The sequence below is a fragment of the Tenacibaculum sediminilitoris genome, from assembly GCF_964513795.1.
Classification (GTDB): Bacteria; Bacteroidota; Bacteroidia; order Flavobacteriales; family Flavobacteriaceae; genus Polaribacter; species Polaribacter sediminilitoris.
On sequence record NZ_CAZEQR010000004.1, the window covers coordinates 57,672 to 110,125 of the forward strand.

Consider the following 52,454-nt stretch of genomic DNA (forward strand, 5'->3'; position numbering starts at 1 on the left):
GTGACTTTAAAGAACTAAATATTATTTTAAAAGGAGATGTAGATGGTTCTGTAGAAGCATTAACAGATTCATTCCAAAAATTATCTACTGAAGAAATTCAGGTTAATATTTTACATAAAGGGGTTGGAGCAATTACAGAATCAGACGTTTTATTAGCAACTGCTTCAGATGCTATTATTGTAGGATTTAATGTGCGACCACAAGGAAATGCACGTGCCGTAGCTGATAGAGAAGAAGTAGATATCAGAACATACTCAATTATTTATGATGCTATCAACGACTTGAAAGATGCAATGGAAGGAATGCTATCTCCTGAAATGAAAGAAGAAGTTCTTGGTAATGTTGAAATAAGAGAAGTATATAAAATTTCTAAAATTGGAAACATTGCAGGATGTATGGTGATATCAGGTAAGATTACAAGAGACTCTAAAGTTCGTATTATTAGAGATGGAATTGTGGTTCATGATGGTGTGTTATCTTCATTAAAACGTTTTAAAGATGATGTTAAGGAAGTAACTAAAGGATACGATTGTGGTCTTCAAATCAAAGGATATAATGATATTAAAGAAGGTGATACTATAGAGGCTTATATTGAAGTTGCAGTTAAGAAAAAATTGAAATAAACGAGACTTAATAAAGAGTCGTCCTAAAATAGGTTGACAATTTTATAAACAAATATTTAAACCTTTGGAGCTAGCTTCAAAGGTTTTTTTGTTATGTACAAAATTAGGAGCTTTATAATTAAGACTCAAATGTGATCTTTTTTCATTATAGGTTTTAATTAATTCCTTTGCTAATCTATTTAAATAACTGAAGTTTTTGCATTTATAAAATACAAAATCTTGTTTTAAATTCCATTGATTCTTTTAGCTAAAGTGTTTTTTGATAACAATCATATTGTTTTCAGTAAACTTCTTTTGATATACTTCAGAACAATACTGTAATCCTCTATCTGAATGATGAACTGCTTTAGCTGTGGTTATCCTATTTTTATTACATTTTCAGCACTCATATTATTATTAAGATGATGTCCTAGTATTTTCTACTATAAGCATCGGTAAATAGTGATAGATAATGTGTCTTTTGATATGTTTTCACATAAGTAATATCACCTACGGAATATTGTTCAGACTTTGTTGGTTTCAACACTTTAATAAATGTAGGATGTTTCCTTAGCCAATGTTTATCTAGTAACCCCAAACAGTCGATAACAATAAGCTAGACTTACTACTACTTGTTTTTGTTGAACGCATCTAATGGTTTGGGAGAAAACTTTTTTCTACTCAAGAAACAATGGCTAATTTAAAGCCCAAATTGTAATCTCGTTGATTCCTTTTTTTTCTTTGATTTTCTGAATCATTCATAAATAAGTCTATTTTGTGTCAACTTATTTCAGGATGGAGATAATTTATTATATATGAAGTGCCTATTAGGTATTTTTTTTGCATCAACTAGTAAAAAATGACTTTTTTACAGTCTTCATTATTAGTTGTTTAAAATAAAGCACAATTCTTTATTGTAGCTCCCAAGTGATGTTTAAAGGGCTTAATGTGCTGTAAACCAGTGTATAATTTTTTTTTGGATTATATGTTTAAATCCATATATTGTGTATCGTTAAAAAATTATTCAGTTTACTGGTAAAATAGTAAAAAATTAACAATTTATTTTTTAAAAATAAGTTTATTTGTTTAGTCTTTTAACAAAAACCGATAACACTTTGATAAGTGTAATGAGTAATTAATTTTTTAAATTTTCACAACATGAAAAGAATTTTTCTTACAATGGCAATTGCCGCTGGAATTTTAGTAGGTTGTCAAACAAATGAACAAAATCCAAGTACAGAACCAGAAGTTAGCGCTTCAACTTTACAAAAAGCAGAAAAGCAATGTTTTGCTAATGATGTTTTAGAAGCAAATATGGCTAAAGATCCTAGCTTAAAGGGCAAGATGGAAAACATTGAAAATTTCACAGCCAACTATATTCAAAAAGTTAAAAATGGAGAAGTAGCTGCAAGGTTAGTAGATGGGAAAATTCAAATCCCAGTAGTTTATCACGTAATTTATCGTCAAGCAAGTGAAAACTTATCTTTATCAGTATTACAAGACCAAATAGATGCACTAAACGAAGATTTCAACTTACAAAACCCAAATAGAAGTGCTATGCCAGCAGAGTTTGCAGGAGTTGAGGCTAATGTAAATATTGACTTTGTTATTGAAGATGTAATTAGAGTAGAAAACAGTAAGAAAAGAAGCTGGAGACCAGATGATTCAATGAAACTTACTTCTTCAGGAGGTAGTGATGTTGTAAATCCACAAGAGTTTTTAAATATTTGGATTGTAAACGTTATGCCATATAGAGGAAGGCAAATTTTAGGATATGCACAATTCCCAGGAGGTAGCTGGTCTACTGATGGTGTTGTATTAGCTCATAAGTTTGTTGGTCGTAACCAAAGAACTGCAACACATGAAGTTGGTCACTGGTTAAATTTACGTCACATTTGGGGTGATGGTGGATGTGGTGCTAGCGACTATGTTGCTGATACTCCTGATGCTGATGGAAATAGTAGAGGATGTCCTACTTACCCAGTAATTGAGTGTGGAAGTGCTAACATGACTATGAACTTCATGGATTACTCTGACGATAGCTGTATATATATGTTTACAGAAGGTCAAAAAGCTAGAATGGATGCGGTATTTGCTCCAGGAGGATTTAGAGCTACTATGGCAGACTAATCTGTTTCTAATACGAAAATCATATATAAAGACGTTCTTTAATTAAAAGAGCGTCTTTTTATTATAAATGAAAAATAAAAAATTCATGAAATATCTAAAAATAATAGCCCCAGTAATATTTTTATTAATGATGAACTGTGCAGCGCAAAACACGCCAAAAGGATTTGATACAATCACTTATAAAGCTCAAACTAGAGGAAGTTTAATTCAGATAACAGTTGAAGGAAGTAAACTGTTATATAAATCAAATGAAGTTGAAGGAAAGAAAGAAGTTTCAAAAGAACAATTAGAGGAGTTGAAGAAAGTAGTTAGTGAGCTAAATTTAGAAGAAATAGCAAACTTAAAAGCACCAAGTGAAAAGAGAATAATAGATGGAGCTTTGCATGCAGAGTTCACTGTTAAAATAGCAGATAAGGAATACAGGTCAAGTACATTTGATGCTGGTAACCCACCAAAAGAATTAAAAAAGTTAGAAGAATTTTTATATAACCTTTCTGATTTAAATGAAGAATAAAAAAACCGAGCAATTTGCTCGGTTTTTCATAATTTATTATTTATATTATTATAATCCAGCTTCCCTCCAAGACCAAGTAGAGATATCAACTTTAGTACCTGTTTTATAATTAGCTGTAGTAGAAGCAGTTTCTCCATCGATTAAAACGTTTGCTAAAGGACCACCATCTTTCATATCGATGTTTTTATCATATCCTTCTAGCCAGATGTTAGTAATAGTAGCACCAGACGTCTTTTTAAATTGTAAAGCAGTACCACCAATAGTTGAAATAGCTGTTAAATTTTCAAACTGAGGATTGTTATTTACTTTATCTCCTTCGAAAGCAGTTGAGAAACCAGCAATAGTATGAGAAATGTATGTGTTTGTGATTTTTCCATTCCATCCTTCAGTCCAATCTACAGAATCATCTTCGTTATTTTCTAAGTATAAATTAGTAGCAGAAACGGTTCCACCAAAGAACTCTACTCCATCATCAGCACCGTTGATTACAGCGATATTTTCAACAACAGTACCAGAGCCTACTGAATAGAAAGAAATTCCGTTATACTGAGATTCTGTGTTAATTTGAGCTCCAGTCCCTTTAATTACTAAGTTTTTGATAACTCCAGAGTTGTCATCATCTTGAGTACCACCGTAGATGAATCCGCCAACTTCAGCAGTTACATCAGTACCAGCAGAAGTAGTTGCTTTACCACAAATAGTTAAACCTCCCCAATCTCCTGGTTTACCAGCAGCAGAAGTCATTACTACTGGAGCATCAGTAGTACCATTAACATTTATTTTGCCTCCTTGTAAAACTGCAATGTAAACATCAGTTCCTTTAGGATCAACAATAATTTTTGTCCCAGCTTCAATATTTAAAGTAGCTCCGTCTTTTACGATATATGATCCTGTTAAGTTATAAGTTTTGTTAGATGTTAATGTTACATTTCCAATAACCTCCCCAACTAAAGGAGTAATTTCAATAATTTCTCCATTGATAAAAGACCAGTTAGAAATATCAACTTTAGTACTTGTTTTATAATTAGCTGTAGTAGAAGCAACCTCTCCATCAATTATAACATTAGCTAAAGGACCACTATCTTTCATATCGATGTTCTTGTTGTAACCTTCTAAAAATAAGTTTGTAATAGTAGCACCAGACTGTTTTTTAAATTGCAAAGCAGTACCTCCAACAATAGATTTAGCTGTTAAATTAACTAACTTCGGATTTTTGTTATCTTTATCTGCCTCCACAACAGTAGAAAAACCTGCTTTAGTATTAATAATGTAAGAGTTTTCAACAGTACCATTCCATCCTTCAGTCCAGTCGATAGCGTCATCTTCTAAATTTTCTAGGTATAAGTTAGTAGCAGAAACAGTACCTCCAAAAAATTCAACTCCATCATCAGCTCCATCAAAAACAGCAATGTTTTCAATTGTAGTTCCAGAACCTACCGCATAAAAAGAAACTCCATTGTACTGAGATTCTGTGTTAATTTGAGCTCCAGTTCCTTTAATTACTAAGTTTTTAATAACTCCAGAGTTGTCATCATCTTGAGTACCACCATAGATAAACCCACCAACTTCAGCAGTAACATTAGTACCAGCAGTAGTAGTTGCTTTACCACAAATGGTTAAACCACCCCAGTCACCTGGTTGTCCTTCATTAGAACTCATTACTACTGGGTTAGAATTTGTTCCGTTAATGTTTATTTTACCACCTTGTAATACTGCTATATATACATCTGTTCCTTTAGCGTCGGCAACAATACTAGTTCCAGCAGGAATAGTTAAGGTAGCTCCATCTTTAATTATAAAAGAACTGGTTAACGAGTAAGAAGCTCCTGTTAAAGTGTAGTTTTCTGCTAATTCACCACTCATAATTCCGTTTTGTAATTTCTCTACAACGTCAGAAACATCTGGAGGTAAAATTGCTGGGTCATCACTACCACAACTTGTAAAAGTTAAAGCTGCAAGAGATAAAAATGCTATACTTAATAATTTAAATGATCTTTTCATTTTGAATTCTTTGGTTTAATTTTATTCTACAAATAAATAGCTTATGTTTTTTGTTACTTTTAACTGAATATTAATTGATTGTTATATAAAACAATTAATATTAATTTAAGGTTAAAGCCTTTTTAGAAAGTGTAGTTTAAGCTTAAAGAAATTTGTCTTCCTTTTTTATAAGAAAGTACAGTTTCATTAGTTTGTATTAATGTATTTAAGTCACGTACTAGCTGAGTTTGTTCAATTTTAGGATCTAATAAATTTTTACCAATTAGTTTTGCAGTAAACCCTTTAAATATTTGTCTACTTAATACAAGGTCAAGAGTTACAAACCCTTTTTCGATTATTTCATCGTTGTATAGGGTGGCGCTATTATCAAAGTCTTCAGGTGCTCCTAGCGCATAAATTTTGTCAGAAGCATAGTTACCAGTTAAGGTAGCAATAAACTCATTCTCTTTATTGTCAGAGTAGCTTAAAGAACCATTAACAATAAAATCTGAAGCCCCTTGTAATTCAGATTCAGATTTTCCTTTGAACTGGTATCTAGGAGAAAGGTCTTGATTAAACCACATCTTAGTTAAGTTGGCTGTAGCATTTAATACAGTTTCTTCATCTTTATTTTTTAAAATGTCTACTTTACCTTCAATTTCAAAACCTAAAATATCAGCTTGTTTACCTGTATTGAAAAATTTAAAGTAACCAGAAGAACCTTGATCTTGTGTTAAATTTATAGGGTTGTTAATTTGTTTATAAAAAGCTGTAGCAGAAATTAACTGACTTCTGTTTGGGAAAAACTCCCATTTTAAATCAATGTTGTAAATGTCAGATTTTTCTAACTCTTCATTACCTCCTATAACACGCCCTGTGGGAGAAACATATTCGAAAGGAGATAATTCTTTAAACTCAGGTAGAGTTTGTGTTACACTTGATGCAAAACGAATATAATTCCTGTCATTTAATTCATATTTTAAATTTACACTTGGATATAAGCTTTCATAAGATCTTTTTGTGGCCCCAAACCTACCTGGTCGATTTGCTACGTTCCACGCCATATCAATTTCATTTCTCTCAAAACGGAGTCCAATATTACCAGATATTTTATTATCAAATTTAAAGTCGAAGTTTGTGTATGCAGCTAAAATAAATAATTCACCTTGGTATAAATCTGGTTGTTGTTCTCTTAAGATTAAACCAGCATTCGTGCCTTGTTGTAAAGTTTCTGATATCTGATCAACAGAAGGAGCTGTAAAATCTTTTGCTCTAAACCCAATAAATAAAGAACTAAAAGATCTTTCTTTTTTACGAAAATTTAAACCGTAGTTTAACTTATATGGTTTTTCTTCATATTCATCAGCAACATACCCTAAAGACCATTGGTTTTCTATAAATGCATTATATTCTGTGTCTTCAATTTTTTGAGACGACTTTCTTTGTTGGTAATCTCCAACGTGTGCAAATTGGATTAAAGGACTAGAATCAATATTTAAAATATTTACTTCATTTCTAATACGGTTAGGCTCTTCTGCCAAAACAAAGTTATAACCAGCTGCCCAGTTTAATTCGTTGTTTTTATTCCATTTATGCTCACCCATTAACTGGTTTACAAACATGGTCGTTTGTTTAAAGTTTTGATCTCTTACAAATGCACCTGTTTCTTGTGGGTCTTGATCAAATACATACCCTTCACCATTTCTACCTTGTTCGTATAATCCATCTACTCCTTTATTAACAAACAATGTGTTGTATTTTAGTTTATTATTGTCATTTAATTTCAAATCAACTCTTATATAACCTGTCGAGTTTGTTTTAGCAATAAAGTTTTCAACATCTGTATAAGAGTTGTTTAATACATTAGATCTATAAGCTTTAAAAATACCATTTCTGTACTCTGAAGATTTTGAGTGAGAAGCAGAAGCTAAAACTTTCCATTCTTTATTGAATAGATTGAATCTTTTTGCTCCAGATAGAGAAACTCCATAATTAATAGGTTTTTCTCCTTCTTTAGTATCCCAACCTTGTAATGTCATTAAATTTTGAAGAGCAAACTTTTTTTGATGAAATCCAAAAGTTACATCATCACTAATAATAGTTCTTCTAAAATTATCTACTTCAATAGCATTTGTGTTAGCACCACCACTTACGCTCATAGAAAGCATATCTTTGGTGTATTCTTTAGAAGCAATATTAACATTCCCTGAAGCTTGATCAGCATAACCGGTAGTTGAGTATGTTTTGCTAATACCAACATTTTGAATAACGTTAGTATTGAATAGACCTAAATTAACATTTTTGTTACTTACATCGTCAGAAGGAATAGGTAATCCATTCATTGTTGTTGATAGGTACCTGTCTCCTAAACCACGAATATAAATATCTCCTGAGCCTTCACTTTTGTTAACACCAGAAATCTTTGTAGTTGCAGCTGCCGCATCACTAACTCCTTTTTTAGCTAATTCTTGTGCTCCGATACTTTCTTTAATTACAGTAGCTTTTCTTTGCTCTAATAATAAGGCAGTTTCTTTTTCTCTACTTACTGTTGCATTAATTTGAACTTCATCAAGAGCAACACCCTCGTTAGCTCCTAGCTCTTCATTAATAACAATAGTTTCATTAGCCTTTACTAGAATTGATTTCTCAATTGTTTGGTAACCAACAAAGCTAAAAACGACAGTTTGATTACCTTCTGGTACACTAAGGGTGTACTTACCATCCATATCAGTTGTGCCTCCAATAGAAGTTCCCTTAATGAAGACATTAGCAAAAGGTAACGCTTCTCCACTCATTTCTTTGTCAGTAATAGTACCATTAATAGTACCTTTGCTTTGAGAAAATGCTAAATTACATAAGCTTAAAAAAGCTATAAATAATATTTTTTTCATTCTAATCTTTGAATTCTGTTTATTTATCCCGCAAAATTCAAGTTAATTAGTAAAGCTAATGTTACGTAGGAATTACGTTTGTATTATTAGAATGTTTAGTTAATGTTAACTAGCTCCTGATATGTTATTAGAGTATTAATTGTTTGTAAATTTTAAGCCAAAAACAAAGGTTCTCGGTGTAGCTGGACCGTAAATAAAATTACTATCACGCTCTTTACCTATATCAAACTTTGATTGATATGTATCAAAAATATTTTTAACTCCAGCAGTAAGTTCTAGGTTAGTGTTTAGTTTTTCCATCTCAAAAGTATAACTGCTGTTAATGCCTAAGTTAAAAAAAGAAGGAGAGGTAAAGTACTCATCTGCTGTTAGGTTTTGGGGAGAAGCTAAATGTAGTACTTCCATACTTCCTGTATATACTAAATTTAAAGCTGTTTTAAATTTTTGGTTTGGAGTATAAGTTGCAGTAGCATATCCATAGGTGTTAGGTGTGCGTAAAAAATCTTTTTTTAAAGGCAGTTCATCTGAATTGTTAATAGCTGAATTATACTTACTAGACTGATAAGTGAAACCTGCATCTAATTGTAAAATGCCATCATAATTTAATCGTGTTTCTAAAGTAATACCTTGCACTATTGCGCCATCACCATTTCTTTTTTCAAAAACTTCACCAAAGGCATCTTCACCAATAGATTCTAAATAAAAAGCATCTCTTAAATTGGTGTAAAAACTCTCAAAAGTGAATCCATAAATATAATGCTCGTTAGGTTTATCATAATTTAAAGACAAAGTATAACTATTCGAGCGTTCTCTTTTTAAGTTGTCTGCTAACACCACTCTAGAAACCCCACCACCTGCAAAGGCAATGTGTAAATCGGTATCGAAAGCTTGAGGAGCTCTAAATCCAGTACCCCATGTTCCTCTAATTTGTGTGTTTTCAAAAGGTTTAAATAATAAAGATACTCTTGGGCTAGCTACATTGTTTATAATCATTTTTTGAGTGCGATCTTGTTTTAAAGTATTCAGTTTATGATTGTCATAACGAATACCAGTTAATAAATTTAACTGTTTGTTTATTTCCCAATCGCTTTGAAAAAAGAACCCAAAGTTTTGAGTTAATTGATCTACCTTATAATCATATGCCTCAATGACATCAAAGACGTCGTCTTGTACAAATTCACCTCCTAAAGTAAGTACGTTATTCCCTCCTAAAAACTTGTCTAATTGATGGTTGAATTGTACACCTCCTTGAAAAGTAGTTGTTGTTGAGTTTCCGTAAGGAGGTTTAGCCAAATGTTCTGTGTCTTCAGGGGTGTTTATATCAGGGCGAATTCCTGTATAATGTTCTCTATCGGTATATTGTGTGGCGAAATAAGAAATAATAGAGCTTTTGTCATTATTGAAATTGATTTGATAATCAACATTTCCTACATAAACATCATGCACACGTTCTTCTGATTGCATTGCAAAATGAGGAGCTTTATCAACCATTTCTCCACCATAGCGATATTCGTTCATTTTGCTAAAATTGACTTCTATTTTTTGATTGTCTGTCGGAAGGAAAAACATATTAGTTCCAAACGAATTATTTTTCAATTCAGGTAATTCAGAAAATCTATCGCCATTAGCATCATATAACTCTCTTTTTCTGTTATTAATAAAGAATGAAGCACCAGCATTTCTGTCATCATTTATTACGGTAGCATTTCCAGCAATAATATGGTCTGAAGCTCCTTTAATATTTTGATAAGTGTAGCCTATACTATAATTGTTTTTCTTTGGAATTTTAGTAATTACATTTACAGTACCACCAATAGCACTAGAACCATATAAGGCAGAGCCACCACCCCGAACTACCTCAATACGTTCAATCATGTTGGTTGGCACTTGCTCTAACCCATACAATCCAGTTAAAGGGCTAAAAATAGGACGACCATTAATTAAAATTTGAGAATACCCACCGGCCAAACCATTCATTCTAAGCTGTGTGTAGTTACAAGTTTGACAATCAGTTTCTACACGTAAGCCGGTTTGAAACTTTAATCCTTCCGATAAATTACATGCCTGTACATTTGCTAAGGTTTGACTATTAATAACATTTACAATAACAGGGCTATTGGTTCTGCGTTTATCAGTACGCGTGCCTGTAACAGTAACTTGATCTAAAATTTCTGCAGTTTCAGTTAATGTGAAGTTAACGATTTTTTCTTTTGAATTGTGTATGGTAACGGTTTTTCGTTCTGACAAAAAGCCAATAGTTGAAGCAACTAAAACGAATTTATTTTTTGTTGTTTTTAGCGAGTAATTACCTGATTCATCTGTTATAGTTCCATTTTCTGTTCCTTTTATAAATATGTTAGTAAAAGGTATGGTTTCACCTGATAAAGAAGTAACTCTTCCTTTAATTGTTTGTCCGTTTACAATATTTGATACTAATATGATTGCGAGAGCAATAAGGTTTTTCATGTTGAAAATAGTTTACTGAAGAACAGTTTTTAAAATTAAAAATTTACGCAAATATAAATTAATTTTTAGTCTAGACTAAAAATATGTTTAATTAAATCAAAAACTATATATTTGCATACCTGAAAAAAATCATGATGTTTAGTCAATCTGAAGAAAACTATATAAAAACAATGTATCATTTGGCTGATGATTACAAAAAAGGGATCAGTACAAATGCTATAGCAAAAAAGCTAGATACAAAAGCATCTTCAGTAACTGATATGATTAAAAAACTATCAGAAAAAAATGTGGTGAGCTATAAAAAGTACCAAGGTGTAACGTTAACTGATTTTGGAAAAAAAATAGCAGCGAATATTGTTCGTAAACATAGATTATGGGAAGTTTTCTTAGTTGATAAATTAAATTTTTCTTGGGATGAAGTGCATGAAGTAGCAGAGCAGCTAGAACATATTAAATCTCCAAAATTAATTAATGAACTAGACGCTTTTTTAGGTTATCCAAAAAGAGATCCACATGGAGACCCTATTCCAGATAAAGAAGGGAATTTACAAACAATAGAAAAAAGTTTGTTATCAACTTTAAAGAAGGATGAGTTAGGAGTTTGTGTAGGTGTTGATGATAGCTCTTCAGAGTTTTTACGTTTTTTAGATAAGCAAGAAATTGCATTAGGAAAACAAATAAAAGTGATAGAAAAAGAACCTTTCGATGGCTCTTTAGTTATAGAAATGGATGGTAAAACACTATCTGTGTCCAATAAAATAGCTAGTAATTTATTTATTCAAAAACCACGTTAAACAAATAACAATAAATAATATTTTTACAAATGGATTTATTTAATCAATTAGTGAATTTCGGTAAAGAACACCCAATTCAAGCGGCATTATATGCATCGCTTTTTACCTGGGGCTTAACAGCATTAGGAGCAAGTTTAGTGTTCTTTTTTAAAAAAATGAATCGAGCTATTTTAGATGGAATGCTTGGTTTTACAGGAGGAGTTATGGTTGCAGCAAGTTTTTGGAGCTTGTTAGCACCAGCAATTGATAACAGTCCAGGAGAAGGATTTGTAAAAGTACTTCCTTCAGCTGTAGGTTTTGCTTTAGGTGCCCTGGCACTTTTTGGGATGGATAAAATATTACCACACTTACATATTAACTTTAAAGAACATGAAGTTGAAGGTGTAAAAACAAGTTGGCATAAAACAACCTTGTTAGTTTTGGCAATTACTTTACATAATATTCCTGAAGGATTAGCGGTTGGGGTGCTATTCGGAGCAGCTTCTACTTTAGTAGGAGTAGAACAAACAGAAATGATAATTGCAGCTATTTCACTAGCTATTGGTATAGGAATTCAAAATTTTCCAGAGGGCTTTGCTGTTGCAATGCCTTTAAGAAGACAAGGAGTAAGTCGTTTTAAAAGTTTTTGGTACGGACAATTGTCAGCTATTGTTGAGCCTGTAGCAGCAGTTTTAGGTGCTGTAGCGGTGTCGTTTTTTACACCAATTTTACCATATGCATTAGCTTTTGCAGCAGGAGCAATGATTTTTGTAGTAGTTGAAGAAGTGATTCCTGAAACCCAGCGAGATAAGTATACAGATATCGCAACACTAGGGTTTATTGGAGGTTTCATCGTAATGATGTCGTTAGATGTTGGTTTAGGGTAGAATAAAAATCATTATCTAAAAATGTAAAAAATATCATTCCCGCGAAAGCGGGATTCTTTTTTTGGTTAAATTGCTTGCTAAATTATTTTTTCATTTTGTTACAAAATCCATCAACCTTTCAAGTATACAATGCTTCTGCTGGAAGTGGTAAAACATTTACTCTAGTAAAGGAGTACTTAAAAGTTTTACTGCAATCTGAAGATATTTTTCGCTTTCAAAAAATATTGGCAATTACATTTACTAATAAGGCGGCCGGAGAAATGAAAGAGCGTGTATTAGATAATTTACAAGCTTTTGCAGAAGGAGAAACAAATGACTTATTAGAGATTGTTTTAGAAGAAACATTGCTTGATAGAACTGTTGTAAAAGAACGAAGTAAAAAAATACTGGATGAAATTCTTCGAAATTACTCGGCATTTTCAATTACTACTATTGACAGTTTTACACATAAAATTATTAAAAGTTTTGCCTATGACTTGGGGTTACCACTTAATTTTGAAGTGGAAATGGATGCGGTTTCTTTGTTAAATGAGGCTGTAGATGTATTGATTTCTAAAATAGGAAGTGATGAAACACTAACTAAATTACTGATTGACTTTTCTTTAGATAAAACCGATGATGATAAGTCATGGGATATTTCTCGTGAACTTAATGAATTTGCTAAAATCTTATTAAACGAAGATGATACAAAACACTTTAAGAAATTAGCAGATAAGAAATTAAACGATTTCACGTCACTTAAAAATAAATTACAAAAACATCAAAAACAAATTGTTAATCGCTTTAAGGAAGTAGGAGAAGAAGGTCTACAGGCAATAGAAACAGTACAGTTAGATCATAAAGATTTTTACCGATCGATGTTACCAAATCATTTTGTAGCGCTGGCTCAAAACCCAGAAAAAGCAAAGTTTTTCGATCAAAGTAAGTTAAGAGATCGAATTGAAGAAAGTAATTTTTATTCTAAGTCAAAATCAGAAGATGTAAAAACAGCGATTGAAGGAATTTTACCTGAATTGTTGAAGTTGTATATGGAGTCGGAACAGTTATATCAACAATTTTCAATGAATAAACTAGCATTGAAAAGTATTATTCCGTTAGCAGTTTTAAACAATATTAATCAAGAATTATCACATTTAAAAGAAGAGAATAATTTACGATTAAATGTGGAGTTTAATCAGTTAATTTCTGAAAATATTAAAAACCAACCTGCACCATTTATTTATGAACGAATTGGGCAACGATTTATGCATTATTTTATTGATGAAATGCAAGATACTTCCACACTACAGTGGCAAAATCTAATTCCATTAATTGATAATGCATTAGCACAAGAAAACAGTAACTTATTACTGGTAGGTGATGGGAAACAAGCAATTTATCGTTGGCGCGGCGGTAAGTCAGAGCAATTTATAGGGTTAGGATCAGCAAAAGATAATCCGTTTCAAATTCCGAAGGAAACAAAAACCTTAGAAACCAATTTTAGAAGTTTTGATGAGGTAATCAATTTTAATAATCATTTTTTTCAACATACAGCAAATTTTTTACAAAATGAATCATATAAAAATTTGTTTATTGAAGGGAATAAACAATTAATAACAGCTAAAAAAGGAGGTTTTGTATCGCTCTCTTTTTTAGAAAAAGAAGATGATAAAGAGGAAGAAAAAATTAAATATCCGAAGAAAATTTTTGAACTTGTTAAAAATTTAGAAACTGATTTTTTTTTAGATGAGATTTGTATTTTAGTTCGTAAAAAGAAAGACGGAATTGCCGTTGCTAATTATTTATCAGAAAATGGAGTTGATATTATTTCTTCAGAGACATTATTGTTAGAAAACAGCTCAAAAGTCAATTTTATAACAAATATTTTACAGGTAATACAACATCCAAAAGATAAAGAAACTTGTTTAGAAGTACTTTATTTTTTACATGAGCATTTAAAAGTTCTAGGAGATAAACACTCGTTTATTGCTAAGTTGATTCATCAACCTAATGAAAAGCTTTTTCAGGAATTAAAACGTGATGGAACGTCTTTTGAATTACCAATGTTTCATCAATTACCTTTTTACGAAAAGATAGAAGAAATTATCCGAGGATTTCAATTAATAACCTCCTCAGATGCTTATGTGCAATTCTTTTTAGATGTGGTGTTAGAGCAGCAAAGAAAAGGAACAAGTATTCAAGAGTTTCTAGATTTTTGGTCAGAAAAAAAAAGCAAACTAAGTATTGTTGCTCCTGAAAGTGGGAATGCAGTTCAGGTAATGACAATTCACAAGTCAAAAGGGCTGGAGTTCCCTGTGGTTATTTTTCCGTACGATTTAGATGTGTATCGACAAGTAAATCCGAAGGTTTGGTTAAATAAATTGCCAGAAAACTATGAAGGATTCGAAGAATTACTGGTTCCATTCAACAAAGATTTGAATTATGTGAACGATCGAGGTTCTGAGATTTATAAGCAACAAAGAGAAGAGTTAGAGTTAGATAATTTCAATTTATTATATGTAGCACTTACCAGAGCTGTTGAGCAACTACATGTTGTCACCGAAAAGAAAATTTCAACTAAAGGAGAAGAGAATACTAATTTTTATTCAGGAGTATTTATAAATTATCTAAAAAAGCTAAATGAATGGAATGAAGAGGTTTTAGAATATTCATTTGGAAATAAAGAAAGAGTGAGTGCCCGAAAAGAGAAAATATCAGGAGTTAAAATACAAGAAGGTTTTATATCTACACCTTGGAAAGAACATAATATACATATGTTAGCAAGTGCTTCCAAACTTTGGGATACAGAGCAAGGAGAAGCTATTGAATTTGGTAACTTAATTCATGAAATGATGTCGGAAATTATTATCAATGATGATGTAAAAAAAGTAGTTTATCGTTATGAACAACAAGGAGTATTACCACAAAAAAAATCATCCGAAGTAATAAAAAACATACAACGAATTGTGAATCATCCAGAGCTAAAAGAATACTTCTCTGAAGAAGTAATAGTGTTTAACGAACGACAAATAGTAGATGTTGATAATCAAATTATAATTCCTGATAGGTTGATTTTTAATGCAGAGAATAAAGCAACAATAATAGATTATAAAACCGGGAAACCATCTAAAACATATCATCAACAGTTATTAAAGTATGAGCGAGTATTAAAATCAATGAACATTAAAGTATTAAAAAAAATACTGGTATATATTGATAAAGAAATTTTGGTTGAAGAAGTTTAACAACTAACTTTGGACTTTTATAGCAAACAACTTTCAAACATAAATTATGTACGGAAAAATCAAGGAACAATTACAACAAGAAATTCAGGATATTAAAGATGCTGGATTATATAAATCAGAACGTATTATAACTTCATCTCAAGATGCAGTTATTAAAATATCTACAGGAGAAGAGGTGATTAACTTTTGTGCGAACAATTACTTAGGATTGTCAAATCATCCAGATGTAATTCAAGCAGCAAAAGACACGATGGATACGTACGGGTTTGGAATGTCATCAGTACGTTTTATCTGTGGTACACAAGATATTCACAAACAATTAGAAAAAAAAATAGCAGAGTTTTATACTACTGAAGACACCATATTATATGCAGCAGCTTTTGATGCTAATGGCGGGGTTTTTGAACCACTACTTACCAAAGAAGATGCGATAATTTCTGATAGTTTAAATCATGCTTCTATTATTGATGGGGTTCGTTTATGTAAAGCAGCTCGTTATCGTTATAACAATAATGATATGGCATCTTTAGAGGAGCAATTAATTGAGGCAAATAAACAAGGTCATCGATTTAAAATTATCGTGACAGATGGAGTGTTTTCTATGGATGGAATCGTGGCAAAGTTAGATGAGATTTGTGACTTGGCTGATAAGTACGATGCTATGGTGATGGTTGATGAATGTCATGCAGCTGGATTTATTGGAAAAACAGGTAGAGGAACCGTAGAGTTGAAAAATGTAATGAATCGTGTTGATATTGTTACCGGAACTTTAGGTAAAGCTCTTGGAGGAGCAATGGGGGGATATACTACAGGAAAGAAGGAAATTGTAGAACTCTTACGCCAGCGCTCACGTCCCTATTTATTTTCAAACTCACTAGCACCTGCTATAGTTGGAGCTTCATTAAAAGTATTTGATTTATTATCAAATGATACTACACTACGTGATAAGTTAGAATGGAATACAAACTATTTTCGTACAGAAATGGAAAAAGCAGGTTTCGATTTAGTAGGAGCAGATGCAGCAATAGTACCTGTTATGTTGTACGATGCGAAGCTATCTCAAGTGATGGCCGATAAATTGCTTGAAGAAGGAATTTATGTGATTGGCTTTTTCTACCCAGTAGTGCCAAAAGAGCAAGCAAGAATTCGTGTACAATTATCAGCAGCTCATGAAAAAGAACATTTAGATAGAGCAATAAAGGCATTTATTAAGGTTGGGAAAGAGCTAAAAGTGATATAAATATCTTACTCAAAAACTTGCATTTATTATAAGTTTTTGTAGATTTGTTTTTGTAAATAAGTTTTAACAACTTACATTTGCGTAATATATAAACGAACTTTTAATTTAAATTTTTAATAATGAAACAATTAAAATTAGCTGTGATGGCTTTATTCGCGTTTGCCGCAGTAAACGTTAGCGCACAGGATTCAGACAACCCTTGGGCGGTTGGTTTCGGGGTTAACGTAGTAGACGTTAGGATCCCTACTAAATTTGGAGATTATGCTAAAGATTATATCGGTACTAGTGACTGGAATATCTTACCATCAATTTCAAGAATAACTGTTGACAGATACTTGAATGATGGGTTTACATTACAATTAGCAGGATCATTAAACAAGATTGAAACTTTCCGAAATGAAAATGATACGGATGAACTTTATTGGGCTATCGATGCTAACGTAAAGTACGACGTTAATAACATTATAGGTAACACTGGTTGGTGGGATCCTTACGTATTCGTTGGTGGAGGTTACACTTCTATGGGAGATGCACCTCAAGTTATAGGTAAAGAAGGTGGTGGAGAAGGAACTTTAAATGCTGGTGCTGGATTCAATATTTGGTTCAACGATAACTTAGGAATGAACTTCCAAACAACAGGAAAGAAAGAATTTGCTGATAAAATTCAAGATCACTTCCAACACTCTATTGGTTTAGTATTCAAATTCGGAGGAAAAGATACTGACGGAGACGGAATATATGATAAAGATGATGCTTGTCCAGAAGTTGCTGGTTTAAAAGAATTCAACGGATGTCCTGATACTGACGGAGATGGAATCAAAGATTCTGACGATGCTTGTCCAGAAGTTGCTGGTTTAGCTGCTTTAAATGGTTGTCCTGATGCTGATGGAGATGGTATCGCTGATAAAGATGATGCTTGTCCAACTGAAAAAGGAACTAAAGCTAACAACGGATGTCCTGATACTGACGGAGATGGTGTAGTAGATAGTAAAGATAAATGTCCTAATACAGCTGGTCCAGCTGCTAACAATGGATGTCCTTGGCCAGATACTGACGGTGATGGAGTATTAGACAAAGATGATAAATGTCCAAATAAAGCAGGTGTAGCATCTAACAACGGATGTCCTGAAGTAGTAATTAAAGAAGAGGCTGTTAAGCAATTGAACGAATTTGCAAGAGCTATCTACTTTAATTCAGGAAAATCTTCTTTTAGAGCTGGTACTGCTGGTAAATTAGATTTAATTGCTGGTATCATGAAAGAATATCCTAAAGCTAACTTTAGCATTCAAGGACATACTGATAGTGCAGGTTCTGATAAATTAAACTTAAGATTATCTGAAAAGAGAGCTGCTGCTGTAGTTACTTATTTAGTAAACCAAGCAGGAATCAACTCTTCAAGATTAACATCTAAAGGATTTGGTGAAGATTACCCAATCGCTGATAACAAAACAAGAGAAGGTAGAGCTCAAAACAGACGTGTTGAAGTTAAATTAGTAAAATAATTTAACCCTCACATCTTACTACAAAATAAGCTCCACGCAAGTGGGGCTTTTTTTTATTGTTTTTTACAGAAAAATACCCCGAAAGGTTTTTTAAATTCCACTAAAAAAATTACCTTTGCACCTTGAAAAAATGAGCTAAAACTCATATAGTAAATAAAATAACTTTAATTACATATAGTAATGTCTACAATAACAGGTAAAGTTTCTCAAATTATTGGTCCAGTAATCGATGTTGAGTTTAATACAGAAAATGCTGAATTACCAAAGATTTATGACTCTTTAGAAATTAAAAAAACTGATGGTTCGATTTTAGTTTTAGAAGTTCAACAACACATTGGTCAAGATACAGTTCGTACAATATCTATGGATGCAACTGATGGATTAAGTAGAGGTACAGAAGTAATCGCTACAGGAAATCCAATTCAAATGCCAATAGGGAACGATATTTATGGTCGTTTATTTAACGTAACAGGTGATGCGATTGATGGTTTAGGAAATTTACCAAAAGAAGGTGATGCAGGTTTATCAATTCACCGTCAAGCACCAAAGTTTGAAGAATTATCAACTTCAACTGAAGTATTATTTACAGGAATTAAAGTAATTGATTTAATTGAGCCTTATGCAAAAGGAGGTAAGATTGGATTGTTTGGTGGAGCAGGAGTAGGTAAAACTGTATTAATTCAGGAGTTAATCAACAACATTGCAAAAGGACACGGAGGTTTATCTGTATTTGCAGGAGTTGGAGAAAGAACTCGTGAAGGAAACGACTTATTACGTGAAATGTTAGAATCTGGAATTATCAAGTATGGTGATGATTTCATGCATTCTATGGAAGAAGGAGGATGGGATTTGTCAAAAGTAGATAAGCCTGGAATGAGAGATTCTAAAGCAACTTTCGTATTCGGTCAGATGAATGAGCCACCAGGAGCACGTGCTCGTGTAGCTTTATCTGGATTAACAATTGCTGAGTATTTCCGTGATGGAGCAGGTGAGGCTCAAGGAAAAGATGTATTATTCTTCGTTGATAATATCTTCCGTTTTACCCAAGCAGGTTCTGAGGTATCAGCCTTACTAGGTCGTATGCCATCAGCTGTAGGTTACCAACCAACATTAGCAACTGAAATGGGAGCAATGCAGGAGCGTATTACTTCTACTAAGAAAGGATCTATTACATCTGTACAAGCAGTTTATGTACCTGCAGATGATTTAACTGACCCTGCACCAGCAACAACGTTTGCTCACTTAGATGCAACTACGGTATTGTCTCGTAAAATTGCGGAATTAGGTATTTATCCAGCTGTAGATCCATTAGATTCTACATCAAGAATTTTAACTGCAGATATTTTAGGAGACGAGCACTATAATTGTGCACAAAGAGTAAAAGAAATTTTACAACGTTATAAAGAATTACAAGATATTATCGCTATTTTAGGTATGGAAGAATTATCTGAGGAAGATAAGTTAGTAGTTCATAGAGCAAGACGTGTACAACGTTTCTTATCTCAACCATTCCATGTTGCAGAACAGTTTACAGGAATACCTGGAGTATTAGTAGATATTAAAGATACTATTAAAGGATTCAACATGATTATGGATGGAGAATTAGATAAGTATCCTGAAGCAGCATTCAACTTAAAAGGATCAATCCAAGAAGCGGTTGATGCTGGAGAGAAAATGTTAGCAGAAGCGTAATTAATTGCCTTAAGCTTATAGCTTAAAGCCTAAAGCATTAAATTTATGTATTTAGAAATTGTAACACCAGAAGCTATCTTATTTTCATCAGAAGTTGATTCTGTTGTAGTACCAGGTGTAAATGGAGAATTCCAAATTTTAAATAATCACGCACCAGTAGTTTCTATTTTAAATGAAGGAAGAGTTAAAGTACACGTACACACTCAAGATTATTTAGTTTTTGACGATTTACATGGAAGCATTGAAAAATTACCAGAAGACGATAAAGTTTTAACTTTAAATATCAAATCTGGAACAGTAGAAATGAAAGATAATAAAGCGATTATTCTTGCAGATTAATACGTTTTAATTATAAAAATTAAAAGTCAAACAATATTGTTTGGCTTTTTTTTATTGAATAGAGAATACCAGATTGAATTTAATTATCTTTGTAGTAATGAATGGAATATTTTTATTTATCGGAGGACCAGAGATTTTTGTAATCTTATTAATCGTTGTTATGCTATTTGGAGCTGATAAAATTCCTGAAATAGCAAGAGGACTTGGAAAAGGTATACGTCAAATCAAAGATGCTACTAATGATATTAAAAAAGAAATCAATGATAGTGCTAAAAACCAAGGTATAGACACTGATTTTGTTAAAGATATAAATAGTGAAATTAATAATGTTAAAGATAACATAGATGATTTCACAGGTCCAATAAAAAGAAATAAGTAAAATTAAATTATTTCACCCTACTAATAGTTAACCCGTCTCGTATAGGTAGTAAAACAGTTTCTAAGCGACTATCTTCATTTAAAAGTCTATTATACTCTAAAAGAGTTTTAGTGTCAATATCTTTAGAATTTAATTCTTCTATAACCTTACCACTCCAAAGTACATTGTCTGATAAAATTACACCACCTTTATTCATTTTTTCAATGATTAAATGAAAGTAGTTCACATAATTAGATTTATCTGCATCTATAAAAACTAAATCAAATGTAGTGCCTATAGTAGGAATAATATCTAAAGCATCACCAGTGTATTGAATTATCTGATTCTTGTATTCAGATTTTTGAAAATACTTGCATTGAAGTTCTTCTAACTCTTCATTTTTATCAATAGTGTAAAGCCTTCCATTTTTGGTTAATCCTTCAGCTAAACACAAGGCAGAGTATCCTGTGTAGGTACCTATTTCTAAAATTGATTTAGGTTGGATTAATTTTGAAATTATAGATAAAACTCTTCCTTGAAAAGCACCGCTTAGCATCCTAGGGTTTAATACTTTTTGCCAAGTTTCTTTACTTAATTCTTGTAGTATTTTGGGTTCAGATTGAGAATGACTAACAACGTAATTATCTAATTTTTCGGGTAAAAAATGCATGTAATTCTTATTTAATTGGCTAAATTAAAAAAACGGAATTTATCACTATAATAAATTCCGTTTCAATCTAACAAAAAATCAAAAAATGGTTTCTTAAAAACCAAAATTATTTAATTAAATTTACTTAATTGTTCTTTTAAGTATTCTTTATCTTTACTTGACAAGCAAGCTTTACCTTTATTGCAATTATTAGCTTTTATATTTAAAAGTTTTGACATCTTTCTATTTTGCTTAGAATACAAACCACATACTTTACATATTAATAAATGCCAATTAAGTCGTAGTTTTTCATATACCGAAGCTTCACCATATTGGCTTTTGTCGCAAATAGTAGTAGCTTCATCACACGTAATTTTAAAAAATTTAAACATTGTTTTTTACTTATTAAACCAATTTTTTTCCATACAACTTCTCAATTGTGTTCTCGCCCTATGGATAATAACCCATAAATTTGACGGAGAAATATTTAGTTCCTTACAAATATCTTCAGTTTCAAACTGTTGTATAGTTTTCATCCTAAATACCATAGCATATTTTTCAGGAAGATTATCAATGCAGGCGTCTAATTGATTTTTCAATTCATCATTTTCAATATCTTTGTCAGTGTCATTATCCCAAGTTTGAGGCACACGCTCCTCTATCCAATCCCCTTCATTATCACCACTGTCATAAAAACTCATTCTAACTTCAGCCTGCCCTTTTATAGAGTTTATCTTTCTATAATAATCTATAATTTTTCGTTTTAAAATAGAAACTAACCATGTGCGTTCTGTAGACTTCCCTTCAAAATTCTTTGCTGATTTTAATCCTGCAAAAAAAGTTTCTTGTACCAAATCTTTAGCCACATTTGAGTTGTTTACACGCACGATAGCATAATTAAACAAGTAGTCAGCATAATTGTCTACCCATTTATTTGGTGATAAAATATTTGAAGGATTTGTTAGATTCATTAAGTCAAAGATAAGTTATTTTTTATTTACGACAGAATGTTGTTTAGTAGAGTTTTAAGCTTTAAAATTTTTTTATTGTAAAGCAATAATTCACCCTTTTTGGGTGAAACACTACTTTGTTTTAAAATCTAGTTTTGCGCATGTAAATTTAAATTAATAAGGAATAAAATAAAAAAGATGAGAGTAAGAAACTATTTAAAGCTATCTTCATTAGCATTATTAATTTTAACAGCGTGTGATAAAAAAGAAGAAGAGCTAAATACTGCACCAGTTATAGAAAACCAAGTTTTTGAAGTTTTAGAGAATATTACAAGCAATCAAAAGTTTGCTGATATTGTAGCTACTGATATTGATAAAGATGAATTATTATTTAGTATTGTAGAGAACGATGCAGGTTTATTTCAAATTTCAGGAAGTGGAGAGTTGAGTGTGTCAGCAGATAAAGGTTTAGATTATGAAACAAAAACAGAACACAAAATAACTGTGGAAGTTTCTGATGGAGATAAAAAATCATCAGCAGGAATCACTATTAAAGTTACTGATGTAGATGAAAACGAAGCACCAATTATAGAAAACCAAACATTTACGGTTGCAGAAGATATTTTAGATACTGATATTATTGGTACAGTATCAGCTACAGACCCTAACGGAGACGATTTAAGTTATACTGTTTCTGATGCTAATTTTGAAATTACAGGTTCTGGAGAATTAAGTTTAATTGAAGGAAAACAATTTGACTATGAAACAAAAACTGAACATAAATTAACAGTGGAAGTTTCAGATGGAGCTAAATCAGCTTCTGCAGAAATCACGATTAATATTACTGATGTAGATGAAAACGAGGCGCCAGTTATAGAAAATCAAACATTTACGGTTGCTGAAGATATTTTATCTGCTGACATTATAGGAAAAGTTGTAGCTACTGATGATATTACAGGAACTAGATTAAAATTTGTTATGAAAGCAGATGCCGATAACTTATTTAGAATCTTTGATAATGGTACCTTGTATTTAATTGATGGTAAGAAATTAGATTATGAAACGAAAACAAGTCATACAATAACCGTTGAAGTTTCTGATGGAGAAAAAACAGCAACTGCTGATATAACTATTAAAGTTACTGATGTTGTTGAAGGTGCAGTAGTTAATATACCAGATACAAATTTTAAAGAATTTTTAGTTGGAAACAATTCAATAAATACTAACAGAGATACAGAAATTCAAGTTAGTGAAGCGGAGTCATATACAGAAGTTTTGAATTTAGGGGGTAAAAATATTAGAGATCTTACAGGTATAGAGTACTTCACTAACATAACCCAATTATGGATTTTTGATAATAAGTTAACAACTATAGACTTATCAAAAAATGTAAAATTAAAAAAACTATATACATATAATAATACGCTAACAAGCTTAAATTTATCAAAAAATATTCTTTTAGAAGAACTTTATTGCCATCGTAGTGGCTTAGAAAATTTAAATATTACAACCAATACTAAGTTACGAAAACTAATATGTTATGGTAATTTTATTACAAATATTAACCTAGCTAATAATTTAGAATTAGAGTATATAGATTTGTCTGATAATAAGTTAACAAGTATAGATGTTGCTCAAAATATAAAGTTAAAAAGTTTAGTATCAAGAAAAAACAGCATTACTGAACTTGATATAACTAAAAATTCACTATTAGAGTTACTGTATATTAGATCTAACAATATAACATCATTAAACCTTAATAATAATGCAGAGTTAACTAGTTTAGAGCTTTTAGATAATAAACTAACATCATTAGATGTTTCAAAAAATTTAAAAATGAGTTACTTGTCTTGTGGTGGTAATTTTATAACAAACTTGGATCTTAGTAATAATAAACTATTAAAAAATTTACAAGCGGCTAATAATCAACTTACATCTATTACTTTACCAGAAAGTTCTAGTTTAGAAGATATCTATTTATCTCAAAATAAATTAACAACCATAGATGTTTCAAAGATTGATAAATTAAGAACATTTAAACTGGATGAAAATGAATTAACCTCTGTAAACTTATCTAATAATGCTTCATTATCTCATGTCATTCTTTACAATAACAAAAATTTAACAAAAATAAATGTTGCTAATGGAAATAATGCAGCTATAAATAGCTTTGTAGTAACTAATAACCCCAATTTAACTTGTATTCAAATAGATTCAGGTTTTACACCAGATACAACAAAATGGGCTATAGATAATGGAGTTGCTAAGTATAGTTATACGGCTTGTCCATAAAGTTTATTAATTTGCTATAACATAAAAAGAGAGGTGGTTTTATCACCTTTCTTTTTATTTTTAATCTATTTACGTAGAAAAGGTATTTTATAAATTCTACTCAATCCATTAGGGTTTGAATTCAAGTAATTGTTAAACTCTTTTAAGGTCATTTTTTTGGGAAGTACTTTAGCAACGGAAGAAGGGTTAGAGGTAAAATACAAAGTATTGGTTTGTAAATCAACAAACGGACAGTAGTCTAATTTATTAGAATTAGCAGATGACAAATGACTAGCAGGTAACCATTCGTTATTACCTCCTTTTTTACTTATGTATAAATCACCTCTTCCTAAATCATCTTTTCTACCGTAAGAAGTAAAAATGATAAAACTTTCATCAGGTGCAACGAAGGCATTAAACTCATATTTCTCAGAATTTACTCCAGAATCAAGAGGAATTGGTTTAGTATAAACACTATTGATAAGTCTACTCACATAAATGTCTTCTTTACCTTTAGAATTTTCGTATTCAGCAGTGAAAAACAAATCACCTTTTTCAGTTACTGAAGGATAAAATTCATTCGCAGAAGTATTAATTGTAGAACCTATATTTATAGGGTTAGACCAATTGTCAGACAGAGACTTTCGTGTTACATACCAAATATCCATGTCTTTCTTTACCTCCCCAGAGTCATTGTTTTTTCTATTAGAAGCAAAGAAAAGCTTCAATCCATCAGGAGATAAAAAAGGTTCTAAGTCTTTATATTGACCTGAAAAGCTAACAACTTCAGGTTTTTGCCATTTGTTGTTTACTTTTTTAGAGTAGGCAATAAAAGAGTACTCCTTTAAATAACTTTCAACAGTAAAATAAAACTCATTTTCATTTTTACTCATTGAAAAATCTCTAACATTAGGTAATCCATTAAACAATTCAGGTAGAAATAATTTAGGACTTTGTGAAAAACTAAAGCAAGAAATAAATAAAAACAGAAACCCAATTTTTTTCATAAGAACTATTGTTTAAGAGTTTCACAATTAGCTCTACGTCTCATGTCAACTAAGTAAATTATTTCCCATTTTCCATTATTATTAAAAAGTTGAAAAGAATTTGCTCCACAATGACTAAACTTTCCGTTTAAATAAAACTCATAAGGAATCCAAACAGAAGCTAGATTCCCATCAATTTTGACGTCCCAAGACAATAGTTTTTCTAAATAAGTATGTTCAGCTTTTTTATTAGCAATACTAGTTAGTAGTTTTGTTTTACTTTCTGTAACCAATATTTTTTTACCACCTTTATCAGTATGAGTAGTTTGAATATGTATTGCAGAATTAAGAGTAGAACTTACTAAAGTACTATCTCCTTTGTGAAGTCCTTCAAAAAAAATCTCAATAGTGTTTTCAATAGCTTTCTTTTCTGAATTTTCTTGTGCATTAACTATTGTTGAAAGAATAAAAACAATTAGTATGGTGATTATTTTTTGCATATTAGTTTGATTTTTGGTAGGTAAAACTATTAAAAAAATAAACAGATAAAACTTAATTAACAGAAGATTAACGAGGCTAAAAAAAGTAAAAAACGAAACGCTTATAGATCTATAATAAATAAAACCATTTAATAATTATGTATTTTTACAATCCATAAAACAAAAGAAATGTCAGTAGCAAAAAAACAATATAAAAGAATTACCACTAAATCTCTTGTTGAAATGAAAGCAAATAGAGAGAAAATCTCAATGCTTACAGCTTATGACTATACCATGGCAAAAATCGTTGATGGTGCAGGTATAGATGTGATTTTAGTAGGTGATTCAGCATCAAATGTAATGGCAGGTCATGAAACTACATTACCTATTACATTAGACCAAATGATTTATCATGCAAGTTCAGTGGTAAGAGGAATTGATCGTTGCCTAGTGGTTGTTGATTTACCTTTTGGTAGCTATCAATCAGACCCCAAAGAAGCATTACGCTCAGCTATTCGAATAATGAAAGAAAGCGGAGCACACTCAATAAAACTAGAAGGAGGAAAAGAAGTAAAAGACTCAATTAAAAGAATTTTAAATGCTGGAATACCTGTAATGGGACATTTAGGGTTAACACCACAGTCTATTTATAAATTTGGAACATACACGGTAAGAGCAAAAGAAGAAGAAGAGGCTGAAAAATTAATCCAAGATGCTTTAATGCTAGAAAGAATAGGTTGTTTTGCTATTGTTTTAGAAAAAGTGCCTGCTAAATTAGCTCAAAAAGTAGCAGAAGCATTAACAATTCCAGTTATTGGTATTGGCGCAGGAGCAGGAGTAGATGGACAAGTATTAGTAACTCACGATATGTTAGGGATGACACACGAATTTAACCCTCGTTTTTTACGTAGATATTTAGATTTATATACTGAAATGACCAAAGCGTTTGAACAGTATATTACTGATGTAAAAAAACAAGATTTTCCAAACGAAGACGAACAATATTAATAAAAAAGTCTTCCTTAGGAAGACTTTTTTGTTTTAGAATATATTTTAAAAATGAAAATACTTCATTTAGATACCAATCACCCTCTTTTAATAAATAAACTAAAGAATTTAGGTTTTGATAATTATGAGGATTATAGCTCTTCAAAATCAGAAATTGAAACAAAAATCCACCAATATGACGGAATTATTATCCGTAGTAGATTTACTATTGATAAACAACTTTTAGATAAAGCAGCAAATCTTAAATTTATAGGACGTGTTGGAGCTGGTTTAGAAAATATTGACTGTGATTATGCTGAACAGAAAGGAATATACTTAATTTCAGCACCAGAAGGGAATAGAAATGCTGTAGGAGAACATACGTTAGGAATGTTACTTTCTTTATTTAATAAGCTTAATAAGTCGGATAAAGAAGTTAGAAAAGGAAAATGGCTTCGTGAAGAAAATAGAGGGATAGAACTAGATGGAAAAACTGTTGGAATCATCGGTTACGGAAATATGGGAAAAGCCTTCGCTAAAAAACTCAGAGGTTTCGATGTAGAAGTAATTTGCTATGATATTAAACCAAATGTTGGTGATGAAAATTGTACGCAAGTTTCCTTAAAAGAGCTACAAGAAAAAGCTGATGTGTTGAGTTTGCATACCCCCCAAACAGAACTTACGTTGAATATGATAAATAGTAAGTTCATTAGTAATTTTTCTAAGTCTTTTTGGTTATTTAATACCGCTAGAGGAAAATCGGTAGTGACAAAAGATTTAGTAGTAGCTTTACAGTCAGGAAAAATTTTAGGAGCAGGATTAGATGTGTTAGAGTACGAAAAAAAATCCTTCGAAAATTTATTTACAGATAAAGAAATGCCAAAAGCATTTAAATACTTAATTCGTGCTGAAAACGTGTTACTTTCTCCTCATGTTGCAGGTTGGACTATAGAAAGTAAAGAAAAACTAGCACAGACTATTGTAGATAAAATCAAAATAAAATTTTGCTAACTTGTAGCTTCAAATTCATGAAATATCAAATACGAAGCATCTACAATAGAAGAATACATTAGTCAATTACCACATGAAAGGCAAGAAGTAGTAAAAAAACTACAAACAGTTATTCGTAAAAGCTTGCCTAAAGGATTTGAAGAAGGAATCAATTATAATATGATTGGTTATTATGTTCCGCACTCAAAATATCCTGATGGTTATCATTGCAATCCTAAATTACCACTTCCTTTTATGAATTTGGCTTCGCAAAAAAACTCAATCAATCTATATCATAGCGGCATTTATGCTAAAAAAGAATTATATGATTGGTTTGTAGCAGAATATCCTAAATATTCGAAAAGAAAACTAGATATGGGAAAAAGCTGTATTCGTTTTAAAAAGTTAGATGATATTCCATATGAATTAATTACTGAATTATGTGCAAAAATGACTGTGAATGAATGGGTTTCTATTTACGAATCAGTCGTAAAAAAGAAATAAAATGAAGAAAAAAGGTAAAGTAATAGGAATAGGAGGAGTTTTTTTTAAAACAGAAGACCCGAAAGCAACGAAAGATTGGTATAAAAATAACTTAGGTTTTAATACAGACGATTGGGGTTGTACTTTTTGGTGGAAAGATAATGAAGGTAAAAATGCTTCAACACAATGGAGTCCGTTTGCAAAAGATACAAACTATTTTGAGCCGTCTAAAAAAGACTTTATGTTTAACTATCGAGTAGAAAATTTGGAAGAGTTGTTGAAAGAGTTGAAAGAAAATGGCGTTACGGTCATGGATAAAGTAGAAGAGTACGATTATGGAAAGTTTGGATGGATTGTAGATTTAGACGGAAATAAAATTGAGTTATGGGAACCAAAAGACGAAGCTTTTTCATAAATTTAGCACGGTTAAAAATAAAAAAATAAAAAAATGAATGTAATTGATGAAAATGGGAATACGGTTCCTAATCAAGAAAGTAAACGTGTATTAGCGGGTGTTTTAGCTATTTTAATAGGTTCAATAGGAGTACATAAGTTTATCTTAGGATACACTAAAGAAGGTATTATACAAATAATTGTTTCAATTATAACTTGTGGATTTGCTGGAATTATTCCTTTTATTGAAGGAATTATCTATTTAACAAAATCTGATGAAGAATTTATCCAAACATACCAAGTAAACCAAAGAGGTTGGTTTTAAACCCCTTTTTATAATATTTTTATTATGTCAGAAGAAAAAAATAAAAAAGATAGCTTAAACGAAGGTATAGATAAAGCTAAAGAAGTTATGGACAACGTAACAGAAAAAGCTAGTGAGTTAGCTGGAGATGCAGGTGAACATTTTGTTGACATAGTAGAGGATGTAAAAGAAAAAGTTGAAGAAATTATTTCTGACGAAAATATTCAAAAAGCTAAAGTCAAAGCAAATGAAATAGCAGAGGAAGCTAAAGAAGTGTTAGAAGACCTAACAGAAAAAGCATCGGAAGTTGTAGGAGAAGTTAGTGAACATACAGTTGATTTTGTTGAGGAAGCTAAAGAAGAATTTAAAGAGCCTTTGAAAAAAGCTAAAAACTTTTTTCAAAGGCTCTTTGGAAAATAAAGATAAAAAAGCACCAACAGGTGCTTTTTTTATGAGGTAATATTATTTGCTTTATTTGTTCTAAGAATCGCTTGTTCGTTTTTCCAATCAATCCACTTTTGTCCTTTAATACGGCGCATAACATTATCTATTGTACGCATAATAAAAACATTATAAACAGCCTTTCCTAAATTTTTAGGATTACGGGCAATGGCTCGTAAACTCATAGAAAAACCAGGAGTCACATAACGCATATAGTGCCAATACCCTTCAGGTATATACAACACATTACCATGTTCAAGTTCAGTAACATAACCTTTAGCATTTTTAAGTGCAGGCCACTTCTCAAAATCAGGATTGTTAAAATCAATATCCTCTCGAGTAATTAATGAGTGAGGAATTTTATACAAGAACTTATTCTGCTTTTGATCAAACAAAATACATTTCTTTTTACCTTCAAAATGAAAGTGAAAAATGTTAGCCAAATCAATATCATAATGCATAAACGTATATGAATCACGTCCTCCAAAAAATAACATTGGTAACCCTTTCATTAAGCGTAAACCAAAATCAGGAAAAGTAAAATCTTTTTGTAGCTGTGGAACTTCCTTTAAAATATTCCATAAAAAAATTCTAAATTTAGTAGGCTTATGCTTCAGTAACTCCACATACTCACTCATTTTCATAGTTGCATGAGGTTCATTAAAACCATCTTTATAATCTACAGGCCTATCATCGTATAGAGGAACCATTTTATCTCCAGCAACCTTCTTCATATACTCTAAAGACCATTTGTTATAAGCTGGCCAATCTTCAATAAAACGTTTAACAACCACAGGTTTTTGTGGTTTAAAATAATTTTTGATAAAGTCTTTTTTGGTTATGGTTTCTACTCTATCTATTTCTTGTAACTGTAATCCCATACATCCAATTTTTCAAGAAGCAAAGTTAAGAAAATGTTAGGACGTTTTTATTCTTAAATTTGTGCTATAAATGTTAAAAAATGATAGAGCTATCAGAGACCTTTTGGAATAATAAATATTTAACAAATAAAACAGGTTGGGATTTAGGAAAAATTTCGAACCCTTTAAAAGAATATTTTGACCAATTAGAAAATAAAAATCTAAGAATTTTAATTCCAGGTGGAGGAAATTCATACGAAGCGGAATATTTATTTAATAAAGGATTCAAGAATGTTTTTGTAGTTGATATTGTTGAAAAACCTTTAAAAAGAATTTTAAATAGAGTTCCTAACTTCCCGAAGGAAAATTTAATTCATACGGATTTTTTTAAATTAGAAAATGTTTTTGATTTAATTATAGAACAAACTTTTTTCTGTGCTATTAATCCTGAATTGCGACTAGAGTATGCACAAAAAACACATGAATTACTTGCTGAAAAAGGGAAAATAGTTGGATTGTTATTTGATGCTAAATTAAATGATAATCATCCTCCTTTTGGAGGTAGTAAACAGGAATATGAGCATTACTTCATGCCCTATTTTATAGGAAGTATGCAGCCTTGTTATAACTCATCAGAAAGTAGAAAAGGCATGGAGTTATTTATTAAAATGATAAAAAAATAGCTGTCAATTTAATTGACAGCTATTTTTTTAGACTAAGCTCTTACTTCTTTAGCTTCTTGTTTTTTTTGTTCGTTACGTTCAATTTTATGATCGGGTCTTGTCCATTTTGGTTTTTCACCTAATGATTGATATTTAGAGTTTCCTGCTTCTACTGATTCTCTTTGTTCGTGTTTAAAGAAAGGTTTTTGTGTGTTTAACCCTAAGTCTTCAAACATTTTCATGTCTTCGTTAATATCAGGGTTTGGAGTAGTTAATAACTTATCTCCTGCAAAAATTGAATTAGCCCCTGCAAAGAAACACATCGCTTGCCCCTCTCTACTCATTTGCGTTCTACCTGCTGATAAACGTACTTGTGAGTCTGGTAATACAATACGAGCAGTAGCTACCATACGAACCATTTCAAAAATGTTTACTGGAGGTTGCTCTTCTAACGGAGTTCCTTCAACAGCTACTAAAGCATTAATAGGAACAGATTCAGGATGTGGAGAAAAACGTGTTAAGGTTTCTAACATTCCAGCTCTGTCTTCTAATGATTCTCCCATACCAATAATACCCCCAGAACAAACAGTTACATTTGTTTTACGTACATTTTCAATAGTATCTACTCTATCTTTAAAGGAACGAGTAGAAATTACATCATCGTAATAATCTTCTGAAGTATCAATATTATGGTTGTAAGCATATAAACCAGCTTCAGCTAAACGCTTTGCTTGGTTTTCGGTAACCATACCTAAGGTACAGCACACTTCCATATCTAGTTTATTAATGGTACGTACCATTTCTAATACTTGGTCAAACTCTGGTCCGTCTTTTACATTTCTCCAAGCTGCCCCCATACAAACTCTTGATGAGCCACCTTCTTTTGCTCGTAACGCTTGTGCTTTTACTTGGTTTACCGTCATCAAATCATTTCCTTCAACATTGGTGTGATAACGTGCTGCCTGCGGACAATATCCACAGTCTTCAGAACATCCACCAGTTTTTATAGAAATTAATGTACTTACTTGTACTGTGTTTGGGTCGTGATATTTTCTATGCATAGTTGAAGCTTCATATAAAAGCTCCATTAAAGGCTTATTATATACTTCTAGAATTTCCTCTTTCGTCCAATCGTGTCTAATTTCGTTCATAAATTCGAGTTGTTTGTTGGGGTAAAAATAAAAAATTCCGCTACGAAAGCGGAATTTTATCAGTTTTTATTTTCTTAGGAAGGAGAATCACCTTCGTCTATTACTTTGGAGTTATCGTTTGGAAGTTCTTTCCCTTTTAAATAGTCAGGTAATTGCATACCAGCCATGTTAAACATTTCTTGTAATGGAGGTACTGCATTGTACATTCCAGAAATAAAGTTTGAAGTAGATGTTTTTCCATCTTTACCTCCACCATTTTCCCAAACGGTAACTTTATCAATCTTAATATTTTTAATTGCTTCAGATTGTAATTTTACCAATTCAGGTAATTTATCAGCAATTAATAATAAAGCAGCGTTTTGAGAGTCATTACCAGCAGCCTGAACTATTTGATCTAAACCAGCTGCTTGTTTGGTTAATACTTCATATAACCCTTGAGCCTCAGCTTGTGCTTTAAATAAAATAGCATCTGCTTCTCCTTTTGCTTTTCTACGAATTCTTTCAGCTTCAGCTTCGGCATCAATTTCTACCTTTCGTTTATCAATTTCAGCAGGAACAATTATATCTGCCATTTGTGAAGAACGTTCTCTTTCTGCTCTGGCAATTTCTGCTTCTTTTTCGGCAGCATACGATTCTTCTAAAGCTTTTGCAGATTGTACTTTTTCAGAAGCAATAGCTACTCTTTCCGCCTCAGCCTCTCTTTGACGACGTAAAGAATCAGAGTTTGCAACAGCAATTTTTGCAGTGTTTTCTCCATCTACAGCTTGTGCATTAGCGGCAGCTACTTGAGTTCTTTCATCCTGTACAGCATTTGCTTCACCAATAGAACCATCTCTATTTTTTTCAGCAACAGATTTACGAGCGGCGTTGATTGCATGAGCAGCAGCTTCTTTACCTAATGCTTCGATATACCCTGATTCATCAACAATATCAGTAATGTTAACGTTAATTAATTTTAAACCAACCTTTTTTAATTCAGATTCTACGCTTTGTGATATGTTGGTTAAAAATTTGTCTCTGTCAGAATTAATTTCTTCAATATCCATAGAAGCAACCACTAAACGTAACTGACCAAAAATGATTTCTTTGGCTAATTCTTGAATATCGTTCATTGCTAAACCAAGTAAACGTTCAGCAGCGTTTTGCATTACTCCTGGCTCAGTAGAAACCCCAATGGTAAAACGAGAAGGAACATTTACACGAATATTTTGTTTAGAAAGTGCATTTACCAGGTTTACTTCAATAGAAATTGGTGTTAAGTCTAAAAATTCATAGTCCTGAATTACGGGAAAAATAAATGCAGCACCACCGTGAATACATTTAGCAGATTGTCCGCCACCAACTTTACCATACACAACTAAAATTCTATCGGAAGGACATCTTTTATAGCGCTTAACTAAGGTAATTAGTAAAATGAAAACAAATAGAATAGCAATAACGAGTCCGATAGGACCTGCAAAACCATCAATTTGTAATAATGTAAGTTTAAACATAGTCAATTTTTATTTTAGAGATTCAACAATTAATATTCCGTTTGGAGTTACTTCAGTAACTTTAATAACTATTCCTTGTGTTAAGTCGGTATCACTATCTGTCAAGGCGTCTAGTTCACGAAGTGAGTTTTGTACTTTAATATGTACTTTACCCATTTTAGAGCGATTAGCTCCTATGGTTAAATACACTTCACCAATTTGATTTAGTGCATTTTTCATCTTTAAGGTTCCACTATCTGTCAATTTACTAATGTAGTAGAATAGGGTAGCCATAATAGTCATCATTAACAACCCGCAGATAACAGAAATAAAAAGTGTGGTTATATTTGAATATCCAGCGTCCATACTAGCAATACCACTCCATCCAAAAATGGTAAAAAAAGCAACCATATTTTTAAAGGTGAAAAATTGAAATCCAGCACCAGTATCGGCATCTATTTCAGTATCAATATCACCAATATCATCAGTGTCGGCACCTATAAAACTTCCAATAAGCACAAACACGAAAATTAGTGTAAATATACCTGCTATTCCCCAGTAAACTTGTTGAAAAGAGGTTAATTCAGAAAACCATTCCATCATAAAGCAATTATTTAAGTGAGTGACTAAAAGTATATAAAAACCCTGAAATTGGCAATTTTTATTTTGTAATTAAAACAGAAACCGCATTTCCTCCAAAACCAACGGCATTTACTAATATTTTATTGAGTTTTTTAGGAGCTTGTTGAGGTTTAGCAAAAGGAACGTCAATGAATTGTTGGTGCTGTAACATTAGTACGGCTAACTCTAAACTTAACAAGCCAGAAGCACCAAACGTATGACCTAGTTTCCATTTATTGGTAGTTAAAAACGGAGTTTTGTTACAAAATATTTTTTGAATCGCATTAATTTCTGATTGATCTCCTTTAATTGTTCCAGGTGCATGCATTACAATCGCATCAACTTCATCAGGAGAAATTGTGGCTAAAGCCATTTTCATTGATTTTTGAAAACATTCAGCATCCGTAGTCACTGAGGTATTGTGTTTTAATACTTCCGTTGCATATCCAACCCCTTCAATAAAAGCTAAAGCATTTTTATTTTTCCCTCTTTCCAAACAAAATACTGAAGCTCCTTCTCCTAATACCATGGTGTTTTTGGTTTTGTTTAGGTCAAAAGCTTTACAAGGGTATTCATCATTTTCTCTAGCGTATACTTTTAACGCTTGCATTTGAGCAATAGTAAAATCAGTTAGAGAAGCTTCGCTAGCGCCAATCATAAATTTTTCTGACATTCCCGATTGTAACCAAGCCACTCCATTAAGTAATGAATGCAACCCTGTGGAACAAGTAATAGAATGTGAGATTTCTGGTCCGTTACTCTGTAAATCATGTGCAATCCATGAGGAAATATTCCCTAAAGTAGTGGTTGGAGAGCTTAGCGTAGATGATTTACCTGTTGACAAAAACTCCTTATGATATTTTTCAAATAAAGAAGTAGCACCCCGAGAAGAACCTATATTAATTCCGAAGTTATCAGAAGCTTTCCAATTGGTCTGCTCCATTGCTTTTCTAGCAACAAACAACGTGTATAAAACAGATGGATCTAAGTTTTTATATTTATTATCTGAGTTTTTAACATCTTCAACAGCGTGTTTGTCCTCAGCAGTTAATTGTGCTACCCAAGTTTTAAAGCCATCAAACTCTTTTAAGGTTAAAAAGTGATGGTTGTTTAGATAGTTCTCCCATATTTTTTCAGGAGTACTTCCCAAGGCTGAAACAGATGCAAATGATGTTATTGAGATAAGTTCTTTCAACACTATAAAATTTCAGCAAAAATAAAGGTAAAATCAAGTATTCTAAAGAAAATCAAAATATTTATCTTGGTGGAAAATTTAACTATGATTAAAAAAATCAAAATAAAACTAATATTACTAGAACTGATAGCTCTAGTTTTTGTTGTAAATGGTTTACAAAGGATATATATAGCGGCTCAAGGAGTAAAATATGATGCTTTAGCAGCTGGAAACTTGAAAAAACTAGAGTTATTAATACAACCAGAAAGCATAGGACAATTTATTGCGAATAGAGTATTTTGGACTTTTGGTATTATTTTATGTCTAATTTTTATAGTAGGATTAATAAATTGGAAAAACCAGATTGAAATAATGAATTCAATCATACTTTTAATACTAGTATTAGGAATTTCATGCACAGGTTTTTTCTTTGATGGATTCGTGAATCAATATTTAAATTACTTCTGTGGATTATTTAGTGAAAGTTATGAGGTTGCATTTGGAATAGGTGGAGTTATACTTTTCATTATAGGAGTTGGATTTTTCTTGAAAGCGATGAGTTTAAATAAAAATTTTTTAACAATAAAAAATGAAGTGTTATGAGCGAACAAGGACAAAAAAGTTGGTTTGGAAGAAACTGGTTATGGTTTATACCATTAACAGGATGTTTAGGGTTTATTTTATTGATTGTTTTAGGTGTGGGAGCAGTATTTTTTGGGGTGTCGAAAATAATGACAAGTTCTACTCCTGTTGAATATGCTATTGAACAGGCATCTAAAAATGAAATAGTAATTAAAAACTTAGGAGAGCCAATTGAAAAATACGGAATCCCATCAGGAAATATTTCTCTTAAAAATGATGATGGAAATGTAGATTTTTCTATCCCTATAAGAGGAAATAAAGGAAAAGAAACTCTTGTAGTTAGAGGAATTAAGGTAGATGGGGAATGGATTTATGAAGATTTATACGTTCATATTAAAGAAACTCAAGAAGAGATTAATTTATTAGAAAAGGAAAAAGTTCTAGAGATTATCTAGAACTTTTTCAATAGTTGTATATATTTTTTCAAGTTGCTCTTGCGTAATTACGTAAGGTGGTTGAATGTAAACAGTGTTACCCAGCGGACGCAAGAAGACTCCTTCATCCATAAAAGATTTTAAAAGTTGGTCACGAAGCGATCCATAACGACCAGAATTGGTGTTTAAATCAATAGCTAAAATGACGCCTTTACATCTTGTAGTGTCTACTTTTGGGTGATTTTCTATCTTTTCAGAAAAAGACGTATTAGAGGTTGCAATAAATTGGATATTGTCTTGAATCTCTTTGGTTTGTAATAACTCAATACTTGCCAATGCAGCACTACAAGCTATTGGATTTGCAGAATAGGTATGGCAATGAAAAAAACCTTTAGCAATATCGTTGTCTAAAAATGCAGTATAAATTTCTTCAGTACATGAAGTAATTGACATAGGAACCAATCCGGCTGTCAACGCTTTACTTAAGCATATAATGTCTGGTTTGGTAGCAATTTCATCAGAAGCAAAATGATTACCAGTTTTTCCGAAACCAGTCATCACTTCATCAGCAATAGTTAAAATGTTATTTTCTTTACAAATTGCTAAGATGCTATTCAAATCTTCAGCTTTGTGAATTTTCATTCCAGCAGCTCCTTGAACTAAAGGTTCGTAAATAAATCCGGCAACTTTATTCTCTGAAATTATTTGTTGTAATTGTTTCGAAATAATTTCGTTGTTTTCTCCATTCGGAACAGGAATACGTTGAATATTCATTAAAAAATCTTCAAATGGACCGTTATACACTGATAATCCAGAAACAGACATAGCTCCAAACGTATCACCATGAAATCCGTCTTCAAAAGCAATAAAGGTAGTACGCTTCTCACCTTTATTAAAATAGTACTGTAACGCCATTTTAATACCAGCTTCTACAGCAGTAGAACCATTATCGTTAAAGAAAATTCTATTTTGATTTTTAGGAAGAATTTTAATCAATTCTTCTGATAACTTCACCGCTGGTTCATGTGTAAAATCACTAAACATTATTTGATCTAAGGTTTGCATTTGATTGTAAACTCGACTCGTAATAAAATCGTTACAATGCCCAAACATGCAGGTATACCAAGACGAAATAGCATCGATATATTCGTTACCATTTTCGTCGGTTAGTAAGCAGCCTTTTGCCTTTACAATTCCTAAACTATTTGGGTGTGTTTGGTGTTGTTTTAGCGGATGCCATAGATGTTTTTTATCTCTTTCGGTTAAGGTCATAAATTTTCTCTGAATTTATCTGCGTATTCTTTAATTACATTTTTATCAAAATATGGTTCTTCTTCAATACGTCCAATTACGGGAATAGTTGTCATTTTTTTGATAATATCTTCGGTGGTTTTATGTTCATCCCCAGAAAAAATTAATGAGACATCAAAGCCCTTTTCTTTTAATAAGTTAACTGTTAGTAAGGTGTGGTTTATGCTTCCTAAATAATGACGAGAAACTACAATAACTTTGTAGTTAGGTTTGATAATATCTAACAAGGTGTTTTCATCATTTAAAGGAACCAACAAGCCTCCAGCTCCTTCAATGACTAAATGATTTTTTATTGAAGGTTCTTTTATGTTGTCAATTTCAATGGTAATTCCATCAATTTCAGCAGATGAATGCGGACTCATAGGGGTTTGTAAAGCATATGAATTTGGGTGAAAAACAGTTTTTGAGTTTGAAATTAGTTTCTCAACTTTATAAGTATCGGAATAGTTTAAATCACCTGACTGAATGGGTTTCCAATAATCAGCTTCTAATGCTTCGGTTATAATAGCAGAAGCAACAGTTTTACCTACTTCTGTAGATATTCCTGTGATAAAATATTTTTTCATTTAAAAATTGTTTTGCAGTCGTTACAGATAAATTTTCTACTTTCAAAAAAAGGAAAGAGCATAAAAAAGATGTTCTTACGTTGTATATCGGCAACTAAAATTTTTGTTGAATTGCAGGTGGGGCAATGAATATTATTTCCATTTTCATCTTTTGTGTAATTTCTTATTTCATTATAAATAGTAACAGCTTTTTCTAAATCATTATTATGTACGAGTAATTTCACCCCTCCAATTGCTTGACTAATTAAAGGGTCAGAGTCAATTGTTTTTTCATCCATTAGTACAGTTCTAATATCTTCTGACTCTAATTTTGCTTTTACTACTTGTGCTTCAGTAGAGTATTCGAATGTCGCTAAAATGGTGTGACTATCTTGCATCGTATTTTTTAAACAAAAGTAGCAAGGTTCTCTAAAACATTAGTAATTTCTTCTTTAGAATTGTAAGAATGCAAGCAAAAACGTAAGCGTTCTTGATGAGCAGGGACTGTTGGTGGTAAAATAGGTTTTACATCAAATCCCTTTTGTTGTAATTGTAGAGCAATGTTTTTTACGTGTTTATTTCCAGAAAAAATACAACAATGAATGGCTGAATTACTCTTAATAAAATTTAATTGAAGCCTGTTCGACTCTTTAATAAAATGTTGAATGTTTTGCAGAAGTAACTCTTGGGAATTATTAATAATCAATTCCTTATAAGCAATTTTTATAGTAGCTAATGAATGAGGAGATAATCCGGTAGTATAAATGAAACTGCGCGCAAAATTAATAAGGTATTGCTGTAGTTGCCTACTTCCTAAGATTGCAGCACCATGGCATCCTAAGCCTTTCCCGAAGGTTACGATTCGTGCAAAAACGCTATTTTCTAATTGTAACTCTTGAATCAGCCCTAAATTAAAAACACCTAAAGCATGTGCTTCATCCACTATTAAATGTACATTATCGTGTTTGTTAATTACTTCTGACATTGTTGCCAAATCGGGAGAGTCTCCGTCCATTGAAAAAACAGACTCTGTAACTACATAAATTTCTGATTTATTATCTTGAGCAAAACGAAGGAGTTTTTCTTTTAAATCTTTTATGTTGTTATGTTTAAACTTAAATGATTTTGCATTAGATAGTTGAATTCCGTCTCGTATTGAGGCGTGAATAAGTTCGTCGTATAAAATAATATCACCACGTTGAGGTAGAGAAGCAAAAAAACCAATATTGGCATCGTAACCTGAATTAAAAATGAGAGCTGTTTCAGTATTGTGAAGTTTTGCTAGCTGCTTTTCAACTATTATATATAATTCATGGTTTCCAGAAAGTAAACGAGAACCAGTTGCTCCATTAACTTTGAGTTTATTATTAGTTAAAAACTGATGGGTTTTATTAAAAATAACTTCAGATTTAGCAAAACCTAAATAATCGTTTGAAGAGAAATCAACGAGTGAATTTTTTTCACCAAGTGTTCTAAGGGAGTTCTGTGTAACCCTTTGTGTAAGTTTTTGATATAGTTTTTTAGGAAAATGCATGGTGTAAAAATAAAAAAAGACTTACAACATTGTAAGTCTTTTTTGCTCCCCCTCTTGGACTCGAACCAAGGACCCTCTGATTAACAGTCAGATGCTCTAACCAACTGAGCTAAGGAGGAATGTTCTTTTAGAACAATATATGTATGTTGTAGAAATTATCGGCTTCTACCTTGCCTTTGCTCCCCCTCTTGGACTCGAACCAAGGACCCTCTGATTAACAGTCAGATGCTCTAACCAACTGAGCTAAGGAGGAATTTAAAATACATGTGTCTTAAAATGCGAGTGCAAATTTAAGGGGTTTTTTTATATCTGCAAATTATTTTTAATAAAAAGTGTGTGTATTTTTTTTTATTTCTGAATTTCAATAAATTATTACCCATAAAAATTATTTTTAATAAAAATTAATACTCGTTAAATAGTTTAAAATTAGACTAAAAAGGAATGGTGTTTTTCGTAAAAGTTGTACTTTTGTCACCATTATTCTTATAGATAGAAAAGTATAACAAAATATATGGACAAGTTTTCGTTCTTAAACGCAGCACATGCAGGTTTTATAGGTGATTTGTATGAACAATATCAAAAAAACCCTGATGCAATAGAACCAAGTTGGAGAAGTTTTTTTCAAGGGTATGATTTGGCTAATGAGAATTATTCATTAACAGATGAAGAAGTTTCAGCAGAAATCCCTGAAGAAGTACATAAAGAATTTTTGGTAATCGATTTAATTAATGGATATCGTACTAGAGGACATTTGTTTACCAAAACAAACCCAGTAAGAGAAAGAAGAACATATACCCCAACATTAGATATTGAGAATTTTGGGTTAGATCAATCAGATTTATCCAAAGTTTTTAGTGCTGGAGAAATTTTAGGCATAGGACCTAAAAGTTTAGCAGAAATTATAACGTATTTAAAAACGGTATTTTGCGAAAGTATTGGGGTAGAGTATATGTATGTACGAAATCCAGAAGAGTTAAAGTGGTGGAATGAGCGTTTGAATAAAAACGCAAACCATCCTAGTTATGATGTAGTTTCTAAGAAGTATATTCTTACAAAACTCAACCAAGCATCAACCTTTGAAAGCTTTTTACAAACAAAGTATGTAGGGCAAAAACGATTCTCTGTGGAAGGAGGTGAAACGTTAATCCCAGGAGTAAGTGTAGCGTTAAGAGATGCGGCTGAGAAATATGGAGTAGAAGAGTGTGTGTTAGGAATGGCACACCGTGGACGTTTGAATACTTTAGTAAACATTTTCAAAAAGCCTGTTCGTGATTTATTTAGCGAGTTTGAAGGTAAAGATTTTGAAGACCAAGAAATTGATGGAGATGTAAAGTACCATTTAGGTTTAACGTTAAGTAAGGCGTATCAAGGTGGGCAAAAAATGAAGATGAATTTAGTTCCTAATCCATCTCACTTAGAAACAGTAGATGCTGTTGCAGAAGGTATTGTTAGGGCTAAAATAGACAAAGATTACGAAGGGAATGAAAATAAAATACTTCCAATCTTAGTCCATGGTGATGCAGCGATAGCAGGTCAAGGAATTGTATACGAAGTTGTGCAAATGGCACAATTAAACGGATATAAAACAGGAGGTACCATTCATATAGTAGTAAATAATCAAGTAGGTTTTACAACCAATTACTTAGATGCTCGTTCGAGTACTTATTGTACAGATATTGCTAAGGTAACTTTATCACCTGTACTACACGTAAATGCAGATGATGCAGAAGCTGTGTGTCATGCAATGGAAATGGCGGTTGAATATCGTATGAAATTTAATAAAGATATTTTTATTGATTTATTAGGATATCGTAAATATGGGCATAATGAAGGAGATGAACCTCGTTTTACTCAACCTAAGCTATACAAAGCTATTTCTAAGCATAAAAATGCAAGAGAAATTTATGCAAATAAATTAATAGAAGAAGGGAGTATAACAGCAGAGTACTTAAAAGAAATTACAGAAGGATTTAAAAGGCATTTAGAAGTTGAATTTGCTGAATCCAAAAAGAAAGAAACAGCAAAAATTCAAGAATTTATGCCAAATGTATGGGAAGGTTTTGTGCTTAAGCAGTTGCAAGATATGTTGCAACCTGTTGATACAACCTATTCCGTAGAAGATTTAAAAGATATTGCAAGAGTAATCTCAAAAACACCTGAAGGACACAAGTTTGTACGTAAGGCAGAGCGTATCTTAAAAGGGCGTGAAAAAATGGTTTTTGAAGATAACTTGTTAGATTGGGGAACTGCAGAAAACCTAGCGTATGGTACTTTATTAGAAGAAGGTTATGATGTACGTATTTCTGGAGAAGATGTAGAAAGAGGTACATTCTCTCACCGTCATGCAATTATGCGTGATGAAGAAACCTTAGAACGTGTAAACTTATTAAATACAAATTCTAAGAATAAAGGGGAGATGACTATTTATAACTCCCATTTATCAGAATATGGTGTTTTAGGGTTTGATTATGGGTATGCAATGGCAGCTCCAAATACGTTAACAATTTGGGAGGCTCAGTTTGGTGATTTTGCCAACGGAGCACAAATTATGTTCGATCAGTACATTTCTTCAGCAGAAGATAAATGGAAGTTACAAAACGGATTGGTAATGTTATTACCTCATGGATATGAAGGGCAAGGACCAGAGCATTCATCAGGAAGAATTGAACGTTTCTTACAATCATCATCAACGGATAACTGGACTATAGCAAACTGTTCAACACCAGCAAATATGTATCATATTTTGCGTCGTCAAATGAAACGTGATTTTAGAAAGCCATTAATTGTTTTTACACCAAAAAGTTTATTACGTTTACCAAAAGCTGTAAGTTCTATTGAAGATTTAGCAAATGGAACTTTCCAAGAAGTAATAGATGATACTATTGATACTTCTAAAGCTAAGAAAATGGTGTTCTGTACTGGTAAGTTTTATTACGACTTGTTAGAAGAACGTGAAAAATTAGGTAGAGAAGACGTAGCTTTAGTTCGTATAGAGCAATTGTTTCCATTACACAACGATAAAATTAAAGCGGTGATGGACAAGTATCCAAATGTAGAACGTTATGTTTGGGCACAGGAAGAGCCTAAAAATATGGGAGCTTGGAGTTATATGTTAGAACGATTTGAATTGGCTAGATTAGAATGTGCTTCGGAAGAATACCGTTCGGCACCGGCAGCAGGTTCAAGTGCCCGTTTTAAAAGACGTCATCAAGCGATTATAGATAAAGTTTTTGATTAAAAACAAAAAATAATGCGTTAGGGGTTGTAGCAAGCTACCATGTAGCGTGAAAAGCCCGACCCGATAGGGAAACGCCCAAAAAAAGAAATAAAATAATTCAGATATATAAAATTTAGAACTGATGGTTTTAGAAATGAAAGTTCCTTCTCCGGGGGAATCAATTACAGAAGTAGAAATTGCAACTTGGTTAGTTGAAGATGGTGATTACGTTGAGAAAGATCAACCAATTGCTGAAGTAGATTCTGACAAAGCAACGTTAGAATTGCCTGCGGAAGAAAGCGGAATAATCACTTTAAAAGCTGAAGAAGGTGATGCAGTGGCAGTAGGTGCAGTAGTTTGTCATATTGATATGGATGCTACAAAACCAGAAAGAGCTGGAGCAGCTAAAGAGGTAGCACCAAAAACTGAAGAGAAGAAAGAAGCGCCAAAAGCAGAGCCAGCAAAAGAAACGTATGCAACAGGTACTGCATCTCCAGCAGCTAAGAAAGTATTAGCTGAAAAGGGAATGAGTGCATCTGATGTTAAAGGAACTGGTAAAGATGGTCGTGTAACAAAAGAAGATGCTGTAAAAGCAGTGCCTTCAATGGGAACTCCAGGAATGGGGTCTCGCGGTACAGAGCGTAAAAAACTATCAATGTTACGTCGTAAAGTTGCAGAACGTTTGGTATCTGTAAAGAACGAAACAGCAATGTTAACTACGTTTAATGAAGTGAACATGCAGCCAATTTTCGATTTACGTAATGAGTATAAAGAAGGTTTTAAAGCGAAACACGGAGTTGGCTTAGGATTTATGTCTTTCTTTACAAAAGCAGTGGTGCGTGCATTACAGATGTACCCAGCTGTAAACTCTATGATTGATGGTAAAGAAATGGTGTCATTCGATTTTCAAGATATTTCAATTGCAGTATCAGGGCCAAAAGGATTAATGGTTCCTGTTATTAGAAATGCTGAAAACTTAACATTTAGAGGTGTTGAGAGTGAAGTGAAACGTTTGGCAATTCGTGCTCGTGATGGACAGATTACTGTTGATGAAATGACAGGAGGTACATTTACAATTACAAATGGTGGTGTATTCGGTTCTATGTTGTCTACACCAATTATTAATCCACCACAAAGTGCCATTTTAGGAATGCACAATATTGTAAATCGACCAATGGCGGTGAATGGGGAAGTAGTGATTCAACCAATTATGTATGTAGCATTATCGTACGATCATAGAATTATTGATGGAAAAGAGTCTGTTGGATTCTTAGTAGCTGTAAAAGAAGCTTTAGAAAACCCAGTAGAGTTGTTAATGGATAATAATACTACCAAAGCATTAGAAATGTAGTCGAAATTTTCGACTTATAAGTATATAAATCCTGCACTTTTGTGCAGGATTTTAGTTTTTATTTTAACTGTAATACATATTTATTGTGTTCTTTACTCAATCTAGATACAAAAGAGAGCTCTATTATTATAAGAGACAAATTTGCAGAGTATTTACAGTTTGATGTTTTATGGAAGGTTTTTAAGGTAATAGTTTGGAGATTAAGTTTGTTATAAAATTACCAAAACTTCTATGTCTATAATGTTCTATTTGACAACTATTTTTGAGTTCATTGTTTACCCATTTCAATTACCGATTGTTTTCTAAGTAGTATTTTATTAGATATTGTTATTAAACAATTCTTTATATTGTTTTTAATTTGAGTTATAAGTTGCACGCCATCAATAAACAGCATTTGTGCTAGTTCCTTTCCAATATAATCTTTATCAGTAAAAATTTCCCCAATTATTTTATCTAAAAACCTACCTTTTCTACTAATAAAATCTATCTAAATATGAACCGAATTCAGGTTGTAGGTATTGGAAAAATGCAAATTTAGTATTGCTAGCTAAAAAAAACTAAAAGATATTAGATATACAAGTGCTATTAATGGTGTTTTTATTAAAGGTAAATGGTTAATAAAGCCTAAAATTATTGAAATGTTATATGAAGTTTAGAAGAGTTGTAAGTAGTAAAAGTTAAGTGATTTCAAGTGATTGGTTGGTTAAATTACTAAAAAAGAGTGTCTTGTTATAAAACAATACTTTAAAAATTTAACATTTTTTTGTTAAAAAATTAAATAATCACTATATTCGCCTCTTAATTAATAATTATTTAAACCCTTCAAAAATGAAAAATTATTTTCTAAAAGCAGTCATTTTGACTGCTGTACTTCTATGTACGAATAATTTAAATGCTCAAAAAGTATTTAAGATAGGTGACGAGTTTGACTCCGATATTAAAGTCACCAAAAGTTATCAGAAATTTAAAAAAACTGCTTCAAAAAATAGTGAAAAAGAATTGGTTTATAAGAAAGAGTTTTATTCAAAAAACTCTTCATATATAAAAATTCATTTCAAAGACTTTGATTTAGCTCCAGGAGATTATGTTGAAATTATTGGTGATAAAACCAAAGAATCTATTATCTATGGTGGACAAGGGAAAATTGTAGACAACAATATGACAATGATTAGTGATTTCTGGTCTAAAGTATTGCTTGATGATAAAGTGGTGGTTAAGCTCTATTCTTCTGGTAAAGCAAATTCACATAATGGATTTGAAATAAATAAAGTTGCTTACGGTTATAGTGAAGAAAAAATAGCGAAAGAATTAGCTAGGCAAGAAAGAACAACTTGTTCTAATAACGATAAAGAACGAATAGCTTGTTACCAAGGCACTGAAATGTACGAAAAAGCAAAAGCTGTCTGTAAATTAATAATTGGAGGTAGTTCTTTATGTACTGGATGGCTACTTGGAGAAGAAGGTCATTTAATGACTAACAATCACTGTATTGGGTCTGTTTCTGATGCTCAGAATACTGATTTTATTTTCAATTATCAGTCTGCAGGATGTTCAGGTTATACAGATGCACAGTCTAATGTTGTAGCATCTTCATCAACATTTATAAAAACAAATTCAACTCTTGATTATACTCTTGTTAAATTACCGGTAAACCCTACTAATACTTATGGTTTTTTAAGTTTAAGTTCAGTAGTGCCATCAAAAGGAGATAGGATATATATACCTCAACACCCTGGAGGAAGAAAAAAAGAAATTTCTGTTAAGTCAGATATGGACCCAACACCAGGAGGTTTTTCTAGAGTATATGAAAGTACATCTGGCCCTTTTAAACAAGTAAAATACTATGCAGATACAGAGGGAGGAAGTTCAGGTTCTCCTGTTTTAGATTATAATTCTAATTTGGTAATAGCAATCCATAATACAGGTATTTGTCCTAATGGGTCTCATGGAAGGTCTGATAGTTTAATTGCTTCAATTGGTTCTGATATGCCAGCGAAAGGAGTTGATAATAATGGAGATGGTGATAATCCCCCAGGAGGATCATGTAGTAATACTGTATCTTCATTTCCGTATACACAAAGTTTTGAAAACACAATAGGTAATTGGGTGCAAAGCACTTCTGATGATTTTAATTGGACTACTAGATCTGGAGCAACTCAATCAGAAAATACTGGGCCAGCTTATGCAGATAATGGAAGTTATTATTTGTACATGGAGTCTTCATCACCAAATTATTCAAATAAATCAGCTATCATAACATCTCCATGTTTTGATTTAAATCAAGTAAACAATGCTTCCTTAACATTTAAATATCATATGTATGGAAATTCAAGTATGGGTAATTTAAAAGTAGAAGTAAGTATTGATAAAGGTACAAATTGGACTAATGTTTGGCAAAAGTCAGGTAATCAAGGAAATTCATGGCAAACAGCTAATATTAATTTAGATAGTTATGTAGGTAAAGATGTTCAAATTAGATTTAATGGTGTAACTGGAACTACTTGGCAAGGTGATATGGCTATTGATAAAGTATCCGTATCTGCGGATAGCAATGGAGGAGGAAGCTCTTCTGTTAGTCTAGAAATAGTTTTTGATAACTTTTCGTATGAAACAAGTTGGGAGATAAGGGATGGCTCTAATACTATTGTTGCATCAGGAGATAATTATGTTAACCAAGCAAAAGATTCAAAAATTACAGTAAACAAAACATTACCTAATGGATGTTATGACTTAGTTTTTAAAGATTCTTTTGGTGATGGTATGTGCTGTAGTTATGGAAGTGGTTCATACACATTAAGAAATAGCTCTGGAACTATTTTAGCATCTGGAGGTCAGTTTGGAAGTACGGAAACTAAATCTTTTTGTATCGGAACAAATTACCCAGAAAGTGCAGTGGAAGTTTTTACACCTACATCAGTAGTTATAAATGATTTAATGTTGCATCCTAATCCTTCTAGTAGTGTGTTAAATATAGTTATACCAGAAAGAGAGTTAAGTGGATCTTATAAAATAGTTAATTTAACAGGTGCGGTTATTAAAAAAGGATCGTTATCTAAATCAATTTCTGTAGAAGGAATTAAAGCAGGGTTTTATGTATTAGAGGTGCAAACTACCAAGCATACATATTCTAAAAAGTTTATAAAAATAGATAAAAAATAAATAAAAAAGTAACCAAATTTATAACAAAAAAGAGCTCAGAAATTTCTGAGCTCTTTTTATTCTTTACAGGGTAAATATTTCCAAGTCTTGCCTCGTTAGTAAATGATTAAAGTTTGGAAACGTACACTAAATGCTTTGTGGGTTTTACCTAAAAAATTTACTATGTAGAAAGGTAAGTTATAAATCAAACCCTATATTAACACTTAATTTATTGGCGATTAGCTTATTAATTCTCTTCTTTACTTCTGGTATTTTAACACTCTCTAAAACAGTATTAGCAAAAGCATACATTAATAGAGCTCTTGCTTCTTTTTTAGGAATACCTCTTTGTTGCATATAAAACAAAGCTTGCTCATCTAATTGACCAATTGTACAACCATGAGAGCATTTTACGTCGTCAGCAAATATTTCTAATTGAGGTTTTGCATTTATAGTTGCTTTATCACTTATTAATACATTGTTGTTTTGTTGATAAGCATTTGTTTTTTGAGCTTCTTTTTCTACAATAACTTTACCATTAAATACTCCTGTAGAACGATCAGCATATATTCCTTTATAATCTTGATGACTTTCACAGTTAGCTTCTATATGGTTAACTAAGGTATGATGATCAACATGTTGCTTACCTTCAATAATAGTAATTCCTTTTAAAATAGAATTAATATGCTCACCTTTTTGGTAGAAATTTAAGTTGTTTCGTGTAATATTTCCTCCAAAAGAAAAAGTATGCACAGAACAGGTACTTTCTTTTTGTTGTTCTATATAGGTATTGTCAACTAAAGAAGCGTCGTTATTATCATTTTGAATTTTATAATAATCTACAGTAGCATGTGTATCAGTAAAAATCTCAGTTACAACATTTGTTAAAACAGCATTATTGTTAAGGTTTTGATGACGCTCTATAATTTGAACATGTGCATTTTGTTCAACAACAACTAGGTTACGAGGTTGTAACATTGTTGCACTTTCTTTTCCTGTAGTAAAGTTGATAATTTGAATAGGTTTTTCAACCTCAACATTTTTAGGGATATGAATAAATGCACCTTCAGTAGCAAAAGCAGTATTTAAAGAAGTTAAATTATCTTGTTTCGCTATTTTATTGAAGTACTTTTCTATAATTGGTTTGTATTTATTTTTAGAAAGTGCAGCAGATAATAAACAAACATCTTTTCCATCATGAGTGGTCGTAGATAAAAAAGAACTGTATTTTCCATCTACAAAAACAATTTTATAACTGTCTATTTCGTGGATGAAATATTTTTTTACATCGGCTAATTCTACAGATACTTCTCGATCTGGAAATATGCTATAATCTTCTTTTAAAATTGAATTTAAAGAAGTGTACTTCCACGCTTCTAGTTTTTTAGTAGGAAAGCCTAGTTTTTCAAAACTTTGTAGAGCTTTTGTTCTTATTTCGTGTAAATCTGAATTGATGTTTACACTGTCTTCAAAAGCTACATATGATGATAATATTTTTTCTCTCAACTCCATTGTTTTTAGTTGTAAAGTTTATAAAGTATAAAAGTTTGTAAAGCTGAAAAGTTGCTTGTAATTATTATGGGCAACTTTACACTTTTTACTTTTCAATCTTTCTAACTATTTACCTCTTCTTTAATCCAATCGTACCCTTTTTCTTCAAGTTCCAAAGCAAGAGAAGCATCGCCAGTTTTAACGATTTTTCCATCGTATAAAACATGTACATAATCAGGAACAATATAATTTAATAAACGTTGATAGTGAGTAATAACCACTATAGCGTTGTCTTTAGATTTTAATTTATTAACTCCATTAGAAACAATACGTAAAGCATCAATATCTAAACCAGAATCCGTTTCATCTAAAATTGCTAATTTAGGTTCTAACATAGCCATTTGAAAAATCTCATTACGCTTTTTCTCTCCACCAGAAAATCCTTCGTTTAATGAACGAGATAAGAATTTACGATCAATTTCTAATAATTCTGATTTTTCACGAATCTTCTTTAACATGTCTTTAGCTGGCATTTCTTCTAAACCTTGAGCTTTGCGAGATTCGTTGATAGCTGTTTTAATAAAGTTTGTCACGGTAACACCAGGTATTTCTACGGGGTATTGAAATGATAAAAATACACCAGCATGAGCTCTTTCTTCAGGAGCTAACTCGCTAATATCTTCACCTTCTAACTCAATAGAACCAGAAGTTACTTCGTAAGTTTCATTACCAGCAATTATTGATGATAAGGTACTTTTACCTGCACCGTTTGGCCCCATAATCGCATGAACCTCTCCTGCTTTTACTTCTAAGTTAATTCCTTTAAGAATATCTTTACCTTCTACCTGTGCGTGTAAGTTTTCTATTTTTAACATTGCTGTATAGTTACTTTTTTAATAGATTTTTTAATTTTTTGAAATCTTTTGGTGAGTGTTGTATAATCACCTCAGCGTTCTTTTCTTTTGCGAAAGCTTCAAACTTCTCCATGCTTTCTAGAGTTTGCTTAACATTGTAATTAAAAGAAGGAACACCTTTAGTTTCTCTATTTTCTTCAAAGTGATATAAATCACCTGTTAATAAGATAGGTTTTTCCAAACCAGCTTCAATATATAAAGCTTGATGACCAATTGTATGACCTGGCATATATTTGATAACTACTGTACCGTCTCCAAAAACATCATGGTCACCATTAATTTTTTCTACATTCTTTAATTCTTTAATAGAATTATAGGTGTTAGGATTTTTAACTTTTGCAGAATCATTAGTTATAAAATCATATTCATTCTCTTGAACTAACCATGTTGCATTTTTAAAATAGTTAGCATGACCAGTATGGTCAAAATGAGGATGAGATAGAGCGATGTATTTAAAATCGTTAATAGTTAACCCTATTGATTTTAACTGGTTTTTTAATGAATCTTTACGTTGTAAAGTAAAGGTACCAGAAGGTTCTGTAAAAGGTTCATCTATAATCAAGGTTTCAGGTAAACCAGTATCCCACATTAAATTTCCTTTAGGATGAGATATTACATAAAAAGCATCTGAAAATTTTTTAGACTGTCCTGTGTATGTTGTGTCTTGAGAAAAAACTTCAAGTTTGTTAACTAAAATTGAACCACCATCTAAAACATGAAGTTTTACTAGAGGTTTTTCAACTGTTTTTTCTTCTGTAGTTTGTTCCTTTTTAGCATTTTTACAACTAAATGTCACAATAGTTATAAGAGCTAATAAAAATATTTTTTTCATTTTATTGCGGTTTTAGGTTAGCCTACACTTCCTTCTAAACTAATTTCTAGTAATTTTTGAGCTTCTACAGCAAATTCCATTGGTAACTTGTTTAATACTTCTTTACTAAATCCGTTTACAATTAATGCAATAGCTTTTTCTGTATCAATACCCCGTTGATTACAATAGAATAATTGATCTTCACCAATTTTACTTGTAGTAGCTTCGTGTTCAATTTGAGCTGATTTATTTTTAACCTCTATATAAGGGAAAGTATGTGCACCACATTCGTTCCCCATTAATAATGAATCACATTGTGAAAAGTTACGCGCATTTTCTGCCCTAGAATTTACCTGAACTAAACCACGGTAACTATTTTGTGATTTACCTGCTGAAATTCCTTTAAGAATATCTTTACCTTCTACCTGTGCGTGTAAGTTTTCTATTTTTAACATTGCTGTATAGTTACTTTTTTAATAGATTTTTTAATTTTTTGAAATCTTTTGGTGAGTGTTGTATAATCACCTCAGCGTTCTTTTCTTTTGCGAAAGCTTCAAACTTCTCCATGCTTTCTAGAGTTTGCTTAACATTGTAATTAAAAGAAGGAACACCTTTAGTTTCTCTATTTTCTTCAAAGTGATATAAATCACCTGTTAATAAGATAGGTTTTTCCAAACCAGCTTCAATATATAAAGCTTGATGACCAATTGTATGACCTGGCATATATTTGATAACTACTGTACCGTCTCCAAAAACATCATGGTCACCATTAATTTTTTCTACATTCTTTAATTCTTTAATAGAATTATAGGTGTTAGGATTTTTAACTTTTGCAGAATCATTAGTTATAAAATCATATTCATTCTCTTGAACTAACCATGTTGCATTTTTAAAATAGTTAGCATGACCAGTATGGTCAAAATGAGGATGAGATAGAGCGATGTATTTAAAATCGTTAATAGTTAACCCTATTGATTTTAACTGGTTTTTTAATGAATCTTTACGTTGTAAAGTAAAGGTACCAGAAGGTTCTGTAAAAGGTTCATCTATAATCAAGGTTTCAGGTAAACCAGTATCCCACATTAAATTTCCTTTAGGATGAGATATTACATAAAAAGCATCTGAAAATTTTTTAGACTGTCCTGTGTATGTTGTGTCTTGAGAAAAAACTTCAAGTTTGTTAACTAAAATTGAACCACCATCTAAAACATGAAGTTTTACTAGAGGTTTTTCAACTGTTTTTTCTTCTGTAGTTTGTTCCTTTTTAGCATTTTTACAACTAAATGTCACAATAGTTATAAGAGCTAATAAAAATATTTTTTTCATTTTATTGCGGTTTTAGGTTAGCCTACACTTCCTTCTAAACTAATTTCTAGTAATTTTTGAGCTTCTACAGCAAATTCCATTGGTAACTTGTTTAATACTTCTTTACTAAATCCGTTTACAATTAATGCAATAGCTTTTTCTGTATCAATACCCCGTTGATTACAATAGAATAATTGATCTTCACCAATTTTACTTGTAGTAGCTTCGTGTTCAATTTGAGCTGATTTATTTTTAACCTCTATATAAGGGAAAGTATGTGCACCACATTCGTTCCCCATTAATAATGAATCACATTGTGAAAAGTTACGCGCATTTTCTGCCCTAGAATT

Annotated in this window: 47 protein-coding genes, 2 tRNA genes and 2 pseudogenes (1 of these 51 only partly in view); 24 read left to right on the top strand and 27 right to left on the bottom strand. The window is 31.7% G+C overall.

What is annotated here, in order from left to right:
- Positions 1-623, top strand: partial view of a translation initiation factor IF-2 gene (gene infB / locus ACKTSW_RS01850; RefSeq protein ID WP_408023572.1) — the 3' portion only. It extends 2,233 nt beyond the left edge of the window; 623 of the gene's 2,856 nt are visible here — the last part of the coding sequence; its start codon lies off the left edge, out of view; its stop codon occupies positions 621-623.
- Between the two features lie 227 nt (positions 624-850).
- Here the strand turns inward: infB and ACKTSW_RS14295 are convergent.
- Positions 851-1,185: pseudogene (locus ACKTSW_RS14295) on the bottom strand (DDE-type integrase/transposase/recombinase); the annotation flags it as partial.
- Positions 1,186-1,760: 575 nt separating this feature from the next.
- Between ACKTSW_RS14295 and ACKTSW_RS01855 the strand changes: the two are divergent.
- Both ACKTSW_RS01855 and ACKTSW_RS01860 read left to right on the top strand, forming a co-directional pair.
- Entirely contained in the window at positions 1,761-2,732 is a 972-nt protein-coding gene (locus tag ACKTSW_RS01855; RefSeq protein ID WP_408023573.1) for a M43 family zinc metalloprotease, read from the top strand.
- 85 nt (positions 2,733-2,817) lie between these two features.
- Positions 2,818-3,246 (top strand): hypothetical protein, encoded by a 429-nt coding sequence (locus ACKTSW_RS01860; protein WP_408023574.1) that lies wholly within the window; start codon positions 2,818-2,820, stop codon positions 3,244-3,246.
- A 48-nt stretch (positions 3,247-3,294) separates the two neighbouring features.
- Here ACKTSW_RS01860 and ACKTSW_RS01865 read toward each other — a convergent pair whose 3' ends face one another.
- The 3 genes from ACKTSW_RS01865 to ACKTSW_RS01875 all read right to left on the bottom strand — a co-directional run bounded on the left by ACKTSW_RS01865 (position 3,295) and on the right by ACKTSW_RS01875 (position 10,583).
- On the bottom strand, positions 3,295-5,247 hold the full coding sequence (locus tag ACKTSW_RS01865; protein ID WP_408023575.1) for a hypothetical protein: 1,953 nt from the start codon (positions 5,245-5,247) through the stop codon (positions 3,295-3,297).
- 122 nt (positions 5,248-5,369) lie between these two features.
- The gene (locus ACKTSW_RS01870) at positions 5,370-8,117 is read right to left on the bottom strand and encodes a TonB-dependent receptor (RefSeq protein ID WP_408023576.1); all 2,748 of its coding nucleotides are present in this window, start codon (positions 8,115-8,117) and stop codon (positions 5,370-5,372) included.
- Positions 8,118-8,252: 135 nt separating this feature from the next.
- Complete coding sequence (locus tag ACKTSW_RS01875) at positions 8,253-10,583, bottom strand: TonB-dependent receptor (protein ID WP_408023577.1); 2,331 nt, start codon at positions 10,581-10,583, stop codon at positions 8,253-8,255.
- Between the two features lie 134 nt (positions 10,584-10,717).
- On the opposite strand from ACKTSW_RS01875, the gene ACKTSW_RS01880 reads away from it, so the two are divergent.
- The 8 genes from ACKTSW_RS01880 (at position 10,718) to ACKTSW_RS01915 (ending at position 20,619) form a co-directional block, all read left to right on the top strand.
- Entirely contained in the window at positions 10,718-11,377 is a 660-nt protein-coding gene (locus ACKTSW_RS01880) for a metal-dependent transcriptional regulator (RefSeq protein ID WP_408023616.1), read from the top strand.
- 29 nt (positions 11,378-11,406) lie between these two features.
- Positions 11,407-12,243: a ZIP family metal transporter gene (locus ACKTSW_RS01885; protein ID WP_408023578.1), complete on the top strand. Its 837-nt coding sequence runs from the start codon at positions 11,407-11,409 to the stop codon at positions 12,241-12,243.
- Between the two features lie 95 nt (positions 12,244-12,338).
- Positions 12,339-15,467, top strand: coding sequence for a UvrD-helicase domain-containing protein (locus ACKTSW_RS01890; RefSeq protein WP_408023579.1), 3,129 nt, complete (start codon positions 12,339-12,341; stop codon positions 15,465-15,467).
- 46 nt (positions 15,468-15,513) lie between these two features.
- Complete coding sequence (kbl, locus tag ACKTSW_RS01895) at positions 15,514-16,707, top strand: glycine C-acetyltransferase (RefSeq protein ID WP_408023580.1); 1,194 nt, start codon at positions 15,514-15,516, stop codon at positions 16,705-16,707.
- 119 nt (positions 16,708-16,826) lie between these two features.
- Positions 16,827-18,209: an OmpA family protein gene (locus ACKTSW_RS01900; protein ID WP_408023581.1), complete on the top strand. Its 1,383-nt coding sequence runs from the start codon at positions 16,827-16,829 to the stop codon at positions 18,207-18,209.
- A gap of 180 nt (positions 18,210-18,389) precedes the next feature.
- Positions 18,390-19,901, top strand: coding sequence for a F0F1 ATP synthase subunit beta (atpD, locus tag ACKTSW_RS01905; RefSeq protein WP_408023582.1), 1,512 nt, complete (start codon positions 18,390-18,392; stop codon positions 19,899-19,901).
- 45 nt (positions 19,902-19,946) lie between these two features.
- The gene (locus ACKTSW_RS01910; RefSeq protein WP_408023583.1) at positions 19,947-20,240 is read left to right on the top strand and encodes a FoF1 ATP synthase subunit delta/epsilon; all 294 of its coding nucleotides are present in this window, start codon (positions 19,947-19,949) and stop codon (positions 20,238-20,240) included.
- Positions 20,241-20,337: 97 nt separating this feature from the next.
- Positions 20,338-20,619, top strand: coding sequence for a Sec-independent protein translocase subunit TatA/TatB (locus ACKTSW_RS01915; RefSeq protein WP_408023584.1), 282 nt, complete (start codon positions 20,338-20,340; stop codon positions 20,617-20,619).
- Between the two features lie 7 nt (positions 20,620-20,626).
- Here ACKTSW_RS01915 and ACKTSW_RS01920 read toward each other — a convergent pair whose 3' ends face one another.
- The 3 genes from ACKTSW_RS01920 to ACKTSW_RS01930 form a co-directional block, all read right to left on the bottom strand.
- The gene (locus tag ACKTSW_RS01920; RefSeq protein WP_408023585.1) at positions 20,627-21,268 is read right to left on the bottom strand and encodes an O-methyltransferase; all 642 of its coding nucleotides are present in this window, start codon (positions 21,266-21,268) and stop codon (positions 20,627-20,629) included.
- A gap of 110 nt (positions 21,269-21,378) precedes the next feature.
- Positions 21,379-21,639: a hypothetical protein gene (locus ACKTSW_RS01925; RefSeq protein WP_408023586.1), complete on the bottom strand. Its 261-nt coding sequence runs from the start codon at positions 21,637-21,639 to the stop codon at positions 21,379-21,381.
- A gap of 6 nt (positions 21,640-21,645) precedes the next feature.
- Positions 21,646-22,218, bottom strand: a complete 573-nt coding sequence (locus ACKTSW_RS01930; protein WP_408023587.1) for a sigma-70 family RNA polymerase sigma factor — start codon at positions 22,216-22,218, stop codon at positions 21,646-21,648.
- Positions 22,219-22,395: 177 nt separating this feature from the next.
- Between ACKTSW_RS01930 and ACKTSW_RS01935 the strand changes: the two genes are divergently transcribed.
- Complete coding sequence (locus ACKTSW_RS01935; RefSeq protein WP_408023588.1) at positions 22,396-24,489, top strand: cadherin domain-containing protein; 2,094 nt, start codon at positions 22,396-22,398, stop codon at positions 24,487-24,489.
- A 65-nt stretch (positions 24,490-24,554) separates the two neighbouring features.
- Here ACKTSW_RS01935 and ACKTSW_RS01940 read toward each other — a convergent pair whose 3' ends face one another.
- Both ACKTSW_RS01940 and ACKTSW_RS01945 read right to left on the bottom strand, forming a co-directional pair.
- Entirely contained in the window at positions 24,555-25,475 is a 921-nt protein-coding gene (locus ACKTSW_RS01940) for a TolB family protein (protein WP_408023589.1), read from the bottom strand.
- Positions 25,476-25,480: 5 nt separating this feature from the next.
- Entirely contained in the window at positions 25,481-25,954 is a 474-nt protein-coding gene (locus ACKTSW_RS01945) for a nuclear transport factor 2 family protein (protein ID WP_408023590.1), read from the bottom strand.
- Positions 25,955-26,122: 168 nt separating this feature from the next.
- Here ACKTSW_RS01945 and panB point away from each other — a divergent pair, with 168 nt between their 5' ends.
- Genes panB through ACKTSW_RS01975 form a run of 6 tightly spaced genes read left to right on the top strand, consistent with a single transcriptional unit; the run spans position 26,123 to position 29,510 of the window.
- Positions 26,123-26,941, top strand: coding sequence for a 3-methyl-2-oxobutanoate hydroxymethyltransferase (gene panB / locus ACKTSW_RS01950; protein WP_408023591.1), 819 nt, complete (start codon positions 26,123-26,125; stop codon positions 26,939-26,941).
- A gap of 51 nt (positions 26,942-26,992) precedes the next feature.
- On the top strand, positions 26,993-27,931 hold the full coding sequence (locus tag ACKTSW_RS01955; RefSeq protein ID WP_408023592.1) for a 2-hydroxyacid dehydrogenase: 939 nt from the start codon (positions 26,993-26,995) through the stop codon (positions 27,929-27,931).
- 57 nt (positions 27,932-27,988) lie between these two features.
- Entirely contained in the window at positions 27,989-28,414 is a 426-nt protein-coding gene (locus tag ACKTSW_RS01960; RefSeq protein WP_408023617.1) for a DUF1801 domain-containing protein, read from the top strand.
- Between the two features lies 1 nt (position 28,415).
- Positions 28,416-28,808: a VOC family protein gene (locus tag ACKTSW_RS01965; protein WP_408023593.1), complete on the top strand. Its 393-nt coding sequence runs from the start codon at positions 28,416-28,418 to the stop codon at positions 28,806-28,808.
- A 33-nt stretch (positions 28,809-28,841) separates the two neighbouring features.
- Positions 28,842-29,111, top strand: coding sequence for a TM2 domain-containing protein (locus tag ACKTSW_RS01970; RefSeq protein ID WP_408023594.1), 270 nt, complete (start codon positions 28,842-28,844; stop codon positions 29,109-29,111).
- A gap of 24 nt (positions 29,112-29,135) precedes the next feature.
- Entirely contained in the window at positions 29,136-29,510 is a 375-nt protein-coding gene (locus tag ACKTSW_RS01975; RefSeq protein WP_408023595.1) for a hypothetical protein, read from the top strand.
- 29 nt (positions 29,511-29,539) lie between these two features.
- Here the strand turns inward: ACKTSW_RS01975 and ACKTSW_RS01980 are convergent, their stop codons facing one another.
- Positions 29,540-30,412, bottom strand: coding sequence for a cupin-like domain-containing protein (locus ACKTSW_RS01980; RefSeq protein WP_408023596.1), 873 nt, complete (start codon positions 30,410-30,412; stop codon positions 29,540-29,542).
- An 80-nt stretch (positions 30,413-30,492) separates the two neighbouring features.
- Between ACKTSW_RS01980 and ACKTSW_RS01985 the strand changes: the two genes are divergently transcribed.
- Positions 30,493-31,074 (top strand): class I SAM-dependent methyltransferase, encoded by a 582-nt coding sequence (locus tag ACKTSW_RS01985; RefSeq protein ID WP_408023597.1) that lies wholly within the window; start codon positions 30,493-30,495, stop codon positions 31,072-31,074.
- A gap of 32 nt (positions 31,075-31,106) precedes the next feature.
- Here ACKTSW_RS01985 and bioB read toward each other — a convergent pair whose 3' ends face one another.
- The 4 genes from bioB to ACKTSW_RS02005 all read right to left on the bottom strand — a co-directional run bounded on the left by bioB (position 31,107) and on the right by ACKTSW_RS02005 (position 35,492).
- The gene (gene bioB, locus ACKTSW_RS01990; RefSeq protein WP_408023598.1) at positions 31,107-32,204 is read right to left on the bottom strand and encodes a biotin synthase BioB; all 1,098 of its coding nucleotides are present in this window, start codon (positions 32,202-32,204) and stop codon (positions 31,107-31,109) included.
- 74 nt (positions 32,205-32,278) lie between these two features.
- Entirely contained in the window at positions 32,279-33,697 is a 1,419-nt protein-coding gene (locus ACKTSW_RS01995) for a flotillin family protein (protein WP_408023599.1), read from the bottom strand.
- 9 nt (positions 33,698-33,706) lie between these two features.
- Positions 33,707-34,279 carry a hypothetical protein gene (locus ACKTSW_RS02000; RefSeq protein ID WP_408023600.1) on the bottom strand — a complete coding sequence of 191 codons (573 nt, stop codon included), beginning with the start codon at positions 34,277-34,279 and terminating at the stop codon, positions 33,707-33,709.
- A gap of 58 nt (positions 34,280-34,337) precedes the next feature.
- Complete coding sequence (locus tag ACKTSW_RS02005; RefSeq protein ID WP_408023601.1) at positions 34,338-35,492, bottom strand: beta-ketoacyl synthase N-terminal-like domain-containing protein; 1,155 nt, start codon at positions 35,490-35,492, stop codon at positions 34,338-34,340.
- Between the two features lie 84 nt (positions 35,493-35,576).
- Between ACKTSW_RS02005 and ACKTSW_RS02010 the strand changes: the two genes are divergently transcribed.
- Positions 35,577-36,074 (top strand): hypothetical protein, encoded by a 498-nt coding sequence (locus tag ACKTSW_RS02010; RefSeq protein WP_408023602.1) that lies wholly within the window; start codon positions 35,577-35,579, stop codon positions 36,072-36,074.
- Complete coding sequence (locus tag ACKTSW_RS02015) at positions 36,071-36,508, top strand: cytochrome c oxidase assembly factor Coa1 family protein (RefSeq protein ID WP_408023603.1); 438 nt, start codon at positions 36,071-36,073, stop codon at positions 36,506-36,508. The genes ACKTSW_RS02010 and ACKTSW_RS02015 overlap by 4 nt, the downstream gene beginning before the upstream one ends.
- On the opposite strand, the gene bioA is transcribed toward ACKTSW_RS02015, so the two are convergent.
- The 6 genes from bioA to ACKTSW_RS02045 form a co-directional block, all read right to left on the bottom strand.
- The gene (bioA, locus tag ACKTSW_RS02020; RefSeq protein ID WP_408023604.1) at positions 36,494-37,759 is read right to left on the bottom strand and encodes an adenosylmethionine--8-amino-7-oxononanoate transaminase; all 1,266 of its coding nucleotides are present in this window, start codon (positions 37,757-37,759) and stop codon (positions 36,494-36,496) included. The genes ACKTSW_RS02015 and bioA overlap by 15 nt on opposite strands.
- Positions 37,756-38,364 carry a dethiobiotin synthase gene (gene bioD, locus ACKTSW_RS02025; protein ID WP_408023605.1) on the bottom strand — a complete coding sequence of 203 codons (609 nt, stop codon included), beginning with the start codon at positions 38,362-38,364 and terminating at the stop codon, positions 37,756-37,758. Before bioD ends, bioA begins: the two co-directional genes overlap by 4 nt.
- Entirely contained in the window at positions 38,361-38,741 is a 381-nt protein-coding gene (locus ACKTSW_RS02030) for a putative signal transducing protein (RefSeq protein ID WP_408023606.1), read from the bottom strand. Before ACKTSW_RS02030 ends, bioD begins: the two co-directional genes overlap by 4 nt.
- Before the next feature lie 8 nt (positions 38,742-38,749).
- Positions 38,750-39,877, bottom strand: a complete 1,128-nt coding sequence (locus ACKTSW_RS02035) for an aminotransferase class I/II-fold pyridoxal phosphate-dependent enzyme (protein WP_408023607.1) — start codon at positions 39,875-39,877, stop codon at positions 38,750-38,752.
- A gap of 45 nt (positions 39,878-39,922) precedes the next feature.
- Positions 39,923-39,996: transfer RNA gene (locus ACKTSW_RS02040), tRNA-Asn, on the bottom strand.
- 60 nt (positions 39,997-40,056) lie between these two features.
- Positions 40,057-40,130 (bottom strand) — tRNA-Asn (locus ACKTSW_RS02045).
- Between the two features lie 258 nt (positions 40,131-40,388).
- On the opposite strand from ACKTSW_RS02045, the gene ACKTSW_RS02050 reads away from it, so the two are divergent.
- Both ACKTSW_RS02050 and odhB read left to right on the top strand, forming a co-directional pair.
- Positions 40,389-43,115, top strand: a complete 2,727-nt coding sequence (locus tag ACKTSW_RS02050) for a 2-oxoglutarate dehydrogenase E1 component (RefSeq protein ID WP_408023608.1) — start codon at positions 40,389-40,391, stop codon at positions 43,113-43,115.
- Positions 43,116-43,236: 121 nt separating this feature from the next.
- The gene (gene odhB / locus ACKTSW_RS02055; RefSeq protein WP_408023609.1) at positions 43,237-44,445 is read left to right on the top strand and encodes a 2-oxoglutarate dehydrogenase complex dihydrolipoyllysine-residue succinyltransferase; all 1,209 of its coding nucleotides are present in this window, start codon (positions 43,237-43,239) and stop codon (positions 44,443-44,445) included.
- Between the two features lie 180 nt (positions 44,446-44,625).
- Here the strand turns inward: odhB and ACKTSW_RS02060 are convergent.
- Positions 44,626-44,905, bottom strand: a pseudogene (locus ACKTSW_RS02060) (transposase); the annotation flags it as partial.
- 368 nt (positions 44,906-45,273) lie between these two features.
- On the opposite strand from ACKTSW_RS02060, the gene ACKTSW_RS02065 reads away from it, so the two are divergent.
- Positions 45,274-47,604 carry a trypsin-like peptidase domain-containing protein gene (locus ACKTSW_RS02065; RefSeq protein WP_408023610.1) on the top strand — a complete coding sequence of 777 codons (2,331 nt, stop codon included), beginning with the start codon at positions 45,274-45,276 and terminating at the stop codon, positions 47,602-47,604.
- Between the two features lie 177 nt (positions 47,605-47,781).
- Here ACKTSW_RS02065 and sufD read toward each other — a convergent pair whose 3' ends face one another.
- The 6 genes from sufD to ACKTSW_RS02095 all read right to left on the bottom strand — a co-directional run.
- Positions 47,782-49,095: a Fe-S cluster assembly protein SufD gene (gene sufD, locus ACKTSW_RS02070; protein WP_408023611.1), complete on the bottom strand. Its 1,314-nt coding sequence runs from the start codon at positions 49,093-49,095 to the stop codon at positions 47,782-47,784.
- A gap of 101 nt (positions 49,096-49,196) precedes the next feature.
- Positions 49,197-49,949, bottom strand: coding sequence for a Fe-S cluster assembly ATPase SufC (sufC, locus tag ACKTSW_RS02075; RefSeq protein ID WP_408023612.1), 753 nt, complete (start codon positions 49,947-49,949; stop codon positions 49,197-49,199).
- A 10-nt stretch (positions 49,950-49,959) separates the two neighbouring features.
- Entirely contained in the window at positions 49,960-50,820 is an 861-nt protein-coding gene (locus ACKTSW_RS02080; protein WP_408023613.1) for an N-acyl homoserine lactonase family protein, read from the bottom strand.
- Positions 50,821-50,837: 17 nt separating this feature from the next.
- A complete protein-coding gene (locus tag ACKTSW_RS02085) occupies positions 50,838-51,245 on the bottom strand; it encodes a SufD family Fe-S cluster assembly protein (protein WP_408023619.1) in 408 nt (135 codons plus the stop codon).
- Between the two features lie 19 nt (positions 51,246-51,264).
- A complete protein-coding gene (locus tag ACKTSW_RS02090) occupies positions 51,265-52,125 on the bottom strand; it encodes an N-acyl homoserine lactonase family protein (RefSeq protein ID WP_408023613.1) in 861 nt (286 codons plus the stop codon).
- Positions 52,126-52,142: 17 nt separating this feature from the next.
- Positions 52,143-52,454, bottom strand: a 312-nt coding sequence (locus ACKTSW_RS02095; protein WP_408023614.1) for a SufD family Fe-S cluster assembly protein, incomplete at its 5' end; no start/stop codon positions are given.

Bases quoted from the DNA above. Each gene is read 5' to 3' on its own strand.
- sufD (WP_408023611.1), bottom strand. From the start codon at position 49,095: ATGGAGTTGAGAGAAAAAATATTATCATCATATGTAGCTTTTGAAGAC.
- ACKTSW_RS02050 (WP_408023608.1), top strand. From the start codon at position 40,389: ATGGACAAGTTTTCGTTCTTAAACGCAGCACATGCAGGTTTTATAGGT.
- bioA (WP_408023604.1), bottom strand. From the start codon at position 37,759: ATGACCTTAACCGAAAGAGATAAAAAACATCTATGGCATCCGCTAAAA.
- ACKTSW_RS01870 (WP_408023576.1), bottom strand. From the start codon at position 8,117: ATGAAAAAAATATTATTTATAGCTTTTTTAAGCTTATGTAATTTAGCA.
- ACKTSW_RS01975 (WP_408023595.1), top strand. From the start codon at position 29,136: ATGTCAGAAGAAAAAAATAAAAAAGATAGCTTAAACGAAGGTATAGAT.
- odhB (WP_408023609.1), top strand. From the start codon at position 43,237: ATGGTTTTAGAAATGAAAGTTCCTTCTCCGGGGGAATCAATTACAGAA.
- atpD (WP_408023582.1), top strand. From the start codon at position 18,390: ATGTCTACAATAACAGGTAAAGTTTCTCAAATTATTGGTCCAGTAATC.
- ACKTSW_RS02000 (WP_408023600.1), bottom strand. From the start codon at position 34,279: ATGATGGAATGGTTTTCTGAATTAACCTCTTTTCAACAAGTTTACTGG.
- ACKTSW_RS01860 (WP_408023574.1), top strand. From the start codon at position 2,818: ATGAAATATCTAAAAATAATAGCCCCAGTAATATTTTTATTAATGATG.
- kbl (WP_408023580.1), top strand. From the start codon at position 15,514: ATGTACGGAAAAATCAAGGAACAATTACAACAAGAAATTCAGGATATT.
- bioB (WP_408023598.1), bottom strand. From the start codon at position 32,204: ATGAACGAAATTAGACACGATTGGACGAAAGAGGAAATTCTAGAAGTA.
- ACKTSW_RS01940 (WP_408023589.1), bottom strand. From the start codon at position 25,475: ATGAAAAAAATTGGGTTTCTGTTTTTATTTATTTCTTGCTTTAGTTTT.
- ACKTSW_RS01980 (WP_408023596.1), bottom strand. From the start codon at position 30,412: ATGGGATTACAGTTACAAGAAATAGATAGAGTAGAAACCATAACCAAA.
- ACKTSW_RS02015 (WP_408023603.1), top strand. From the start codon at position 36,071: ATGAGCGAACAAGGACAAAAAAGTTGGTTTGGAAGAAACTGGTTATGG.
- ACKTSW_RS01900 (WP_408023581.1), top strand. From the start codon at position 16,827: ATGAAACAATTAAAATTAGCTGTGATGGCTTTATTCGCGTTTGCCGCA.
- ACKTSW_RS02080 (WP_408023613.1), bottom strand. From the start codon at position 50,820: ATGAAAAAAATATTTTTATTAGCTCTTATAACTATTGTGACATTTAGT.
- ACKTSW_RS01865 (WP_408023575.1), bottom strand. From the start codon at position 5,247: ATGAAAAGATCATTTAAATTATTAAGTATAGCATTTTTATCTCTTGCA.
- sufC (WP_408023612.1), bottom strand. From the start codon at position 49,949: ATGTTAAAAATAGAAAACTTACACGCACAGGTAGAAGGTAAAGATATT.
- ACKTSW_RS02035 (WP_408023607.1), bottom strand. From the start codon at position 39,877: ATGCATTTTCCTAAAAAACTATATCAAAAACTTACACAAAGGGTTACA.
- ACKTSW_RS01985 (WP_408023597.1), top strand. From the start codon at position 30,493: ATGATAGAGCTATCAGAGACCTTTTGGAATAATAAATATTTAACAAAT.
- ACKTSW_RS01995 (WP_408023599.1), bottom strand. From the start codon at position 33,697: ATGTTTAAACTTACATTATTACAAATTGATGGTTTTGCAGGTCCTATC.
- ACKTSW_RS01880 (WP_408023616.1), top strand. From the start codon at position 10,718: ATGTTTAGTCAATCTGAAGAAAACTATATAAAAACAATGTATCATTTG.
- ACKTSW_RS01875 (WP_408023577.1), bottom strand. From the start codon at position 10,583: ATGAAAAACCTTATTGCTCTCGCAATCATATTAGTATCAAATATTGTA.
- ACKTSW_RS01955 (WP_408023592.1), top strand. From the start codon at position 26,993: ATGAAAATACTTCATTTAGATACCAATCACCCTCTTTTAATAAATAAA.
- ACKTSW_RS01965 (WP_408023593.1), top strand. From the start codon at position 28,416: ATGAAGAAAAAAGGTAAAGTAATAGGAATAGGAGGAGTTTTTTTTAAA.
- ACKTSW_RS01970 (WP_408023594.1), top strand. From the start codon at position 28,842: ATGAATGTAATTGATGAAAATGGGAATACGGTTCCTAATCAAGAAAGT.
- ACKTSW_RS01910 (WP_408023583.1), top strand. From the start codon at position 19,947: ATGTATTTAGAAATTGTAACACCAGAAGCTATCTTATTTTCATCAGAA.
- ACKTSW_RS02090 (WP_408023613.1), bottom strand. From the start codon at position 52,125: ATGAAAAAAATATTTTTATTAGCTCTTATAACTATTGTGACATTTAGT.
- ACKTSW_RS01935 (WP_408023588.1), top strand. From the start codon at position 22,396: ATGAGAGTAAGAAACTATTTAAAGCTATCTTCATTAGCATTATTAATT.
- ACKTSW_RS02065 (WP_408023610.1), top strand. From the start codon at position 45,274: ATGAAAAATTATTTTCTAAAAGCAGTCATTTTGACTGCTGTACTTCTA.
- ACKTSW_RS01945 (WP_408023590.1), bottom strand. From the start codon at position 25,954: ATGCAAAAAATAATCACCATACTAATTGTTTTTATTCTTTCAACAATA.
- ACKTSW_RS01915 (WP_408023584.1), top strand. From the start codon at position 20,338: ATGAATGGAATATTTTTATTTATCGGAGGACCAGAGATTTTTGTAATC.
- bioD (WP_408023605.1), bottom strand. From the start codon at position 38,364: ATGAAAAAATATTTTATCACAGGAATATCTACAGAAGTAGGTAAAACT.
- ACKTSW_RS01930 (WP_408023587.1), bottom strand. From the start codon at position 22,218: ATGAATCTAACAAATCCTTCAAATATTTTATCACCAAATAAATGGGTA.
- ACKTSW_RS01925 (WP_408023586.1), bottom strand. From the start codon at position 21,639: ATGTTTAAATTTTTTAAAATTACGTGTGATGAAGCTACTACTATTTGC.
- ACKTSW_RS01885 (WP_408023578.1), top strand. From the start codon at position 11,407: ATGGATTTATTTAATCAATTAGTGAATTTCGGTAAAGAACACCCAATT.
- ACKTSW_RS01855 (WP_408023573.1), top strand. From the start codon at position 1,761: ATGAAAAGAATTTTTCTTACAATGGCAATTGCCGCTGGAATTTTAGTA.
- ACKTSW_RS01920 (WP_408023585.1), bottom strand. From the start codon at position 21,268: ATGCATTTTTTACCCGAAAAATTAGATAATTACGTTGTTAGTCATTCT.
- ACKTSW_RS02010 (WP_408023602.1), top strand. From the start codon at position 35,577: ATGATTAAAAAAATCAAAATAAAACTAATATTACTAGAACTGATAGCT.
- panB (WP_408023591.1), top strand. From the start codon at position 26,123: ATGTCAGTAGCAAAAAAACAATATAAAAGAATTACCACTAAATCTCTT.
- ACKTSW_RS02030 (WP_408023606.1), bottom strand. From the start codon at position 38,741: ATGCAAGATAGTCACACCATTTTAGCGACATTCGAATACTCTACTGAA.